35 protein-coding genes, 1 other RNA gene and 1 pseudogene are annotated in these 43,083 nt (G+C 68.2%); 17 read left to right on the forward strand and 20 right to left on the reverse strand.

Annotation, left to right across the window (positions count from 1 at the left end; all coding sequences use genetic code 11):
• Positions 1–361 precede the first annotated feature (361 nt).
• Positions 362–940 (reverse strand): hypothetical protein, encoded by a 579-nt coding sequence (locus ACIQ7H_RS14010; RefSeq protein WP_395792517.1) that lies wholly within the window; start codon positions 938–940, stop codon positions 362–364.
• A gap of 84 nt (positions 941–1,024) precedes the next feature.
• Here ACIQ7H_RS14010 and ACIQ7H_RS14015 point away from each other — a divergent pair, with 84 nt between their 5' ends.
• Positions 1,025–3,811: a hypothetical protein gene (locus tag ACIQ7H_RS14015; RefSeq protein ID WP_395792519.1), complete on the forward strand. Its 2,787-nt coding sequence runs from the start codon at positions 1,025–1,027 to the stop codon at positions 3,809–3,811.
• Positions 3,812–3,841: 30 nt separating this feature from the next.
• On the opposite strand, the pseudogene ACIQ7H_RS14020 reads toward ACIQ7H_RS14015, so the two are convergent.
• Both ACIQ7H_RS14020 and ACIQ7H_RS14025 read right to left on the reverse strand, forming a co-directional pair.
• Positions 3,842–4,123 (reverse strand): annotated as a pseudogene (locus ACIQ7H_RS14020) (helix-turn-helix domain-containing protein); the annotation flags it as partial.
• 256 nt (positions 4,124–4,379) lie between these two features.
• Entirely contained in the window at positions 4,380–4,724 is a 345-nt protein-coding gene (locus ACIQ7H_RS14025) for a hypothetical protein (RefSeq protein ID WP_395792521.1), read from the reverse strand.
• Between the two features lie 405 nt (positions 4,725–5,129).
• Here ACIQ7H_RS14025 and ACIQ7H_RS14030 point away from each other — a divergent pair, with 405 nt between their 5' ends.
• Complete coding sequence (locus ACIQ7H_RS14030) at positions 5,130–6,293, forward strand: S41 family peptidase (protein ID WP_395792523.1); 1,164 nt, start codon at positions 5,130–5,132, stop codon at positions 6,291–6,293.
• Positions 6,294–6,408: 115 nt separating this feature from the next.
• On the opposite strand, the gene ACIQ7H_RS14035 is transcribed toward ACIQ7H_RS14030, so the two are convergent.
• The 5 genes from ACIQ7H_RS14035 to ACIQ7H_RS14055 all read right to left on the reverse strand — a co-directional run bounded on the left by ACIQ7H_RS14035 (position 6,409) and on the right by ACIQ7H_RS14055 (position 8,913).
• Positions 6,409–7,044 carry an AAA family ATPase gene (locus ACIQ7H_RS14035; protein WP_395792583.1) on the reverse strand — a complete coding sequence of 212 codons (636 nt, stop codon included), beginning with the start codon at positions 7,042–7,044 and terminating at the stop codon, positions 6,409–6,411.
• Positions 7,040–7,399, reverse strand: coding sequence for a hypothetical protein (locus tag ACIQ7H_RS14040; protein ID WP_395792525.1), 360 nt, complete (start codon positions 7,397–7,399; stop codon positions 7,040–7,042). The genes ACIQ7H_RS14035 and ACIQ7H_RS14040 overlap by 5 nt, the downstream gene beginning before the upstream one ends.
• Positions 7,400–7,626: 227 nt before the next feature.
• A complete protein-coding gene (locus ACIQ7H_RS14045) occupies positions 7,627–8,034 on the reverse strand; it encodes a type II toxin-antitoxin system VapC family toxin (RefSeq protein ID WP_395792527.1) in 408 nt (135 codons plus the stop codon).
• On the reverse strand, positions 8,031–8,303 hold the full coding sequence (locus tag ACIQ7H_RS14050) for a hypothetical protein (RefSeq protein WP_395792529.1): 273 nt from the start codon (positions 8,301–8,303) through the stop codon (positions 8,031–8,033). The genes ACIQ7H_RS14045 and ACIQ7H_RS14050 overlap by 4 nt, the downstream gene beginning before the upstream one ends.
• Positions 8,304–8,469: 166 nt before the next feature.
• Positions 8,470–8,913 carry a hypothetical protein gene (locus ACIQ7H_RS14055; RefSeq protein ID WP_395792531.1) on the reverse strand — a complete coding sequence of 148 codons (444 nt, stop codon included), beginning with the start codon at positions 8,911–8,913 and terminating at the stop codon, positions 8,470–8,472.
• A gap of 292 nt (positions 8,914–9,205) precedes the next feature.
• Between ACIQ7H_RS14055 and ACIQ7H_RS14060 the strand changes: the two genes are divergently transcribed.
• Positions 9,206–9,349, forward strand: a complete 144-nt coding sequence (locus ACIQ7H_RS14060; protein WP_395792533.1) for a hypothetical protein — start codon at positions 9,206–9,208, stop codon at positions 9,347–9,349.
• Positions 9,350–10,001: 652 nt separating this feature from the next.
• Entirely contained in the window at positions 10,002–11,216 is a 1,215-nt protein-coding gene (locus ACIQ7H_RS14065; RefSeq protein ID WP_395792535.1) for a hypothetical protein, read from the forward strand.
• Between the two features lie 356 nt (positions 11,217–11,572).
• Here ACIQ7H_RS14065 and ACIQ7H_RS14070 read toward each other — a convergent pair whose 3' ends face one another.
• Positions 11,573–13,774: a primosomal protein N' gene (locus ACIQ7H_RS14070; protein ID WP_395792585.1), complete on the reverse strand. Its 2,202-nt coding sequence runs from the start codon at positions 13,772–13,774 to the stop codon at positions 11,573–11,575.
• 692 nt (positions 13,775–14,466) lie between these two features.
• Between ACIQ7H_RS14070 and ACIQ7H_RS14075 the strand changes: the two genes are divergently transcribed.
• Positions 14,467–15,813 (forward strand): DUF3106 domain-containing protein, encoded by a 1,347-nt coding sequence (locus ACIQ7H_RS14075; RefSeq protein ID WP_395792537.1) that lies wholly within the window; start codon positions 14,467–14,469, stop codon positions 15,811–15,813.
• Here ACIQ7H_RS14075 and ACIQ7H_RS14080 read toward each other — a convergent pair.
• The 3 genes from ACIQ7H_RS14080 to ACIQ7H_RS14090 all read right to left on the reverse strand — a co-directional run bounded on the left by ACIQ7H_RS14080 (position 15,794) and on the right by ACIQ7H_RS14090 (position 18,998).
• Positions 15,794–17,065 carry a DUF3667 domain-containing protein gene (locus ACIQ7H_RS14080; protein WP_395792539.1) on the reverse strand — a complete coding sequence of 424 codons (1,272 nt, stop codon included), beginning with the start codon at positions 17,063–17,065 and terminating at the stop codon, positions 15,794–15,796. The genes ACIQ7H_RS14075 and ACIQ7H_RS14080 overlap by 20 nt on opposite strands.
• Positions 17,066–17,158: 93 nt before the next feature.
• Complete coding sequence (locus ACIQ7H_RS14085; protein ID WP_395792541.1) at positions 17,159–17,776, reverse strand: hypothetical protein; 618 nt, start codon at positions 17,774–17,776, stop codon at positions 17,159–17,161.
• On the reverse strand, positions 17,709–18,998 hold the full coding sequence (locus tag ACIQ7H_RS14090; protein ID WP_395792543.1) for a hypothetical protein: 1,290 nt from the start codon (positions 18,996–18,998) through the stop codon (positions 17,709–17,711). Before ACIQ7H_RS14090 ends, ACIQ7H_RS14085 begins: the two co-directional genes overlap by 68 nt.
• Before the next feature lie 222 nt (positions 18,999–19,220).
• On the opposite strand from ACIQ7H_RS14090, the gene ACIQ7H_RS14095 reads away from it, so the two are divergent.
• The 3 genes from ACIQ7H_RS14095 to ACIQ7H_RS14105 all read left to right on the forward strand — a co-directional run bounded on the left by ACIQ7H_RS14095 (position 19,221) and on the right by ACIQ7H_RS14105 (position 23,742).
• Positions 19,221–20,597, forward strand: a complete 1,377-nt coding sequence (locus tag ACIQ7H_RS14095; RefSeq protein ID WP_395792545.1) for an MATE family efflux transporter — start codon at positions 19,221–19,223, stop codon at positions 20,595–20,597.
• Positions 20,598–20,708: 111 nt separating this feature from the next.
• Positions 20,709–22,574, forward strand: coding sequence for a signal peptide peptidase SppA (gene sppA / locus ACIQ7H_RS14100; protein WP_395792547.1), 1,866 nt, complete (start codon positions 20,709–20,711; stop codon positions 22,572–22,574).
• Between the two features lie 151 nt (positions 22,575–22,725).
• On the forward strand, positions 22,726–23,742 hold the full coding sequence (locus ACIQ7H_RS14105; RefSeq protein WP_395792549.1) for a 3-oxoacyl-ACP synthase III: 1,017 nt from the start codon (positions 22,726–22,728) through the stop codon (positions 23,740–23,742).
• 190 nt (positions 23,743–23,932) lie between these two features.
• Here ACIQ7H_RS14105 and pepN read toward each other — a convergent pair whose 3' ends face one another.
• Positions 23,933–26,557, reverse strand: a complete 2,625-nt coding sequence (gene pepN, locus ACIQ7H_RS14110) for an aminopeptidase N (protein WP_395792551.1) — start codon at positions 26,555–26,557, stop codon at positions 23,933–23,935.
• 128 nt (positions 26,558–26,685) lie between these two features.
• Between pepN and ACIQ7H_RS14115 the strand changes: the two genes are divergently transcribed.
• Both ACIQ7H_RS14115 and ACIQ7H_RS14120 read left to right on the forward strand, forming a co-directional pair.
• Positions 26,686–27,327 (forward strand): glutathione S-transferase family protein, encoded by a 642-nt coding sequence (locus ACIQ7H_RS14115; protein ID WP_395792553.1) that lies wholly within the window; start codon positions 26,686–26,688, stop codon positions 27,325–27,327.
• Positions 27,324–28,289 (forward strand): pyridoxal-phosphate dependent enzyme, encoded by a 966-nt coding sequence (locus ACIQ7H_RS14120; RefSeq protein WP_395792555.1) that lies wholly within the window; start codon positions 27,324–27,326, stop codon positions 28,287–28,289. Before ACIQ7H_RS14115 ends, ACIQ7H_RS14120 begins: the two co-directional genes overlap by 4 nt.
• A 35-nt stretch (positions 28,290–28,324) precedes the next feature.
• Here ACIQ7H_RS14120 and ACIQ7H_RS14125 read toward each other — a convergent pair whose 3' ends face one another.
• The 4 genes from ACIQ7H_RS14125 to ACIQ7H_RS14140 form a co-directional block, all read right to left on the reverse strand.
• Entirely contained in the window at positions 28,325–29,074 is a 750-nt protein-coding gene (locus ACIQ7H_RS14125; protein WP_395792557.1) for a hypothetical protein, read from the reverse strand.
• A gap of 2 nt (positions 29,075–29,076) precedes the next feature.
• On the reverse strand, positions 29,077–30,390 hold the full coding sequence (locus ACIQ7H_RS14130) for an ammonium transporter (protein ID WP_395792559.1): 1,314 nt from the start codon (positions 30,388–30,390) through the stop codon (positions 29,077–29,079).
• Positions 30,391–30,681: 291 nt separating this feature from the next.
• Entirely contained in the window at positions 30,682–32,013 is a 1,332-nt protein-coding gene (gene pepP / locus ACIQ7H_RS14135; RefSeq protein WP_395792561.1) for a Xaa-Pro aminopeptidase, read from the reverse strand.
• Between the two features lie 65 nt (positions 32,014–32,078).
• The gene (locus ACIQ7H_RS14140) at positions 32,079–32,621 is read right to left on the reverse strand and encodes a UPF0149 family protein (protein WP_395792563.1); all 543 of its coding nucleotides are present in this window, start codon (positions 32,619–32,621) and stop codon (positions 32,079–32,081) included.
• A 353-nt stretch (positions 32,622–32,974) separates the two neighbouring features.
• Here ACIQ7H_RS14140 and ACIQ7H_RS14145 point away from each other — a divergent pair, with 353 nt between their 5' ends.
• From ACIQ7H_RS14145 to rpiA, 7 genes are all read left to right on the forward strand, one after another.
• Positions 32,975–37,534: an EAL domain-containing protein gene (locus tag ACIQ7H_RS14145; RefSeq protein ID WP_395792565.1), complete on the forward strand. Its 4,560-nt coding sequence runs from the start codon at positions 32,975–32,977 to the stop codon at positions 37,532–37,534.
• Positions 37,535–37,561: 27 nt separating this feature from the next.
• Positions 37,562–37,783: a TIGR02449 family protein gene (locus ACIQ7H_RS14150; protein WP_395792567.1), complete on the forward strand. Its 222-nt coding sequence runs from the start codon at positions 37,562–37,564 to the stop codon at positions 37,781–37,783.
• A gap of 11 nt (positions 37,784–37,794) precedes the next feature.
• A complete protein-coding gene (locus ACIQ7H_RS14155; protein ID WP_395792569.1) occupies positions 37,795–38,115 on the forward strand; it encodes a cell division protein ZapA in 321 nt (106 codons plus the stop codon).
• Positions 38,116–38,181: 66 nt separating this feature from the next.
• Positions 38,182–38,369, forward strand: a non-coding RNA gene (ssrS, locus tag ACIQ7H_RS14160) — 6S RNA.
• A gap of 80 nt (positions 38,370–38,449) precedes the next feature.
• A complete protein-coding gene (locus tag ACIQ7H_RS14165; RefSeq protein WP_395792571.1) occupies positions 38,450–39,037 on the forward strand; it encodes a 5-formyltetrahydrofolate cyclo-ligase in 588 nt (195 codons plus the stop codon).
• A gap of 67 nt (positions 39,038–39,104) precedes the next feature.
• On the forward strand, positions 39,105–39,569 hold the full coding sequence (locus ACIQ7H_RS14170) for an EVE domain-containing protein (RefSeq protein WP_395792573.1): 465 nt from the start codon (positions 39,105–39,107) through the stop codon (positions 39,567–39,569).
• 103 nt (positions 39,570–39,672) lie between these two features.
• Positions 39,673–40,308 (forward strand): ribose-5-phosphate isomerase RpiA, encoded by a 636-nt coding sequence (gene rpiA, locus ACIQ7H_RS14175; RefSeq protein WP_395792575.1) that lies wholly within the window; start codon positions 39,673–39,675, stop codon positions 40,306–40,308.
• 75 nt (positions 40,309–40,383) lie between these two features.
• Here the strand turns inward: rpiA and ACIQ7H_RS14180 are convergent, their stop codons facing one another.
• From ACIQ7H_RS14180 to ACIQ7H_RS14190, 3 genes are all read right to left on the reverse strand, one after another.
• Positions 40,384–41,430, reverse strand: a complete 1,047-nt coding sequence (locus tag ACIQ7H_RS14180; RefSeq protein WP_395792577.1) for a cyclic nucleotide-binding domain-containing protein — start codon at positions 41,428–41,430, stop codon at positions 40,384–40,386.
• Between the two features lie 21 nt (positions 41,431–41,451).
• Entirely contained in the window at positions 41,452–42,357 is a 906-nt protein-coding gene (locus ACIQ7H_RS14185) for an AEC family transporter (RefSeq protein WP_395792579.1), read from the reverse strand.
• A 146-nt stretch (positions 42,358–42,503) separates the two neighbouring features.
• The gene (locus ACIQ7H_RS14190) at positions 42,504–42,833 is read right to left on the reverse strand and encodes an Hpt domain-containing protein (RefSeq protein WP_395792581.1); all 330 of its coding nucleotides are present in this window, start codon (positions 42,831–42,833) and stop codon (positions 42,504–42,506) included.
• Positions 42,834–43,083: the final 250 nt, after the last annotated feature.

The raw sequence follows: 43,083 nt of genomic DNA on the forward strand, positions 1-43,083 counted from the left end.
GACTGCCGACCACGCGCAACCGCGACATCGACAGCTTGCTGCCGATCGAGGGCTGGGCGCCGATCTGCAACTGAGGCTCAGCACGGCGAGTGGGGAAGCGGTAGGTGGCTTGGGCGGACGCATACAGTGTTTCGCTACCGGGGTTTCGCGTCGACGCCGGGGAAGTCGGCAAGCGGGATACGGAAGGTCTACACGGCCGTCTTGCTGTAGTTGCCGCCGACGTGGCCGACATTGCCCTCATTGGTGACCCGCTTGAACTGTTCCTGCTCGCGCAGACGTCCGTAGCTCGACAGATTCGCGAAGGCGCTGCCGCCGTCGATGTCGCGCAGGGTGATGCGGAAGGACAGCGCACCGCCCGGGTTCAGGCTGGACGCGTAGAGCTGGGCGGCGCGCAGGCTGGAATAGCTCCAGCGGCCACATTGCGGTGGGCGAAGGGCAGCTGCGAATGCGGGGCGTTTGCCGCGAGGGCATTGCCGCTTCTGCGCACCAGCATGGCGCCGCGATCGTGCGGCACGCTGTCGTGGAGGCCTGGCAGTGGCGCGAAGCTGTCCATCGGCAACGCCGCGCCCTCGCTGAGTACTGGGTTCGTCTCGCTGAGCGCGCCACCGAGGGCGTTCTGCGAACACAGGCCGTTCTGGAAATCATCCAGCACGCGCGGACCGAACGCCCGGGACTGCTGACGAGCTTGGACACTGTTCGTGCTTGGACAGGGCAAGCTCAGGTCGTGGCTGAAAAACGGCCGATAGGCGCTCTCGCCCAGCACCTGCCAGCGCAGGAAGGCGTTGAAGAAGCCGCGCGAGACCTCGCGCTGGGTGGCGCAACCCAAGGCTCCGTGGCCCTGCAACACCCTAACGAGCGTGTCGGCATAGCAGGCATGAATGGCCCCATGCAGGAACAACAGCGCCCTGTTCACCCACTGCGTGGGCTGCGGTGCGGCCAAGCTCCAGACGACTGCTCGGTCGTCTGTCAGGTCGGCGCGGCAAGCAGCGTACGTGTGGGCATCGATCCCTCAGAGGTGCTCACCATGTCGCTCCTGCTCCGAACTCTGGCCGTGCTGACGCTGCTGCTGAAGACATCCCTTGCGCTCGGGCAATCGCTGAGTGGCGGCTTTGTTGACCCGAGCTTCAACGGCTTTGGTTGGAGCAGCGGTCCGTTTCGCGGCGAGAACGAGCGCCTGTCGAGCAGCGCCGAGAACGCACAAGGGATGCTGGTGGCCGTAGGCAACCAGGGTAGCGGCACGCCGCAGTGCATCGTGGTGCGCTATCGCAACAGCGCGTTCAACGGCACCAGTACGCTACCCCTGCCGGGCTTGAGCCTGGTCTTCTGCAGCAAAGTGCTGGCATTGTCCGACGGCAGCTTTCGCATACTGGGCGCGGGCTTGCAGGCCAATGGGCAGTACTCGGCCCTGGTCATCGCACTGACCCCGGACGGTGTGCTGGACACCAGCTTCCAGCAGCAGGGCCTGCGCCTGCTCAATGGCGATTTCAGCTGGCGCGAGAGCACCGAGCAAACCCTGTTGAGTTCAGCAACGCTGGACGCACAGGGCCGCGTGCTCGCGGTCGGCCGGGTGCTGAACTCGGCCAACAGCACCTCACGTGGCCTGATCGTCCGGCTGCTCAGCGACGGCAGTCTGGACAGCAGCTTCGCGGTGGACGGCTCGCGACCGCTGGCCGACTACAACCCACCGACCATCTTCGCCCACAGCACGGCGGTCGACAGCGCCGGCCGCGTGTACGTGATGGGCCACACCGTCAATCCGGGCACGCCGGACGCGGGCGTCATCTTTCGTCTGCTCGCCGACGGCCAGATCGATCTCGACTTCGGCCCGGGCATGGATGCGCCGCAGCGCATCGGTGGCGGCGGGCGCGGCTTCATCGGCCAGTGCTATCGCGTGCTATCGCTGTGGCTCGACGCGCAGGACCGCATGGTGCTCGGCTGCGAACCGGACCCGAGTGGCAGCACGCCGGGCCCCATCCGTGCCGCCGGGGTGCTGCGCCTGGCCACGAATGGCCAGCCGGATACCGACTTCGGCGGCGGCGATGGCTATGCCGAGCCGCTGGCATGGAACTCGCCGGTCGGCTACTTGCGCGGAGCCCCACGCGTTGCCGTCAGCGACGGCGGTCAACTGTTGGTGGGCGGCACGCTGGTGCGCAGCGCCGGCAATGCCGATCTGCAGGATGTCTACGTCACCCGCCTGAACGCCAACGGCAGCGTGGATGGGTCGTTTGGAAGCGCAGGCACGCACCAGTCGCACTACACCATCGATGACTGGCGGAACACCGACTACAAACTCGAAGAGCTGGCCGAACTGCGCCTGGATACGCGCGGCCGCGCCGTGCTGAGCGGTAACTTTGCCGACGCACTGTCAGGCAGCAGTGAAACCTACGGGCTGATCGCCCGCTTGGGCATGGCTGATCCGGCTGCGGATGCCGGCTTTCTCGATCCGGATTTCAGCTCCCGCGGATACCGCCTGCTGCGCATCAACGATGTTGCCGGGCCGCGGCAGTCAACGCTGGCGGAAGATCTGACGCTGGACGCACAAGGACGTGCGGTGGTGATCGGCTCGCTGTATCTGGAGACCTCGCCGTTCAGTGCGGTCTGCGGCATCAGCCGCAGCTTGCCCGATGGTCGGCCCGATCCGGGCTTCTCGGGCAACGGCGAGCGCGGCATCAGCCTGATCGCGGGCGGTGAAACCTACTGCAATGCGGTGCAGGCGCTGCCCAGCGGTGAACTGCTGGTGGCCGGCTGGCGCAGCGGTGTGGACTACACCGCGACCGTGATCCGCCTGCAGGACGACGGCACTGTGGACACCCAGTTCTGGGGCGACGGCGTGCTGGAGTTGCGTGAGGATCTGGACCTCGGCGCTCGACAGATCTCTGCCTTCTTCCGCGCGATGACGCTGGATGCGCAGGGCCGCGTGCTGCTGTTGGCCGATGGCAGGGCCATCGGCGCGCAGGACCCCGGCTTTCGCTGCGGCTTCGGCAATCTCAACGACGAGTGCGGCCTGCTGATTCGTCTGCTGGCCGACGGCAGCCTCGACACCGGCTTCGGCAACAACGGTCTGGTCCTGCTGATTTCGCCGACCAATCCGTCGCGGATCCGGGTTGGCGATCTGGCGCTGGATCTGAACGGCAACGTCCTGGTATCTGGCGCCGACGGTTCGCAGCCGAACGATGAGTCGGCGGTGCTGTACGAGGTGGGCGACGACGGCGTGGTCAACCAGCGGCTGCGCCTGCGCAGCAGCACCGGCTGCAAAGCGGCCTTCGCCCTGGCCGTGGACAGCAGCAATGCCCGATTGCTCGGCTGCAGCCTGCCGGCCGGCGGCGCGGTGCTGCGTCTGCTGCCGAACAATGCCGTCGACCTCAATTTTGGTCTGGGCGGGCTGGCGGCCGTCGACTACTACACCAATGGTAGCGGCGACACGGCCAGCGTCGGCGCGATCCTGCCGCAGTCGGACAACAGTCTGGTGGTGGTCGGCACACACCAGCAGGGCTCGTTCTGGGAAGCCGCCTTCGGCCGTTACGACCTGGGGATCACCAAGTTCGACCGCTTCGGCAACCGGGTCGTCTACCCGTTCTTCGGAGCAGGCTACGGCAGCCGACTGCGCTTTCCGGAACTGCCCGGCGCGTTTGACGAATACCCAACCGCCGCGCTGCAACAGGCCGATGGCCGAATCGTGGTCGCCGGCACCTTCGCGGACGTACGCCCCGGCGTGCCGCAGCAGGACAGCACGCAGATGTACGTCGCGCGCATCAGCAATCCGCAGCCCGAGCCGTTGGCGCCGGAGGTGTTCAGCGACGGCTTCGAGTGAATTCCCGACGGGGTTGTCGCCGGGCGACTGCCGGCAGCGGCGCAGAACGCTAGGCCGCATCGCTTCCTCGACAGCGAAGCCGCAGCTGCTGGTAATCCGCTTGAGCGCCGCGTTCGAGTGTTCGAGCTGAGCCAGGGCCGCCTCCACCCGCAGGCCATCCAGGCGGCGCAGCGGCGGCAGGCTGAAGCTCTCGACGAAGCGACGCCGGAACTGGCGCTCGCTCATGTGCAGCGCTCGGCCAGCTGTTCGACGTAGTGATGCGCCGGGTTTTGCGCAGCCCGTCGGCCAGGCTGGTGAACGCCGAGCGCGCATAGCTGGCCGGGAGCGGCGCGCTGAGCCGGCGCTGCCCGCCGCCGCGTTTACTTGCCATCACCAGCCATCGGGCGGTCTTCAGCGCGGCACGCCGTGCTCGGCCGCCACCATCGCCAGCGAGAGGTCCATCACCGCGGTGACGCCGGCCGAGGCCCAGACCGCGCCGTCCGTTCGCGTACAGCGCGCCCGCCCGCCCGCACGCGCACCGTAGATGGCGCTGACGCAGCTCGGGATCGTCCAGCCAGTGGGTGGTGGTCTAGCGGCCTTGGAGCAGGCCGCTCTCGGCCAGCATCCAGGCACCCGCGCCGCGCAGCCAGTCGACGACCTCGCGCTGGGCGTGCTGCCGATCCAGCGCATCGCCGATGCCGGCGCTGACCGGCAGGGTGTGGATGCCGCTGCCGTCGATCTCGTCGATGCCAGGGTCGGCGACCAGGCGCAGGCCGGAGGCCATCCGCACTGGCCCGGGCCGTGCACCGATCAGCAGGGTCCGATACCGCGGCCCCGCCTCGGCGACATCGTCCTGCGCCTGCCGGCTGACCACCGCGAAGACCTCCAGCGGACCGGGAGAATCGAGACTCTGCCCGCCCGGAAAGACCAACATCGCGATCGACTGGCAGGCGTCGGCTTGGGGCCGGTTTGCTGGGGGCCTGAGCCTGGGATTGGAGTACCCCGGGGCTGCGAGCGCGCGAGGCCTTGGACTGGATCAAGGGCAACGCTTAAGCGCGTCGCGCGATGGGACTTCTAGCGCAGTGCCACTCGCCCTGCATGACCGCACTGTTTTCGATTGCTTATGCAGCGAAGCCGCCGGCAAGCCTCGCGTGATTGCGGCCCAACCACGCATGGCGCATCACCCCCCGAGAGGGTGCAAGCCGTCGAGGCGTTGATCGTTGACACCTGCAGCGGGTGAGATCCGGAGGAGCCCGACGCACCCTGCAACCCGCTGTGCTCTGCCCGTATCCATACCTCCCGAAGCACCGCCATTCCACGGTGCATGCAGGAGCGATCGATGACAACGGTGAACAGTGCAGGGCGAGGCGTGCCGACCTTGGCCATGGAACGGATCGCCCAAGCTGGCGTGCAGACCCGAAGGCTTCGCCAACTGCCGGTGCGCCTCTGCGCGGCCCTGATGGCATTCGCCCTGCAGGCCACCGCGGCCATCGCACAGCCCGGTCCGCCGCCCGACCCCGCCGGGGTCGCCATGACGGCCGATCAGAATCGCGAGGTGGTGCTGGCCCTGGCCGAGGTCATGCGCGAGCGCTTCGCCTTTCGTGACCGCGCCAGCGAAGTCGCAGGGGAGATCGAGGCGCTGGCGCAGCGCGGCGCGTTCCGCGAGGCCCGCACCGCGTCCGAGCTGCTGGCGCTGATCACGCAGCAGATCACGCCCATCGTTGACGACCGCCATTTCCGCGCCCGCTACTTCGGGCCCGAGATGGTCGCAGGCTTCAGCGAGGCTCCGCCGACGGCGGACGAAATCGCGGCCTTCCACGAGGACCTGCGCCTGCTCGGTGGCCACGTGCCGGAGCTGCGCTGGTTGCCCGGCAATGTCGGCTACCTGCGCATCCGGATGTTCTACGACGCCGCCCCCAGCACCGAGCAGCTGGCTTTGGCGATGGGCATGCTCGCCCATACCGGCGCACTGATCGTCGACGTGCGCGGCTCACCGGGCGGCGAGCCCGCCGGCGTGGCGAACGTGATCGGGCACTTCGTCAGTACCCGCACCTCGACCGTGCGCACGCAGGGCGGCGATACGCCGACATCCGAGCGCACCTTCTACGCCGAGCCGCGAACCCCGGCGTTTACCGACAAGCCCCTGTACGTGCTGGTCGATGACGACACCGGCTCGGGCGCCGAAGAATTCGCCTACGACCTGCAGGCCATGAAGCGCGCCACCCTGGTCGGCGAGACCACCGCGGGCGCGGCCACCCCGGGCGGCTATCGCCCGCTGGCGCATGGCTTCGTCGCCTTCATCCCGATGCAGATCGTCGCCAACACGATCACCGGCACCAACTGGGAAGGCGTCGGCGTCGTGCCGGACATCACCGCCCCATCCGCCGAGGCGCTGACGCGCGCGCATCGACTGGCGTTGGAAGCGATTCTGAAAGATGCGCAGGGTGTGCATCGTGCGATTGCTGAAGAGGGCTTGGCGTCACTTGAGCCCGCGAGCCAGTGAGGCGCACGTCGGCGGCTGCTTGGGTCGAATTTGCGAGCCAGTGATGGATCTGCGCACCGGGTCGCGGATGCTACGAGGCTAGGCCTGTCGATCGCCATGCGCCATGCGCCATGCGCTATACGCCGAACAGGCTTGCCACCAGCGGCCGAGCCCATGCGGGCGTGCATGCCAACGCCTTCGCGTCCATAGGATCGGGAATGATCAAGCGACCGCGCTCCACCAGGGCGACGCGCACGGGAGCGGGGACCGGCATGCCGACCTCGACAGAGGCCGAGTTGTCATACACCTGAACTGTGTGCACGAGCGGTGCGAGCGTGATCAGGTTGGCGATCGAGGTGTTCCCGCGGCTGCGGATCTTGTGCTCCGGGATGTCGTGGCCACCCGCCGCGACTCTCGCCTTGACGCGTTGGATGTGCAGCTCGGGCGAGGCGAGACCGCAGTACCAGATCATCACCTCGTGCGTCGCGCAGGCCTCACCCAGCTTCCGGGTGAAAGTGCTGGCCCCCAGCGTGGTCTCGAAGGCGTAGTTGCGCCCGTGCGCCAAGGCTTGTTCAAGGCGGGCCTTGCCTTCCCGCCAGGCCAGCGAATCTGCTTCGTCCTTGCTGAGATCCTCTTGGAGCTGAAGCCGCGTCGACAGCTCGTCCGGGTTGAACCATGTGGCGCCGCGACGCCGCAGAGCCGCGCCGCCGATCGAGCTCTTGCCGGCGCCGTTTACGCCGGCAAGCACCCGCAGAACAGGGCGCCGACTAATGGCCTGCCCCCGCGACCACCGAACCGTCAAGCTCGATGGGCTCGTCGAAGGCCTCGCGCAGCGCCGCTTCGCCTTCCGGCGAGTCCAGTACCTGCAGGCGCTGGTCAAACTCTTCGCGCAAGGCCTGCAGACGGGCTTCGATGCGCTGTTCGCGGCTGCGTTCGGCTGCGAGCAAGGCCTCATACCGTTCGGGCGCGACCACCCAGGCCTGCGCCCGGCCGTGCGCCAGTACGCGCACGGCCTTGTCCCGGTGCGTTTCGGCACGCCGAACCACCGCCACCCAGCTCTCCTTGACTGCGCTGGCGGTGACCTCGGCGACGTCTGTCGGTACTGTTTCGATTCGCTCGGTCGCCATCGCGCGGGTCCAATAAGGGTCTTATGGCCATAATGGGCCACATCCCTGGGGTGCTCAAGGTCTGGCCTCTCTGGGGAAGGCGCGCGTTGCGGCTCATGGCCTTGGCAGGGCACGGCGATGCGGGTGTCGCCGATGCGCGCGACCAAGTTGGAGATCTGCGGCTTGGGTCGAGGATGCTGCGAAGCTGAACCTGACTCTGTTGCTCTTCCGCCCGTGCCCGTGCGCGCTCAGATCCAGCTGATGCTCAAGCCTTCAACCCGCGCGAAGCCGCGATCCCCCGTCAGCATCGAGTGGTCACGGCCCAGTTGTAGACAGCAGGCCGCCTGCAGGGCGTCGGGCGTGCGTAGGCCGAAGCGCCCGCGCAGCTCGGTGGCGAGCTCGACCGCGCCGCGGTCGAGTTCCAGCCAGATCAGATCTGGCTGCTGGAAGAAGGCATCGAACCGCGCCAAACGTTCGGGTGAGCCCGCCTTGATCGGCCCCACCCGACACTCCAGCCAGCTCAGTCGGCTGAGCGCAATGCGCAGACCGGGATGGGTGGCAAGAAGCGTCTGCAGCTTCTCGCGCACGCGAGCGGCCAGATCGGTTTGGCCCTCGATCAAGTAGATCAGCGCGTTGGCATCAAGGAAGGCGATCACCAGTCTCGCCCCGCCTCAAGCTCGGCATCGATCTCCTCGCGGCTGCGCTGGCCCTGCGGTGCCTGCGTCAGCAGCCACTGCAGCGCGCTTTGGCCGGGCACGGCCTTGGGCTGGCCGTGAAGCAGGCGCTGGTACTCGGCCTCGCTCAGCACCACCGCGGCGCGCCGGTTGCGTTTCATCAGGTGCACCGGCCCGAGCGCCAAGCGCTCTTCGATCACCGCCAGACCGTGTCGTTTGATCTCGGCGCTGGTGAGGATGTTGTCGGGCATGGCTCAATCTCCAGCTGCGTCAGGGCCGGAGGCTAGCACGCATCCGTACTGAAAAAGATACCGAAAGCATTGCTGGCGAACTGGGGCGGGCTTGCTAGCACGTGAGAGATCTGCGAGCCCGGCGGCGGGCGCTGCGAGGACAGTCCCCGCCGCAGCCCACGGGTCGTCACGGCTCAGCCAGTGCTGCCCAGAAGCGCATGATCCGTCTGGACGAGGCGAACCAGATCAGGCTGGCGCAGGCAGCCCCGAGCAGAACTGCATAGCTATGCTGCAGCCACGCGAAGAGGTCGCCCATCGAGTCGATGCTCAGATAGGAACCCATCGCCATCTCATATAGCCCACCGAAGGCTGACATCAGCACCACCGGCACAACCGCGAACAGCGCATGCGCCGGACGCCACGGCAGAACCAGCAGGAAGGGGACCATGTAGAGCGCACCGCGCAGCACCTCCGGCCAGTCGCTGCAGCCCGGATCCAAGGTCATGAGCCCACTGGTGGTGCAGTAGAACGAACACAGGGAGTATCCCGGCAGCGCCATGCCGACCAGGCCAAGCAGCAGAGTCAAGGGATACCGAAGCGACGGCATGAATCGCCGCAAGATGTGCGACATGTTCGATCCTCGATGCATCCTCAAGCCGCTTTGGTTGGGGCGGCGGCGGTGCCTCGCAAGGCTTCCGCGCACATTCACGCGCTGTGCTGCGCGGCTAGTACGAGACCTCGCCTCGCCCTGCTTTCGTTTTGATGGCAGCAGGGCGAGGCGTCGCCTCAGATGCGTCAACGCTCAGAGGACTGCACCCATGGCCGAACCGCAACTTTCAGTCCTCAGCGCAAGGGCACTCGAATTGGCGCACTGACTGGCGCGGCGCGAGCAGCGCACCATCGCCGAAGTGGTGGAGCGTGCCTTGGAAGCCTACGAGGCTGCGCAAGCAGGGCGCGAACCGGCCGCGAGCTTCTACGCGCGCCTCAGCCAGAACTTCGGTACCGACATCGACCTGGATGCCCTACTGCATGAGCAGCGCCAAGCGCATCCCGGCATCGAGCTGTGATCGTCCCCGACAGCAAGCTCGCGTCCGAGACGCCGTAGCGCAGGTTCGATAGCTGCCTTCTGCGTTGACCGGAGGTGGTGGCTGCGGGTGGTCTAAAGTCGAGCTCTGACGCCGTCGCACCTCCGGGGATGTGTCAAAACAAGGCCTGACCCTCGGCCTCTGTGTCAAAACAGGACCTGACCCTCGCGCCCTGACCCTCGCGCCCGTCGTCTGGCTGGCGCTGCTGCTGCTTGGGCTGGGCTCGGCTGGAACGCTGGCAGGCCTGCGCCGATTGCGCGCTGCCCTGCCAAGCGCGCCGCGCGACTGAACCTCGCTGCAGCGGTCTGCCGCGTCGGGCTACAAAGTCGATACGAAATGACTACATGGCGGTGCGTGAGCGGCCGGGAGCGCCAGCGTATGTTGGTGAACATATCGTCCAGGTCGAGGCGGGCTGGCTTGGACCAATCTCACCGAGGTGCCGAACACCCGGCTGAGACACCCGCCAGTCGACGGGCTTCCGGCCTGACTCGCGCCACAATTCGCCGGCGTATTCACGGTCTGCGGAGCCGGGCAATCCGTCCGCGCTAGGCGTATGCTCGGTCGTTGCGGTGACCCGCCGGTTCTGCAATGCCGACGACTGATCCTGCGCTATACATTGAAGGAGAGCACCCGCATGAAACCCTCGATAGTCCGTATCTTGCTTGCATCCCTGCTGCTTGCTTTCCAGGCGCAGGCACAGATGCTCAGCCAGCGCATGAGCGTGCACCCGGAGAACATCGCGCCGGAGGCCGACTTCCTGGTACTGGTGGAGGACAACTGGCCCGATGGCTGCGGTGGAGAAGTTCGCGTCACCGCCCAGGCCAGCGTCATTGACATTGTCGCCGAGGCGGCCCGTCCGCCACTGGGAACTGCCTGCACCCAGGCCTTGGCGCCCTTCCAGCGCTTGATCGAGCCGCGCGCCGAGCTTGCACGGGGCAGCCAGTTCGCCGCTTCGGTCAAGATCAACTACTGGTATGACATCGGCTCCGGCCCCACGCTGGTCGAGTCCGTGGTAGTGGTGTTCAACGACAAGGGCAATTCGCCCAAGCAGGTCGACACCGGCACCTGGTCCACGCCATCTCTCGGTAACTCAGGCCTATTCATCGATCAACAATCCGGGCTGCTGACCGCCGCCCTGTTCGACTACGGCCGCGATGGCAATGCCACCTGGCATTACACCGGCGGCTGGGTCAACGGCAACACCTTCGTCGGGCCGATCAGCCGCTACTCGACCGTGGTCTGCGTCACCGCCCCGTGCCCGCGGGCGTTGCCAATGGCGGTCGGCCGTGTGCGCATGCTGCTGGACGCACGCAGCCGGATGCTGGTCGAGTTCGTCGATGTGCTGCCCCCTGCCGCTGCGGGCGGTGGGCTTGAGTACCGCCGCCTGGATTTTGAGCGCTCCGACTCGCTCGCCAACGCCTCGCTGGACATCCCCGATCTCACCGGACATTGGATGGGTGGTGTGGCCTCCGCCGCTGCCGCGGACTCCAGCCCCATCCCCGGCGAAGTGAAGGAGTGGTGGATTGCCTATGGCGGTCGCGACGACGAAGGCGGCATCACCCGCGAATTTTTCCACGCCTATGCCGAACCACTTGGCCCGGCCGACGGCCGCCCGCCGGCGACGCCTTTGGTATTCCGCATTGAATGCGCGGACCTACGTGTAGTCGATGGCCCGGTCGAGTGCGGGATCCATGACTACCCGCACTCGGTGGGCGCCTGCGTCGTCAGCTTCGGCTTCGACTCCGCTGGACAGGCCCAGTTGAGCGCCAAGGCCGAATGCAATGGCAGTCGGTCATTCGCTGCCGGCTTTCATCTGTTCAGGGTTTCCGCCTCGCCGCGAACTCGCTAGGCGCTCTGGAGCCTCGTTCAGCGCCCGAACTGCTGCTGGCAGGCCGGTGAGGCGTTGTCAGCACAGCGCGCGATGAATTGCTCAGTCTGCAGTCGTCGTTTCCGGCACCTTGGTGCCTGAGGCGACGGCTGCTAGCGCACCCTCGCAGCCGCACTCAGAGACCCCAGCCTGACAGGAGCTAGCCCGCTAGCAGCCTGTCGGGCTTTGGGGGTCGAGCAGCGCCGCCTCGCTCTCGTGCGTCTCGAGTACCTGCAAGCGCTGATCGAACTCTTCGCGCAAGGCGTGCAAACGGGCTTCGATGCGCTGTTCGCGACTGCGTTCGGCAGCCAAGCCAGGTGTTGGCGAAGGAGGCCGTCTCAGTAGAGATCGCCCGGATCCACATCCAAAGACCACCTCACCCCCCGCCCACTCTTCAACTCAAACAACGCCACATTCCAAGCTCTAAGTAAAGCCTGCAACCCCGGCCTCAGCTTCGCCGACAGCAGCATCTGCGCCCGCATCCGGCCTGCGCGCCGCGCCATCGGTGCCGGCATCGGCGCGTGCACTTCGACATTCAATGAAGGCTCGGCGGCCACGATGGCTCGTGCGGCTGCGTGGGCTTCGCGCATGAACAGGTGCAGGGCGTCTTCGCGGTGGCTGTCGGCGCGCAGCAGGGCCAGATGCGCAAACGGCGGGAAGCCGGCGGCTTCGCGTTCGGCCAGTTCGAGTTTGGCGAATGCGGGATAGCCGCCCGCGAGCAAGGTCGCCAACAGCGGGTGGCCGGGGTGGTGGGTTTGCAGCAGCACTTCGCCCGGTGCCTGGGCGCGGCCGGCGCGGCCGCTGACTTGAACCAGCAGCTGGGCCAGCTTTTCGGCGGCGCGGAAGTCGGCGCTGAACAGGCCTTCGTCGATCGTGACCACCACCACCAGCGACAGCGCGGCCAGGTCGTGGCCTTTGGCCAGCATCTGGGTGCCGACCAGCAGGCCGGCGCCGTGGCCGAGGGTTTCGAAGTGGCGGGCGAGGTCGCCGGAATCGCGGGTGGTTTCGGAGTCGATGCGCACCAGGGGCACGTCGGGGAAGCGTTCGGCCAGGGCCAGTTCCACCCGTTCGGTGCCGGCGCCCTGCGGCATCAGGGCCAGGCTGCCGCAGTCGGGGCAGGCGGGCGGCACGCGCTCACGGTGGCCGCAGTGGTGGCAGATCAGGCGGTCGCGGCCGTGCAGGGTCAGGGCGGCATCGCAGCGGCTGCAGTTGGCGCGGTAGCCGCAGTCGTGGCAGAGCAGGGCCGGGGCGAAGCCGCGGCGGTTGCGGAACACCAGGGCCTGTTCGCCGCGCTGCAGGCATTCGGCAATCGTGCTGAAGGCGGCTTCCGACAGGCCATGGGTCATGCGCTGGCGGCGCGCGTCCAGCACCTTGATGCGCGGCGGGCGTGCAGCGGCGGCGCGGGTGCGCAGGCGCAGGTGGGCCATGCGGCCGGTGTTGGCCAGCTGCAGGGTTTCCAGCGCCGGGGTGGCGCTGCCGAGCACGATCGGCACGCCCAGGGCCTTGGCGCGGACCAGGGCGAAATCGCGCGCGTGGTAGCGGAAGCCGTCCTGCTGCTTGTAGCTGCCGTCGTGTTCTTCGTCGATCACGATCAGGCCGGGCTGCGGCAGCGGCGCGAACACGGCCGAACGGGTGCCGACCAGCAGGCGGGCTTCGCCGCGCGCCATGGCGGTCCAGGCGCGGGCGCGGGCGCCTTCGGGCATGCCGCTGTGGTAGCTGTGCACTTCGACATTCAGCCGGCGCTGGAAGCGACGCAGGGTCTGCGGGGTCAGGCCGATCTCGGGCACCAGCACCAGGGCCTGGCGGCCGGCGGCGAGGCAGGCTTCGATCGCCTCCAGGTAGACCTCGGTCTTGCCCGAGCCGGTGACGCCCTCCAGCAGCAGGGGCGAGAACTGGCCGAGGCCGCCGAGAATTGCGGCCACCGCGGCGGCCTGTTCGGGGTTGAGCGGCGGCGGGTTCTGGCTGGCGACGCGCAGGATCGCGCTGCCGCGGCATTCCTCGGCGAAACCGCGGCCGAGCAGGCTGCGCAGGGCAGGGCGCCAGTCGGGCAGGCGCTGGTTCAGCGCGGCGGCATCCAGCGCGCCTTCGGCCGCCAGCCAGTCGGCCAATTGGCGCGGGCGGCCACCGGCGCGCAGCTGTTTGAGGTTGGCGGCGCCGATCGCGGTCAGCCGCCAGGCCAAGGGGGCGGTGTCGGGCAGCGGTTTGCCGGCGCGCAGGTCGACCGGCAGCGCCGCCGCCAGCACTTCGCCCAGCGGGCGCTGGTAGTAGCCGGCGGCCCACTGCAGGCTGGTCAGCAGTTCGACGGACAGGATGGGCTGGGCGTCGAGGCGCTCGATCGCCGGTTTGAGCTTGGCGGCGGCGATGCTGGATGCACCCACCGCCGCCACCACGCCGACCGCGCTGGCGCGGCCGAACGGCACCCGCACCCGGCAGCCGACCCAGCCCGGATCAGCCTGCGCGCGGGCCGGCGGCGCGTAGTCGAACAGGGTCGGCAGCGGCAAGGGCAGGGCGACGCGGAGGATCGGAGCTGGCATGGGCAGGAGTTTAGCCGCGTGGCCCGGTCGGCCTGGCGGGCAGGGGATGGACTTAGCGCACGCTCTTCACCCGGGGCTGACGAAAGTGGGCTAAGTCGGGGCCCCGCTTTGGTTTTTCGGCTTATCCACATTGCCTGTGGATAAGTCGGTGGATGAAGTCGGCCGCAGGGCTGCGGCGGCGCTTTGGCACAGGGCTTCCATGGATTGTGGCTATTTTTTGACCAAGCAAAAAAGATCAACGAAAACAATAGCCTGTGTTTTTAGTCTGTGACCAAGGGCACGGGCTCAAACGCCCGGCCCTTGGTTCGGACCCCGGCTTGGGGGGTTTCCGCAACCTGTGCACAAGTCAATAGCGCGGGAAGCCAGCAGACAGGCCGAAGAGCGTCTGCGCTGAGAAAGTCAAGCCGTGCGCCTCCGCTGACATCGGCACCGTGCGTCGGCGCACTGTGCGTAGTGGGTCCGCGGTCTGCGGCCACTCCGCCTGCGCGACGCGCGTGATTCGGGATCGGCCTCGATGACTGCGCCGGCGCTGGCCGCTTACGCAGCGACAGATCAGCCGCCGGAGCGCGCGTAGACCGACGTGCCGCAGGGGCTAGAATCGCGCCCCGCCGCCGCCGTACCGCGTGCGCATCCACAGGCCCGGTTTTCTGATGCAGGTTTCAACGCCGTTCCCGCCATCGCCCTCCGTACAGCGCTTGATGCAGGCGTGGCTGCGGTTGGAGGGTCTGGCCAGCGTGCCGGTGCCGGGCGCCGGCACCGAGCTCGCGCGCTGGGCCGAGCTGTGCCGTCGTCTGCAGGACCGCCGTCTGCATCAGCCCGAGCTGCGTCCGCCGGCGCCGGGGCCGCTCGCTCCGGCCGCGCTGCGGCTGTGGGCGGTGCTGCCGGGCCCGACCCGCGACCTGCTGGTGCTGCGGGTGGTTGCCGGACAGGAGCTGGCCAGCATCGCCCTGCTGCAGCGGCGTCCGCCGGCCCTGGTCGAGCGCGAGTGGCTGCTGATGGCACGGCGGCTGTCGGTGCAGGACGCTGGCTGGACCCGCGGGTACCGGCGCGCGTTCGAGGCGCCTGAGACCGTGCATGCCGCATCGGACGACCCCACGATCGACACCGACTCGACCGCGGCCAGCCCGGCGCTGCGCATCGCGCTGTCAGTTGCCGCGGTGCTGTGTCTGCTGGGCGCCGCGTTTGCACCGCAGCTGCAGCACTGGCTGCTCGACCCGGCCCAGCAGCGCCTGCAGGCGCCGCCCGCGGTGCCGGCGCCGGTGCTCGAAACGGTGCCGCTGTCGGCTCCGGATTTCGCCCTGTGGGGCGACACGGTCGAATTCGATCTGCTGGCTGATCTCGATTTTCTGCTGTGGCGGCTGCTCGAATCCGGCCACGTGATGGCGGCCGACAGCGCCCCCGCAGAGCCGTCCGCACCGCGTCAGCTGCCGGCCGAGCGCACCACGCTGGACCCTTGGCGCAGCCATTGGCCGGAACTGGACGACCCGCACCGCGCCGTGCTTTGGTCGCATGCGGCGCTGTGGGACGGCCTCGATGAGGCCGGCCGGGCGCGACTGCTGGCGCGTGCCGAAGCCTTCCAGGCGCTGTCGCCGCAGGCGCGCGCCGAACTGCGCGATCAGCACGCCGCCTGGATGCGGCGGGGGCCGGGCACGCGTGCCGCGGTGCTGGCGACCGCGCGCGGCTTTGCGGCCGCCGAGCCGACCCAGCAGGCGGTGCTGCGGGAAACCTTCCAGGCCCTGCCCGAAGCGGTGCGGCGCGGCCTGCTGGCGGGCAAGAGCCCGGCGCTGGCCGAGCTGGCGCGCGAGGTGTTCGCCTTCGTGCCGGAGGAGGAGCGTACCGCCACCGTGGCGATGCTGAGCGCGCTTGCGGCCAGCGACCACGCCCTGCTGCTGGCGATGTCGCGCCGGCTCGATCCGCCCGCGCGTGAGGCCCTGCGCCGCGAGCTGCTGGCGGCTGCGCCGATCGCACGCGCCGGCCTGTTGACCGCGCGCGCCGCCGAGGTCGGGCTGCGCCGCCGCAGTGGCCCTACATCGCCACCAGGCTGACCATCAGCGTGGCGGTGACGGCGAGGCTGATCAACAGCGTGTAGGCGGTGCCGATCAGGCTGTACTTCAACACGGTCATGATCCAGCCCTGCCGGTACACGCGCTTCTGCATGATCAGCAGGTAGAGCGGCATCCACACGATCAAGGCGATCTCCAGCGCGCCGAGGGCCGAATGCACAGGGCCCGCGCCGACCGCGCTGCGAGCCAGGGTAAGCAGGGCCAGCAGGAGCACCGCCAGGCTGAGGAAGGCGTGGCTGTGCAGGGCCACGATCAGGTGCTCCATGTACAGCCTGCGCTTGAGCAGGTAGGCCAGCTTCAACAGCAGCGCGAACAGAGGCAGCATCACGAAAAGGGTCTGCGGCAGCAGGTCGAGCACATAGTCGCCCAGGCGCTGGCGGTGGCTGCGCTCGTCGCGCAGCAGCGTCAGGTTGTCTATGGCGCGCTGCAGCCACAGGTTGATGCGTGCGTTGGCCGCATCCGGCAGCCAATCGACTTTCACCGGGTTGGTCTGTGCGTCCCAGGCGCCGTCGCCGAAGCTGATTTGCGGGCGTTCGCGTCTGGGCGCGGGTTCGCTGGCAGCAGGCGTCGAGGCGGCGGGGTCCTCAGTCTCGGCGGGCGATACCGTTGCCGTGCTCGCGGCCGCCGTGTCGGCCTCATTCGCCGCCTGCAGGCGGCGGATGCGCAGATCTGCGGCCTGCTCGATGGCCGTGCGGGCGGCGCCCAAACCAGAGGCGAGACCCGGCACGTCGGGGTTCTCCTTGATGCGGCGATCGAAGTCCGCCAGCAGCCGATCACGCAGCGACTCGACCTCCTCGACGCTGCTCGCGCTCGCGAAGTCGTCACTGTTGACGAGGCTGGTCTGATCGCCGCTATCGGACTTGACCATGTCATCGCCGTCCGGATCAACGCTGAGGCGCGAGGCGAGGAAAGCCATCAGGCAGATGAACACGAACAGCCGCACCGGGCTGACGTAGCGCACACGGCGGCCGGCGAAGTACTCCAAGGTGAGGAAACCGGGCAACACCAGCAGCGGGCCAAGCGTGCGGAAGATCCGGCCATCGATGTTGAACACGGTGTCGGCGAAGTCGCCGAGGATGCTGCCGAAATGCCGCACCAGGCCCTTGGTCGGCTGGCCGCAGGCGTAGCAGTGCTCACCCTTGAGTTCAGCGCCGCAGTTCTCGCAGTTGCGGCGTGGGGCGTCGATCTGCGCGGTCGGCGCGGCGGCAGCAGGGAGATCGGGGGTGGCTGACATGCGCGAAGGGCTCGAAGATCGATGGGAGGCGGCCGGTGTGCCGGAGGTGAAGGATACCCGCGGCCGTCCGCGCGGATCGTGGCCTGTGCGGGCTCAGTCAGCGGCGCGTGCGTGCCCGCCCTCGCGCAGACGGAACACATCGACCCATTCGGGCTGCAGCGCCGAAAGCCGCAGCAGCACCGGCTGGCCATCACAGCGCCACATCCGACTCAGCCAGTTCGCGTAATCCGGTGGCTGCGCCTGGCCCGCGCGTTCGAGCTGCACCTGCAGCGCGTTGATCGTGTAGCCGAGGTCGACCACCGCCAGCCATTCACCCGCGGGGCAGTCGGTGGCGAGCTCGACGCCAAGCACACCCCGAGCGTGCAGCGGTGCCAGCCGCTCCGGCAGGTAGCGTGGATCCAGACGCAGGGCCACGCCGACGGGTGGATGCACGATCGCCGTCGGCGTCAACAGGGCGAATCCAGCGAAGCGCCGGACGGTGTCGGGGCCGGGCTTGGGGGCGATCAAGCCGAGTGCGCGGGCCGAGGCAATCGGAACGCCAACCAGATGCTGGCCCGGGTCTGCACCGCTGATCTGCGGTAGCGCACCGTCGCAGGACAGCGCCGCGGGCGCGGCCTCGCCCATCTGTACCAGCGCCGCCAGCTCACCGTGCAGCCGCCAGGTCGCCGGCCCTCGCGGGCAGAGCCGCCGGGCCAGTCTGCCGAGGTCCATCAAGGGCAGGTAGGAACGCCCGTCGATCTGGCTTGGGTCGGGTGGCCACAGATCGGCATGCAGGCTGATCGGTACGTCCAACTGGCCGTTGCTGCGAGCCTTGAACATCACCGCGCCATGCGCGGCCAGCCCGCTCAGGCTGACCACGTACACCAGCAGAGCGATCCGCGTGCGCTGCGCGGGCGCGATCAGCGACAGCGCGCCCAGTTTGACCAGGGCCAGTACCGGCAGCAGGGCGAAGATCATCCATGGCGTCACCGAGCTTCTGAGCAGGCTGATCGCCGCGGTCGCCAGCAACAGATACAGCCACAGCCCGGCAAGCTGGACATCGCCGGCGCGGGCGCGCCGCCAGGCCGAGCAGCAGCAGGGCCGCGCTGGCGAACACGGGCAGCGGCTGCGAGGTCTGCAGCAGCAGGCTGTCAGCGTAGGTCTCGCCGCGCAGCAGCAACCCGGCGATATCGGTCGGGATCTCGCGCAGGCGCTGGCCGTAGTCGCCATCGGCGAAGTAGCGCAGCGAAGCGTCAACCTGGGTGGTCCTGCCCTGCAGTACCTTCCAGGCCACCGGCAGCACGGGTAGAACGCCGCCGCCGACGGCTGCCAGCACGCCGCGCCAAGCACGGCGCTGCGGCCACAGCAGGTAGCCGAGCAAGGGCGCCAATACCACCGCGGTGGGGTGCGCGTGCAGCGCCAGCGAGAAGCACAGACCGGCCGCAAACCCGCGCCCTGCAGACAGCGGTCGGCGCTCACGCCGGACCGGCAGCGCCAGCAGCAGGCAGGCCAGCACGGCCGTTTCGGTGACGCTGGCGTGGGTGGGCGTGAGCGCCCCGACCCACCACCAGCCGGGGAAGGCGATCAGCGCTGCCAGCGCCAGCCCGCCCGCATTGCCCGCCAGCTGGCGCCCGAGCGACGCCGCCAGCGGAACCTTCAGCGCTGCGATCAGGCTCATCGTCAGCGGCAGCAGCACGAACTGCGCGGAGACGAACAGCGGCAGGGCCAGCACGAAAAACCACGCGGGCCCCAGCGCCCAGGTGCCATTGATGCTTGGCCCAAGCAGGGGCAGGGGGTGGCCGAGTGCAATGACGGTGGCATTGGTGAAGTCGCGCGCGGTGTCGGTGACTGCCATGCCGAACAAAAACGGCAGTGCGACGGCCACCGTCAGCACGCAGACGAGGGCGGCGAAAACTCTGGAAAGGTGCGCGTCAGGATGGTGGGCGAGTTTCATGGCGTGACTGTCAACCGGCAGTGGTTCAGAGGCCGCGCCGGCCATGATCTCGGGTCCCGCTTTCGGCTTGGGTCGCGCTGGCCCCGCGGCAAGGCCGTGCGCCGAGACCGCAGCGGCAGTCTCGGACGGTCCTTGCGGCGATCTCACTCCGCGCAGCATCAGAACCCGCCCCGCAGACTCGCGGCGGCTACTATACCCGGCCCGATTCGAGCTTCGCCGGTCATGTCTGTTCCCCCGCACCGCGCGAAACCGAGATTGCTGACCGAGGTCGCCGCGACCGCGGCGCTGGCGTTGCCGCTGGTGCTGGGCCAGCTGTCGTCGATGATGATGAACGTGATCGACACCGTGCTGGCCGGCCGCCATTCGGCCTTGACTCAGGCGGCGGTGGCGATCGGCACCGCGGTGTGGTCGGTGGCGATCCTGATCCTGATCGGCGTGCTGATGGCGATTCCACCCACCGTGGCCCAGCTGGACGGTGCCGGCCGCCGCAGCGAGATCGGCGCGGTGTTCCGGCAGGCGCTGTGGCTGGCGCTGCTGATGGGCTGCGGGCTGTGGATCTTCATCGGCAATGCCGGCTGGCTGCTGGAATGGGCGGGCGTGGCTGCAGACGTGCGCCCGCAGGCGCTGGGCTTTCTGCGCGGAGTCGCACCCGGCGCGCCGGCGCTGGCGCTGTTCTTCACCTTCCGCTATCTCAGCGAGGGCGTCTCGCTGACCAAGCCGACCATGGTGATCGGCCTCGGCGGTCTGCTGCTGCTGTTTCCGCTCGGCTATGCGCTGATGTTCGGCGAGTTCGGCGCACCGGAACTGGGCGCGCTCGGGTTGGGCATCGCCACCGCGACCACGCTGTGGGTGCAGGCCGCGGCCTATGGTCTGCATCTGGCCCGCGGCGCCGGTTACGCCGACCTGCAGCTGTACGCGCGTTTCGACTGGCCGCGCTGGGCGCCGATTGCCGATCTGCTGAAGATCGGCCTGCCGATGGGCTTTTCGGTGTTCATGGAGGGCGGGCTGTTTGTCGCCACCGCGCTGATTATCGGCAGCCTTGGCACCCTGCAGACGGCAGCCCACCAGGTCGCGATCAATCTGGCCTCGGTGGCCTTCATGATTCCGCTCGGGGTGGCCATGGCCACCACGGTGCGGGTTGGCAATGCGGTCGGCCGCGGTGATCCCAAAGGCGTGGCCTGGGCCGGTGGCGCCGGCTATGCGATCACCGCCGGCACCCAGCTGGCTTCGGCGCTGGTGCTGCTGTTGGGTGCTTCGACCATCGCCGGCCTCTGGACCAAGGACGCCGAGGTCGCCGCGCTGGCGGCGCAGCTGATGGTGCTGGCGGCGGCGTTCCAGTTTTCCGACGGGCTGCAGGCGGCCTCGGCAGGCGCGCTGCGGGGTTTGAAGGACACCCGCCTGCCGGCGATCATCACCGTGCTCAGCTACTGGGGCCTCGGCATGCCGCTCGGCTACTGGATGGGCATCGTCCGCGGCGGCGGCGCGCACGGCATGTGGTACGGGCTGATCCTCGGCCTGTCGGCCGCGGCGCTGATGCTGACCGTGCGTTTCGTGCTGCTGGCGCGGCGCTTGCGCAGGCAGGTGCCGCTACCGGCATGACCACCGGCGCTTGCGTGCAGACGTCACATGCACCGACCGTGGCAGATCCTGCCGCGGCTGTAGATTCTTCAACCTCCGGGCGATCTGCCCGAACTTCTGCGAGAGCTTCCGATGTCCGAGCCCAAGCGTGGCGCCTTCGTCAACTTTTTCGTGTTCCTGTGGGATGCACTCAACTTCAGCCGTCGCCTGCTGCTGAACGGCCTGCTGCTGCTGGTGATCGGCATCATCGTGGTCGCCTCGCTGCGCGGTGGCCCCACCTTGGAGGAGCGCAGCATCTTCGTGCTGGCGCCCGAGGGCCGGATCGTCGAGCAGTTCAGCAGTGACGCCGCCTCGCGTGCCTTGGGCGAGCTGACCGGCGACCCGGTCAACGAAGTGCAGCTGCGCGACCTGCTGCGGGCGATCGAGGGTGCGGCCGAAGACAAGCGCATCGAGCGCATGCTGATCCGCACCGATCGCATGTCCGGTGCCGGCTTCGCGGCACTGCGCGAGGTCGGCGCGGCGCTGACCCGTTTCAAGGAGAGCGGCAAGCAGATCGTCGCCTACGCCGACAGTGTTGATCAGGCCGGCTACTACCTGGCCGCGCACGCTGATGAGGTCTATCTGCATCCGTCGGGCGCGGCCCTGCTCGAGGGCATCGGCCGCTACCGCGCCTATTACCGCGAAGGCCTGCAGGACAAGCTGGGGGTCAAGGTGCACCTGTTCCGCGTCGGCGAGTTCAAATCCTTCGCCGAGCCCTACATCCGCGACAACGCCTCGCCGGAAGCCAACGAGGCCGACCTGCACTGGATGCGCGACATCTGGAACCGCTACCTGAGCGAGGTCGCTGCCCTGCGCGAGATCGACGCCGCCAAGCTGCAGGCGCAGATCGACGCGCTCGATGAAGAAATCGCCGCGGTCAACGGTGACCTCGCCCAGCTGGCCCTGCGCATGGGCCTGGTGGATGAGCTGAAGACCGCGGACGAACTGCGTGCGCTGCTGATCGAGCGTGGCGTCAAGGACGAAGAGAACAACACCTTCCGCCAGGTCGGTCTGAACGAGTACCTCGGCTTCCTCGACCGGGAGAAGCTGCCCTTCGACAGCCGCCCCAAGGTCGCGATCGTGGTGGCTCAGGGCGGCATCACCGACGGCGAGCAGCCGCAGGGCCAGGTGGGCGGTGTGTCGACGTCGGAACTGATCCGCAAGGCGCGCGAAGACGATGAAGTCAAAGCCCTGGTGCTGCGCGTGGATTCGCCCGGCGGCGGTGTGTTTCCGTCCGAGCAGATCCGCCGCGAGGTCGAGCTGACCCGCGCCGCCGGTAAGCCGGTGGTGGTGTCGATGGCCAATGTGGCGGCCTCCGGCGGCTATTGGATCTCGATGAATGCGCAGCAGATCTATGCCGACCCCAGCACGATTACTGGGTCGATCGGCATTTTCGGCCTGTTCTTCACCGCTGAGGACTCGCTTGAGCGGATCGGCGTGCGCTCGGATGGCGTCGGCACCACCCGCATTGCCGGTGCGTTCGACCCGACCCGCCCGCTCGACCCGATGGTCGGCCGGATCCTGCAGACGGTGATCGAAGACGGCTACCGCGATTTCATCGGCCGCGTCGCCGACGCCCGCGGCAAAACCTACGAAGAAGCCGATTCGGTCGGCCGCGGCCGGGTCTGGAGCGGCGCGCAGGCGCTGGAGCTGGGCCTGGTCGACAAGCTCGGCGGCCTGCGCGATGCGATCGCGGCCGCAGCGGGCTTAGCCGAACTTGCCGAGAACGACTACGCGGTGAGCTATGTCGAGAAAGAGCCCTCGGCGTTCGAGCAGTTCATCGCGAATATGGGCAAAAACGCGATGGCGCAGGCCACCGCCGCCTACATCGGCCTGCCGCCCTCGCTGCTGCAGCAGCCGGCGATTCGTCAGCTGCGCGAAGAGCTGCAGCTGCTGGCGCCGCCGGTGCGTGGCCTGCCCGCGCACGTGCTGGCGCACTGTCTGTGCAGCGCGGAGTAAGCCGCAGGCTGTGATCAAGCCCACGGATCGTCGGCAACTTGACGGCGATCCGCGGCAATTGTGAGGGTCTGCGCGCTGGCGAAACTTGCGGCAGGGCGCCATACCCGGTAGCGTTCGCGGGCTTTGCGTCCCTCAACCAACTGGATTGCCCATGCTGTTTCAGCACGTCTCCATCGCCAGCGTGGCGCACATTGATGCGCCGCATGCGCTGAGCTCGGCCGAGATCAATCAGCGCCTGCGTCCCACGCTGGAGCGCCTGAACATCCGCGCCGACGTCCTGCAGGACATCGCCGGCATCCGCTCGCGCCGCATGTGGGACGACGATGTGCTGGCCTCGGACGCCGCCACCCTGGCTGCGGAGAAGGCGTTGGCTGAGGCCGCCGTCGAGCGTGGCCGGATCGGCCTGCTGGTGAATACCTCGGTCAGCCGCGACTACCTGGAGCCGTCGACCGCCAGCATCGTCTCCGGCAACCTCGGTCTGCCCGAAACCTGCCAGAACTTCGATGTGGCGAATGCCTGCCTGGCGTTCTTGAACGGCATGGACATCGCCAGCCGGATGATCGAGCGCGGCGAGATCGATTACGCGCTGGTGGTGGATGGCGAGACCGCCAACCTCGTCTACAAGCGCACCATCGAACGCATGCTGTCGCCGGAAATCACCGAAGAGAGCTTCCGCAGCGAGCTGGCCTCGCTGACTCTGGGCTGCGGTGCGGCGGCGATGGTGCTGGCGCGGCGCGAGCTGGCCCCGGACGCACCGCGCTACCGCGGCGGCGTCACCCGCGCGGCCACGCAGTGGAACCACCTCTGCCGCGGCAACCTCGACCGCATGGTCACCGACACCAAGATGCTGCTGATCGAAGGCATGAAGCTGGCCCAGACCACCTTCGTCGCCGCCAAGCAGGCCTTGGGCTGGGTGATCGAGGAGCTCGACGAATTCGTCGTGCACCAGGTCAGCCGCGTCCACAACGAGGCCCTGCTGAAGACCTTCGGCATCGACCCGGCGAAGGTGCTGACCATCTTCCCGGAGCACGGCAACATCGGCCCCGCCTCGGTGCCGATCGTGCTGTCCAAACTCAAGGAGATGGGACGTCTGCGCAAAGGCCAGCGCATCGCCCTGCTCGGCATCGGCTCAGGCTTGAACTGTTCGATGGCTGAAGTCGTCTGGTAAGCGGCAACGCTGCCGGGCCAACCAAAAACCCGCGCTGATGCGCGGGTTTTTTGTTTGGGATTCGGGATTCGGGATTCGGGATTCGGGATTCGGGATTCGGGATTCGAAGCCGGCGAGGGTGCGGGGCGGCGACAGGGTGGATTCTGGCGCAGACCTTGGTCCGGACGCTCTGGATCCCCAATCCGCGCTCTCAAGCCAGCAAGCGCTCCAGCATCTCCCCGCAATCCCGTGACAGGCCGCGTGCGCGCAGGGCGTGCAGGCCGGCTTCGATCATCGCCTGGCGGTCGGCGTCCAGCCGGCGCCAGGTTTCGAGCGCGCCGAGCAGGCGCGAGGCGACCTGCGGGTTGAGCGCATCGATGATCGGCACCTGGGAGAACAACAGGGCGTAGCCGGCGCCGTCGCGGCGGTGCAGGGCGGCCGGGTTGCTGCGGGCGAAGCTGCCCAACAGGGCGCGCACGCGATTGGGGTTGCGCGGCTGCCAGTGCGGGGTGTCCAGCAGGGCGACCACGTCGTCGAGGGCTTCCGCGGCCGGGCGGGTCGCGAGCAGGCCGATCCACTTGTCGTTCAGCAGCAGATCGGTTCCGATCCGGGCCTTGAACACCGCCAGCGCCGCGTTGGTCTGCGGGGCGGAAGCATGGATCAAGGCGGCCAGTGCGCCGAGCCGGTCGGTCAAGGTGCCAGCGCGTTCGAACTGGGCGAAGGCACGCGCGCCGTGGGGCTCGATCAGGGCCAGCCGCTGCAGGCACAGGTTCTTCAGCCGGCGCGCCGCGGAAGGGGCAGGCTCCAGCGAATCCGGATCGAACTGCGCCAGCTCGGTGTAGCGCGTCGTCAGCAGCCGGGCATGGGTTTGCGCGAGCTGCCGCAGCAGGCTGCGGCGCGCGTCCAGCACGGCATCGACATCGACCCGTGGACGGGCGTCGACCAGCACCTCGAACTCCGGCAGCTGCCAGCACAGGGCGACGAAGCTGGGGTCGGCCGTGCGATCGGCCAGCAGGCTGCCGAGCGCATTCGACAGCGCGGTGGCGTGGATCTCCGAGCCATCGAGCAAGGCCGGCAGCGCCAGCTGCTGCAGGGCGTCCCAACGGCACAGCGGATCCCGCTCGATCCACGCCAGCCGCGCCAGCTCGGCCGGGGTGTAGCGGTAGTCGATGCGCACCGGCGCTGACAGGCCCTGCAGGAAGGACACCAGCGGCGGCGTCTTGATGTTCTCGAAACGGACCGACTGCTGGTCTGCGCGCAGCTCGATCAGCCCGGGCCGCGCCGCGTGCTCGGTCAGCGGCGCAGGCTCGATCGGCTGGTCGTCGGCGCCGTACAGCGCATAGCGCAGCGGGATGTGCAGGGCCTGCTTGTCGGCCTGGTCGGGGGTCGGCGCGGTGCTCTGCTTGAAATGCAGTGAGAACCGGCGCTGGCTGGCGTCGTACTGCGATTCGATCGTGACGACCGGTGTACCGCTCTGCGCGTACCAGCGCTCGAACTGGATCAGGTCGTGGCCGCTGGCTTCGCGCATGCAGTCGAGAAAGGCATCGACGCTGGCGGCGGTGCCGTCGAAGCGTTCGAAGTACAGATCGCAGCCGCGCCGGAAGCTGGCCTCGCCGAGCAGGGTGTGCAGCATGCGCACCACTTCGGCGCCCTTCTCGTAGATCGTTGCGGTGTAGAAGTTGTTGATCTCGCGGTAACTGTCCGGCCGAACCGGATGCGCCAGCGCGCCAGCGTCTTCCGGAAACTGCCGGCCGCGCAGCATGCGCACATCCTCGATCCGCTTGACCGCACGCGAACGCAAATCCGACGTGAACTCCTGGTCGCGGAAGACAGTGAAGCCCTCCTTCAGCGACAGCTGGAACCAGTCGCGCACGGTGACCCGGTTGCCGCTCCAGTTGTGGAAATACTCGTGGCCGATCACCGATTCGACCGCCTCGAAATCGGCATCGGTGGCGCTGTCGATGTCAGCCAGGATGTAGCGCGCATTGAAGATGTTGAGGCCCTTGTTCTCCATCGCGCCCATCGTGAAATCCTGGGCGGCGACGATGTTGAACACGTCGAGGTCGTAGCAGCGGCCGAAGCGCTGCTCGTCCCAGCGCATCGCGCGCAGGGTGGCGCCCAGCGCGTACTCGCAGCGCGCGGCCATGCCGGCATCGGCCCAGACATTCACCTCCACCTCCCGGCCCTCAGCGGTGGTGAAGTGTGTCGAGACGCGGTCCATCACCCCGGCGGCGATCGCGAACAGATAGCTCGGTTTCGGATGCGGGTCGTGCCAGCGCGCAGCGTGACGGCCATCGGGCAGCTCGCAGCTGCTGGCTGGGTTGCCATTGGCGAGCAGCACCGGATAAGCCTGCGCATCGGCGCGCAGCTCGACCGTGTAGACACTGAGCACGTCTGGGCGGTCGACGCAGAAAGTGATGCGGCGGAAGCCCTCGGCCTCGCACTGGGTCAGCAGCAGCTCGCCACTGACGTAGAGACCCTCCAGCGCGGTGTTCAGCAGCGGCCGGATCAGCACCACGCTGCGCAGCCGGCAGGCGCTGGAAACACCGGGCAGATGCAGCTTGCCGTCGGTGTAGCGGTAGTCGTCAGCGCTGAGCCGGCGGCCGTCGAGTTCGAGTTCGATCAGCTCCAGACCTTCGCCATCCAGCACCAGCGCGGCGCCCGGCTGGGCGGGGTCGGGCTCCAGCCAGAGCTGCGCCTCGACGCGGGTGTGTTCGGGCTCGAGCTCGAAGCTGAGTTCGATCCGCGGCAGGCGCCAGGCTGGCGGCCGGTAGTCGAGCCGGCGGATCAGCGGCGCGGCGCTGGGGTGCAGTTCGATCACATTGGAGTCGGGCATGGGAATTGGGCAGGGCCGGTCAGCAGCAGGGATCCCCCATGATGGCCCAGCTGGCACATCCACGCAGCCGCGGCTGACGGCGATACTGCGCGGGTCCGGCGAATCGATCGCCCCGCGAGGAGATCCGCATGTATGTCCTGTATGGCCGTGAGGGCTGGGGCTCGGCCCTGATCGAGACCCAGCTGGCCTGGTACGGCCTGCCCTATCGTTTTGAGCAGGTCGGCGATCTGCTGGCCGATGCGCAAGCGCGCGAGGCGCTGGCGCGGGTCAATCCGCTGGCCCAGGTGCCGACCCTCGTCACCGCCGGCGGCGAGGTGCTGGCGGAAAGCCTCGCCATCACCCTGTGGCTGGCCGAGACCAATGACAGCGACGACTGGGTGCCGCTGCCGGCCGAGCACTGCCGTGGCCGCTTTCTGCGCTGGCTGACGTTCTGCGTATCGTCGATCTATCCGACCTTCACCTATGCCGATATCCCGGCGCGCTTCGTGCCGATGGCGCCGGCGCAGGAGGGCTTTGTCGCCTGCGTCGACGACTGGCGCGAGCGTCTGTGGCTGATGCTGGAACACGCGGCCAGCGGGCCCTGGTTTCTGGGCGAGCGCATGAGCGCGATCGATCTCTACATCGCGGTGATGAGCCACTGGAGACCACGTCGGCCGTGGTTCGCCGCGCATGCGCCGAAGCTGTACGCCATCGCGACTGCCATCGACGCGCTGCCGCCGCTGCAGGCGGTGCTGAGCCGCAACTTCCCCAACGGAACCTCGGACGCATGAGCACGCTGAACCCTTCCACCGATGTGCCGACCCTGGACGATATCCGCGCAGCCGCTGCACGCATCGCCCAGCATGCGCAGGTGACGCCGGTGCTGCAGTCGAGCTCGCTCGACCGCATCGCCGGCTGCCGGCTGCACTTCAAGTGCGAGAACTTCCAACGTGTCGGCGCGTTCAAGTTTCGCGGCGCCGCCAATGCCGTATTCGGCCTCAGCGAGGCGCAGGCCGCGCGTGGAGTGTTGACCCAGAGCAGCGGCAACCACGGCGCCGCGATCGCGCTGGCCTGCCGGCTGCGCGGCATTCCGGCGCGAGTGGTGGTGCCGCGTTCGGCGCCGAAGATCAAACTCGCGGCGATCCGCGATTTCGGCGCCGAGATCATCCCCTGCGACACCCATCAGGCCGCGCGCGATGCAGCGATGGCCGAAGCGCTGGCGGCCACCGGCGCCGAGGTCGTGCATCCCTACAACGATGCGCGGGTGATCGCCGGCCAGGGCACCGCGACCCTGGAGCTGCTGCACCGCGTGCCGCAGCTCGACACCGTGCTGGCGCCGGTCAGCGGCGGCGGCCTGCTGTCGGGCACCGCGATCGCTGCGCAGTCGCTGAAGCCCGGCATCCGCGTGTTTGGCGCCGAGCCCGCCCAGGCCTGCGACGCGCACGACTCACTCAAATCCGGCACCCGTATCACCGGGCGCATCGCCAACACGATCTGCGATGGGCTGCGTGCCGAGCTCGGCACGCTCACCTTCGCCATCCTCAGCCAGCGTCTGGACGATATCCTGCTGGCCTCGGAGGCCGAGATCATCGCCGCGATGCGGCTGATCTGGGAGCGTCTGAAAATCATCATCGAACCGAGCTGCGCGGTGCCGCTGGCGGTGGTGCTGAACAATCCGCAGCTGTTTGCTGGCCGCGAGGTCGGGATGATCCTCTCCGGCGGCAATGTCGATCTCGACGCGCTGCCCTGGTAGGCAGTCGCGCGCGTGGCAGCTCGCTGCACGTTGGACTAGAGCAGTCGTTCCGGCGGGTACTCAACCGCCGCTGGCAGTGCCTGTGCCCGTGCGATCGACTGCGACAGCAGCTTGTCGGCGGCGACGGGCCCGAGCGCATCGCAGGCTGCCAGGTACAGCGCCTGCACGATCTGCCGCAGGCTGGCATCGCTGAACGGCGTCAGCGCGGCATCATCGCTGCCGCCCTGCAGCGCCCAGCCCAGCGCCAGGCTGCGGCTGCGCTCGTCGAGTTTGGTGTGCTTGAAGGCATCGGTGAGGATCGCGCTGACCAGGCCCGGATTGCTGCGCGACTGCGCGCGCACTGGCGACAGCAGCGAGCGGCCCACCGCGCCGGTGATGCTGGCGGCGGCGCTGACGGCTTGCGCCGGCGGCAGCGCCACAGGCGTCGGAGCAGCGGCGGGAGCTGCGACGGCCTCCGCGCTTGCCGGCTGCGCGGCTTCAGCGGCGGCCGAGGCGTCCAGCAGGGTCTGCGGGAACGGCGGCAGCTGCTCGTAGGGCTGGGCCAGCTGCTCGAAGATGCGCCGGGTCAGCTGCATGCGCTGCGGCTCATCCAGGCTGTTGGCGTCGGCGCACAGGCGCACGAAGCGGGTGGCGACGAAGTGCGGCTGCTGCGCGAACTCGCGCTCCCACAGCAGGAAACACGCCTCCACCGCCGTGGGGCGCTCGGCAAACACGGTGCTCAGCGCCGAAAACACCGCGCGCCGTCGATGATTGAGCTTGCTGGGTTCCTCGACCGGACTCGCCATGCTCAGGCCCCGCCGCCCGGCTCGATGGCGCGGTGGGTGCGAGCGGTCATGAACTCCGGGTAGGCCAGCTCGTGGTGCTCGGTGTAGTCGAGGCCGGAGCGCTCGTGGTCGACCGGTGCACGCAGGCCGATCACCACGTCGATCAGCTTGAACACCGCATAGCCCATGCCGAAGGCCCAGACCGCCGCGACCGCGGCGCCGATGGCCTGCACGCCGATGCGGCCCGCATCCAGCGGAGCGCCCTCGAACAGCACGCCGAGCATCAGGGTGCCGAACACGCCGCAGAACGCATGCACCGGCACCGCATCAACCACATCGTCGATCTGCAGACGGCGCAGCAGATGGCCGCCGGCCACCACGATCAGACCGGCGCACAGGCCCACCAGCACCGCGCTGGCGGGGCCGAGATACTTGGCGCCGGCGGTGATGCTGACCAGGCCGCCGAGGGCGCCATTGATCACGGTCGACATCAGAATCGGCTTGCGCCGCACCAGCAGCAGACCGATCGCGCCAAGGATGCCGGCGGCCGCGGCGAGGTGGGTGTTGAGCACGATCCGGCCGAGGTCGGAAAAGTCCTTCTCGGCAGCGCCGCCATTGAACGCGAACCAGCCGATCCACAGCAGGAAGGCGCCCAGCGCTGCCAGCGGCAGGCTGTGGCCGGGAACCTCGCGCACGCTGCCGTCGCGGCCGAATCGGCCAAAGCGCGGGCCGAGCACGATGCAGGCGGCGAGGGCGACAAAGCCACCCACCGTATGCACCGCCGCACCGCCGGCGGAATCCAGAAAGCCCAGCCCGCGCAGCCAGCCCGGCTGCTCCACCGAGCCGCCCCAGGCCCAGCTGCCGAACAGCGGGTAGATGACGACCACAACGCCGAGCGTGCCGAGCAGGTAGGGCAGGTAGCGGATCCGCTCGGCCACCGCGCCGCTGATGATGGTCGCGGCGGTGGCGGCGAACAGGGTCTGGAACAGCACATTCACCAGCTCGCTGCTGGCGTTCGGCATGAAGCTGCTGGTGCCGAACCAGCCACTGGGATTGGTGCCGAACATCAGGCCGAAACCGACCAGCCAGAAGCCGAGCGAGGTGATCGCGCAGTCGGTGAAGTTCTTCATCAGCACGTTCACGGCGTTCTTGCTGCGCGCGAACCCGCTCTCAAGCAGGGCGAAGCCCGGCTGCATCATCAGCACCATGCCGCAGCAGGCGGCGATCCAGACCAGATGCACCACATCCAGGCTGGCCGGGACACCGGCTTGCGCCGCCGCCGGCTCAGACAGCATCCAGCCGGCCGCAGCCAGCCCCATCGACCCACGCTTGCGCATGCCACTCCCCCTGAAGTTTCAGCCGAACCCACCCCATCGCCGCGGCGTGATACCGCGCCGGTCGGCCGGCAGGTTGCCCCGACGCATTCAACCGGTGTTGTCCTGGATCGCCGCGACGCGCTGAACGATTGCATGCAGCGTTGCAGGCGACAAGACGCTGCGCACTGCCGCGGAGTGTGCCCGAGGCGGCTGTGCCGTTCGCGCGCAGTTGCCGCGATCAGCGCCGGGGTTGACGTTCTTTAACTGTGTCCGGCGCGCGCTGCGAAGCCATCGCGACGCTGATGCGGCGCCTCAGGCGCGGGCCATCAGCGCCTCGATCGCCTCGGCATCCTTGGGCGCGGCGGTGGTCAGCACCTCGTGGTCGGCAGCGGTGACCAACACATCGTCTTCGATGCGGATACCGATGCCCTGCCACTTGGCGGGCACGCTCTTCGAGCCGGGCGCGATGTAGAGCCCGGGCTCGATGGTCAGCACCATGCCGGGTTCGAGCAGGCGGAAGTCGCCGCCGATGCGGTACTCGCCGACATCGTGCACATCGAGGCCAAGCCAGTGGCCGGTCTTGTGCATGTAGAAGCGCTTGTAGCTCTCGTCGGCCAGGCAGGCCTTCAGGGTGCCACGCAGCAGGCCGAGCGACAGCAGGCCTTCGGTCAGCACGCTGACGGCGGCCTCGTGCGGGGCGATCCAGCTGTTGCCCGGGCGCACGGCCGCGATCGCCGCGGCCTGCGCGTTCAGCACCAGGTCGTAGAGCGCGCGCTGTTCGCGGCTGTAGCTGCCGCTGATCGGAAACGTGCGGGTGATGTCGGAGGCATAGCCCTGGTACTCGGCGCCGGCATCGATCAGCAGCAGATCGCCGGCCTTCAGCGCCGCAGAGTTGGCGCGGTAGTGCAGCACGCAGGCGTTGGCGCCGGCGCCAACAATCGACTCGTAGCTGGGCACTGCGTTGTGGCGTCGGAAGCTGTGCAGCAGCTCGGCCTCGATCGAGTACTCGAACAGGCCGGGCCGGGTCGCCTGGATCGCACGCACATGCGCCTCGGCGGCGATCGCCGCACTATGCCGCATCAGCTTGATTTCGGCCGGGCTCTTGAACAGGCGCAGGTCGTGCAGCGGATGGCCCAAGTCCATGAATTCGTGCGGCGATTCGGCGCCATTGCGGATCTGCGCGCGCACGCGGTTGACCCAGCCGATCAGCTTCAGATCGAACTCGACGTCGCGGCCGAAGTGATAGAACACCCGTGAGCGGCCTTCGATCAGGCCCGGCAGGATGTCGTCGATGTCGGAGATCGGATACGCATCGTCGAAGCCGAAGGCCTCGACCGCGCCTTCAGGGCCAGCGCGCGGGCCATCCCAGGCTTCGCGCTCGGGATCGCGATCACGGCAGAACAGCAGCGCTTCGCCGTGGCTGCGGCCCGGCACCAGCACCAGCACGGCCTCGGGTTCGTTGAAGCCGGACAGGTACCAGAAGTCGCTGTCCTGGCGGAACGGATAGGTCGAATCGCGATTGCGGATGCGCTCGGCGGCTGCCGGCAGGATCAGGATCGCGTCCTCGCCGGCCAGCTTCATCAGCTGGCGGCGGCGACGGACAAACTCGGCGGTGCGGATCGGTGGCGGAGCAGCGCGCGGCATGCGATCAACCTGTGGCGAGTGGGGCGGCGCGGCGGTGCGCGGCCAGTTCCGTGATGACAACGTTCTCAATGCAAGGTCGAGTTGGCCGAGCTGCCGCCGCCCTCGCTGTGCAGCAGCAGTACCGCCACCCGCACGAACTCGATGATTTCAGACAGCGCGTTCTCGTCATCCTCGCCGTCCTCGAAGCTGAGCTCGGATTGCGCGATGCGGGCGAGGTCTTCCAGCGCTTCGCGGGCTTCATCCGACAGTTTGCCGGCACTTGAGATGCCGAGCCCGAAGCCGCCCAGAAAACCCCGGCACCAGCCGCTCAGTGCCTCGACCCGGTCGCCCAGGTCAGCGCCATCTTCAGGCAGCAGCAGGTCGAAGCCGAATTCGCTGTCGGAGAGTTGCTGCAGGGTTTCGCTGCGCAGGCGGTCGAGCACGCTGCCTGCACCGATGCGTGGACCTTCGATCGCCAGTGCTTCCAGCCAGTCACCGCCGGCCAGCCGCCCGCCAGCGCTCAGCAGGCCGCAGATCGAGCCATGCAGTTCGGCGGCATCGACGCTGATCGAGGCTTCGGCCAAGGCCTGTTCCACGCTTGCCAGAGGGGGGAGTTCGCTGTCTGCCACGCGCTGCACTTCCAGTCGGAATGGCTGCGCAGTGTAGCGCGCACGCGCTGGGGCATTGTCCCGACGGCAGCGTCCGCGCTCGCGTCCGGCCCGGCGTGCCGAGCGCAAAACGTGCGCGGCATCGCATTTGCTTGTTGCTCGTCTGCGGTCTGCCTACACTGGCGGGCCGAGCGGAGAGCAGACCCGTGCGACGCGTGCGCCAGTGAGCGTTCGCCGACCGGTGCGGGGCAGCAGGTGGCGGCGGCGTGGGGGCGTCGCAGCGGCAGCTTGGCAGCGGAATCCATCGAATAGGACCGAAGGTTTTGGGCGCAGCGGACAGCCTGCAGGGCAGATATTGGCGGCGGTGCGCCCACGTGCTGGGCACGCTGCTGCTGATGCTGATGCTGGTGTGCAGCGAGCACGCATGGGCAGCACGCCAGGATTTCCATTTCCGCACACTCGACAGCCGCGATGGTTTGGCACAGAACTCGGTCAACGCCATCCTGCAGGACAGTCGCGGCTTCGTCTGGATTGCCACCGAGGGTGGCCTGCACCGCTACGACGGTTACCGCCTGCAGCAGTTCCTGCATGACCCGGACGACGCCGCGACCCTGCCCGAAACCTTCATCACCGCGCTGACGGAAGACGATCAGGGCCGCCTTTGGGTCGGCACCAATACCCGATTCCTGGCCTCGATCGACCTCGATTCCGGCCGGATCGACCGCCACCTGAGCGCGCGTTCCGAGGGCGGCAAGGGTCACCGCGATCGGGTCACCGCCCTGCTGCATCAGCCCGGCGTCGGACTATGGGTCGGCACCGGGCAGGGGGTGGAAGTGTTCGATCCGGCGACCGGCCTGCGCGAACGCCGGCTCAGTTTCGAAGGCAACACCGAGGCCAATCTGCGTGCCGACGGGCTGGCCCTGCTGCCGGATGGCACGGTGCTGGTCGCGAGCTGGGAAGGCTTCTTCGTGTTCGCGCCGGGCGCCACCCTGCCGCGTCGCGTTGGCCCCGCCCATCTGCTGCACAGCGTGCTGCCCGACGGCCCCGATGCTGCGTGGGTGGGTGCGAATGACGGCCTGTTCCGCTGGACCCGCGGTGCGCGCAGGCTGCAGTCGGTGTGGTCGCCCGCCGCGGATGCGAAGCCGGTGCGCTCGATCGCCCGTGATGCCGAAGGGCAGCTGTGGCTGGCCCTGCTGCACGGCGGGTTGCTGCGCTACACGCCGGACACCGGCGCCACCCTGCGGCTGCGCCACGATCCGGAGGTCGATCGGAGCCTGCACGAAGATCGGCTGGCGCGGGTGATGATCGACAGCTCGGGCCTGCTGTGGGTGGGCGGCGAAGCGCGCGGCATCGCCACCGCGCGGCCGGAAGGCTCGCCGTTCGCTCGCGTCGTCGAAAGTCGGCCCGAGCATGACCCGGTGCTGTCGAACCACGTCCGCACCATTTTTGAGGACGTGCAGGGCCGGCTGTGGATCGGCACCGAAGGCCGTGGCCTGCTGCGGCTGGTGGGCGACTCGATGCAGCACGAAAGCCACTACGCCCCGCTGATGGCGGCATTGCCTTCGGCCGCGCCGGGCCGGCCGATCAAGGTGTTCGGCATCGCCGATGCAGGCGAGGGCCGGCTGTGGGTATCGAGCGATCTCGGCCTGTTCAACTACAGCCCAGACCAGCGCCGTGCGCAGCGGATCAAACTGCCACCGGTGCCCGGCAAGGGCTCCGAGATGGTCGATCTGCGCCATATCATTCGCGCTCGCAACGGCAAGTTGTGGATCGGCAGTTTCGGTGAGGGCCTGCTGGAGTGGGATCCCGCCACCGGGCAGGCGCGCTGGTTCCGTCACGATCCCGCCGCGCTGGACTCGCTCAGCCATCCGCTGGTCACCTTCGTGTTCGAGGACGGTGCCGGACAGATCTGGGTCGCTACCCTCGAGGGCCTGAATCGCATCGACCCGACCACCGGCAGCGTGCAGCGTTTGCTGCATGATCCGGGCAACCCCGACTCGCTGTCCGGCAATCTGGTGCGGCACCTGTTCGAAGATCCGCAGGGTGTGCTCTGGGTCTCCACGCACAGCGGGATCAATGCACTGCACACCAAGCCTGGTGGCCGGGTGCGAGTGCGCCGATTCGGGCCGGCCCAGGGCCTGACCGCGCCGACCGTCTATGCCGCTCTGGTCGACACCACCGGTAGGGTCTGGCTGAGCGGCAACAGTGGCCTGACTCGACTCGACCCGGCGAGCGGTACGAGCTCGCGCTTCGACCTGCAGGACGGCTTGCAGGACCTCGAATTCAACGGTGCCTCGGCGCTGGCCCTGCGCGATGGCCGCCTGGCCTTCGGCGGCGTGCGCGGTTTGAACGTATTCGAACCCGCGCGGATCCAGACCAGCGCATTCGACGCGCCCGTACAGCTGCTCTCGGTGCAGCTTGGCCAGAGCCTGCAGGAGACCCCGGGCCTGAGCATGCCTGCGCAGCTGGGTTTTCCGCAGTCCGAACGGGTGGTTCGAGTCCGCTTTGCCGCGCTCGATTTCAGCTTTCCGCAGCGCAATCGCTTCAGCTTCATGCTGGAGGGATTCGATCGTGACTGGAACGACTCCGAACACCGCAACGAAGCGACGTACACCAATCTCGGCCCCGGCAGCTACGTGCTGCGCGTACGCGGAAGCAACCGCGATGGCCGTTTGAGTTCGCACGAGGCGCGGCTTGAACTCGAGGTGCTGCCAGCCTGGTGGAACAGCCAGCCCGCGCGTCTGGCCTATGTGCTGGTCGCGCTGGTAGTCGGGATGCTCTTGCTGAAGCGTCTGCGCGCGCGCCGGCGCGCCGAGAAGCGCCTGATGAATGAGCTGCGCGAGCGTGAGGAGCGGCTCAAGCTTTCGCTGTGGGGCTCAGGCGACGAGTTCTGGGATTGGGACATTCGCAGCAATCGGCTCTACCGCGTTGGCGCCGAACAACTGCTCGGTCCGGGTTCGGATGCCGAACTCGACACCGAGGATTTCCGCAGCCGCGCTGTGCATCCGGAAGACATCCGGCGCCTGCAGAAGATCATGCAGGCCCACATCGCCGGGCGCACCGAGTTCTTCGAGTCGGAGCACCGGGTGCGCGGTGGTGATGGCGACTGGGTGTGGGTGCGTTCGCGCGGCAAGGTGGTGGAGCGCGATGAATCCGGCACGCCGGTGCGGATGGCCGGCACCGCCCGCGACATCACCGTCAGCCGCGCCGCCGAGCGCGAACGCCGGATCGCCAGCGAAGTGTTGCGCAGCATGGGCGAGGCGGTGGCGGTCTGCGATCTCGACATGCGCTTTGTCAGCGTCAACCCGGCGTTCTGCCGCATCACCGGCTATGCCGCCAGCGATGTTCAGGGCGAACCCTGTGCGCTGTTGGAAAGCAACCAGCAGGATGCGGCGTTCTACGCGCAGATGCGCGACAGCGTGGTCGCCGCCGGGCAATGGCAGGGTGAAATGTGGCAGCGGCGCAAGGACGGCGAGGAGTATCTGGCCGCGGTCGAGATCAATGCCGTCAGCGATCAGTACGGTGAGCGCAGCCACTACGTGTGGGTGGTCAGCGACATCACCGACCGCAAACGCGCCGAGCAGGAGCTGCGCTACCTCGCCAACTACGACACCTTGACCGGCCTGCCCAACCGCAGCCTGCTGTCGGAGCGGCTGGCGCGCGCGGTGGTGCGCGGCCGCCGCCAGGGCACGCGGGTGGCGGTGCTGTTCCTCGATCTGGATCGATTCAAGGACATCAACGATTCCCTTGGCCACGCCGCTGGTGACCGTATCCTGAAATCCGCGGCAGCGCGCCTGCTGGCGACCGTGCGGCCGCAGGACACGGTGGCGCGGCTGGGCGGGGACGAGTTCACGGTGATTCTGGAAGACCTCGAAGACCGCCGCGGCGTTGAGGAGATCGCTCAGCGGGTAATCGATTCGTTCGCCGCACCGCTGGAGGTGGAGGGCCGCAGCGAGATCGTCATCACGCCCTCGATCGGCATCAGCCTGTACCCGGACCATGCCCTGGTGCCGACCGACATGCTGAAGTTCGCCGATACCGCGATGTATTCGGCCAAGGATCGTGGCCGCAACACCTACGCCTTCTACAACGAGGCGATGGACGCCGAAGCGCGCCGGCGTGCTTCCTTGGTCGCCTCGCTGCGGCGCGCGCTCGACCGCCGCGAGTTCTATCTGGTGTTCCAGCCGCGGCTGACCCTGTCCGACGGCGTGGTGGCCGGCTTCGAGGCTTTGCTGCGCTGGCGCAGCGAGGACCTCGGTGAAATGAGCCCGGGCGAGTTCATTCCGGTGGCCGAAGAGACCGGACTGATCCTGCCGATCGGTGAATGGGTGCTGCGCGAGGCGTTCAGCGTGCTGGCCGGCTGGCATGCCGACGGCCGCACCGCGCTGGCGATGTCGATCAATGTCTCGGTGCTGCAGCTGCTGCGTGGCAATGTATTCGAACTGATGAAGGAACTGCTGGCCGAGTACCGGCTGCCGCCGGCGTCGATCGAGCTCGAAGTCACCGAGAGCATGGTGATGGCCAACGCCGAGCAGGCCACCGCGGTACTGCACCAGCTGAAGAGCCTGGGCGTGCTGCTGGCGATCGACGACTTCGGCACCGGCTATTCCTCGCTGGTGTATTTGAAGCGCCTGCCGATCGACACCCTGAAGATCGACAAGGAGTTCGTCGGCGACCTCACCACCGATCCCGACGACGAAGCGATCACCGCCACCATCATCACCATGGCGCACTCGCTGGGCCTGAACGTGGTCGCCGAGGGCGTGGAAACCGTCGAGCAGCTGCAGTACCTGCACGAGCAGGGCTGCGACGAGATCCAGGGCTACTGGCTTTCGCGTCCGATCGAGGAAAGCGACTGCGTCAATTTCCTCCAGCACCACGATCCGGACCTGCTGATGGCGACCGCCGGCCTGCGACTGTCTATTGACCGCTGATGCACCCGGCGCCTATCGTCGGCGGCTATGAACACCCCCGATCCGTCCCAGCAACTGCAGGCCCTTGCCCAGCGCGTCGAGCGTTTGGCCGAGGTGGCGCGTCAGCTGGCCGACGAGAACCGCAGCCTGCGCGTCGCGCAGGAGCAGCTGGTCGGTGAACGTGCCGCCCTGCTATCGAAGAACGAGCAGGCCCGGGCCCGGGTCGAGGCCATGATCCAGCGACTGAAGTCGCTCGAACAGAACGCCTGAGCACAGCCGCAATGAGCGACCCGGTAAACCTCAAAGTGCTCGACCGCGAGTTCCTGGTCGCGTGCAAACCCGAAGAGCGTCCTGGCCTGGTGGCCTCGGCCGAGCAGGTCGATCGCCAGCTGCGCGAGCTGCGGCGCGCGCACCCAAGCGCCACCGTTGATCGTCTGGCGGTGCTGATGGCGCTGAATCTCACCCATGAGCTGAACGCGCTGAAGCTCGCGCAGAGCGAGCGCGATGCGCGGCTCGAACGCAGCCTGGGCGACCTGAACAAGCGCCTCGACACGCTGATGGACGGCAGCCTGCACGCCGGCAACGCGCGCCTGCCTTTGTAGGGTTGCTTCACAAAACCACCGCATCCTGCGCGTGGTCGGCACCGAAAAGCCGCGCTACACTGCGGACGTCCTCTGCCGTGCCGACAGCGGAAGCTTACATTTTGCCTTGACCCTAAATAACGACCCCGGGAGCGCGATACCGGGCCCAGCGTGCAGGTCCGCCCAGTAGCGGAAAGCCCAAGGGCCTGTGAGCAATCCCACCTGATCCCTGGGATCAAGGTCGTTCGCTTTCGCAACGGCACGGTGGGGGATCTCTTTGCAAACCCAGCGCCCCACGGCGCTGGGTTTTTTGTTTGCGCCGCAGAGGTGCAGCGCCCGCAACGGATCTCCAACCATGGCCATCTCCGACCCCCGTGCCGAACTGCGTCGCGACCTGCGCGCGCGCCGTCGCCAGCTCAGCGCCGCCGAGCGCATGGCCGCCGCGATGACCCTGCCGCAGCGATTGGCCAGCCTGCCGGAACTGGCCTCAGGGGGCTATGTGGCGGGCTACTGGGCGGTCGACGGTGAGTTCTCGCTGCACGCGCTGCTGATGGGCTCGCCGCGTTTCATCTACTGCCTGCCGTGCCTGCGCGAGGACGGCAGCCTGGGCTTCGCGCCGTGGCGGCCGGGCGATCCGCTCGACAGCAACCGCTACGGCATTCCCGAGCCCGCGATCGCGCGCAGTTCTCAGCTCGATCCCGAGCAGATGCAGCTGGTGCTGGTGCCCCTGGTCGGCTTTGATCGCCGTGGCGGCCGGCTGGGCGCGGGCGGCGGCTACTACGACCGCAGCTTCGCGTTTCTGAATGCCGCCGCGCGGCCGCTGCAGCCGCGCCTGATCGGAATCGGCTACGCCCTGCAGGAGCTGCCCGACTTCAGCCCTGAGCCCTGGGACGTCGCCTTGGACGCGGTCGCCACCGAGCGAGAATTGATCCTCTGTCGCTGAACCGTCTGCGCCGGCCCGTCAACCCGGCTGGCCTATACTGCGCGCCCTCGCACCCTGGAGCCGCCGCATGGCCTACTGGCTGATGAAGTCCGAGCCTGAAGAGTTCTCGATCGACGCCTTGAAAAAGGTCAAGAGTGAACCCTGGACCGGCGTGCGCAACTACCAGGCGCGCAACTTCATGTGGCAGGACATGCGGCCCGGTGACGGCGTGCTGTTCTATCATTCCAACTGCCCGGTACCGGGCGTGGCCGGCCTCGCCGAAGTGGTGGGTGAGGCGCAGCCGGACCCGACCCAATTCGTTCCGGACAGCGACTATTTCGACCCCAAGAGCGATCCCGACGCACCGCGCTGGTGGTTGCGCCACGTCGCTTTCACGCGCAAGTTCAAGCGCGTGGTCTCACTCGACCAGCTGCGCGCCGAAGCCGAGACACTCGGCGACTTCGCCCTGCTGCGCCGCGGCAACCGCCTGTCGATCCTGCCGGTCAGCGACGCCCAATGGGCGCACATCCTCAAGCTCGCCGCAGACGACTAGCCGCGCGCCGCTGCTCGCAGCCGGTAGCTCGACGACGACGAATCTCGCGCCGCTCTGCTTTTGCGAATCCCCAATCCCGAATCCCCAATCCCGGACCCCACCAATGTCGCTTGAAGACCAGAAACGCCAGGCCGCCGAACGCGCCATCGAATTCGTTGAAGACGACAGCGTGGTCGGAGTCGGCACCGGCTCCACCGTGCGCTATTTCATCGAGGCCTTGGGCGCGATCAAGCACCGTATTCGCGGGGCGGTGTCGAGCTCCGAACAAAGCACTGCGCTGCTGCGCGCGCAGGGCATCGAGGTGATGGATCTGAATGCGGTCGGCCCGCTGGCCCTGTATGTCGACGGCGCCGACGAGTGCGACCCGCACAAGCGCTTGATCAAGGGCGGCGGCGCCGCGCTGACCCGCGAGAAGATCATCGCCGCCGCCAGCCGGAAGTTCGTCTGCGTGATCGACAGCAGCAAGCAGGTCGACGTGCTCGGCCGCTTCCCGCTGCCGGTCGAGGTGATCCCGATGGCGCGCAGCCATGTCGGCCGCAAGCTGGTGGCGCTCGGCGGCCAGCCGGTGTGGCGCGATGGCGTGGTCACCGACAACGGCAACTGGATTCTGGACGTGCACAACATGCGCATCGTCGATCCGCTGGCGCTGGAGCGCGAGATCAACCAGATCGTCGGCGTGGTCTGCTGCGGCTTGTTCGCAGCGCGGCCGGCCGATGAGGTGATCGTCGGCGGCAAGTAGGCATCGGCGCGCCCTCGTCAGGCGCGTCGGCTCGTTCTCGACTGCACCGTCCCCGCTGCGGTCGCCCTGCGGGTGTCAGCTCGGCGCCTGCTGCTTCTTCAGCACCCGCGCCAGCCCGCCCTGCAGCGCCTTCACGTCGTAGCCGAGGCGGGTCAGGATGAAGCAAGCGGCGGCGCTGCGTTCGCCGGTATTGCAGTAGACGAGGATCGGTGTGCGTCGATCGAGCTGTTCGACCGCGCCCTCGCGCAGCTGGGCCAGCGGCAGGTTGATCGCATCGCGCAGGGCGCGCTGGCGGAACTCGCTGGGCAGGCGCACATCGACCACGCGGGCGCCGCGGCGGGTCAGCTCGGTGGCCTGCTCGACGCTGACCCAGTCGACTGCCGGCGGCTTCAGCACGGTTTCGAACTCGGGCCGCGACAGCTGCATCAGCCGGCTGTCCTCCAGTACGCGCACGGTGGCGTTGCGACGGCTGTTCGAGAGCAGCGCATCTTCACCAAAGCAGTCGCCGCGCACGAGGTACGCCACCACCACCGGCTGGCCATCAATTGTCTTGGTCACCGAGGCGGTGCCCTGCTTGATCACGTAGAAGTTGTCGGGCGCATCGCCCTCGGTAATCACGGCGGTGCCGCTGGGCGCCCAGATTTCTTCGAACGCGCTGAACATGCGCTCGATATTGCCGGTCGGCAGCTTGTGGAAGGCGCGGCTGCCGAGCAGGCGGAACACCCAGCGCTGATCCTCGGCGCTGTCGGCCATTTCAGAGCGGCGTCGACACAGCTGGTCCCAGGCCAGAAGCTTCTCGGTGCTGCGGCGATCCATGCGCACCACCTCGGCACCGCCGACGCTCACCTGCGCGGTGAAGCGCCGCGGCTGCGCTTCGCCCAGCGGGTAGCGCCCCTGTAGCGAGTCGGCGCTGATCTGCTTGACGCGCCCGTCCGGGTACTGGCCCTCGATGTCGCCGCTGAGCAGATAGACCAGATCCTCGTCGATGTCGCCCGCACGGAACACCAGCTCGCCGGCGCCGTAGTGGATCAGACTGGATTCGGCTGCCACGTGTTCAAGCGTGTCGCGGCGCAGGCTGTCGAGCGGGTAGAGGTGGGCGAGCTTGTTCGGGTCGAGGGCCATGGCGCGGGTCCGGGCGTGGGGTCAGGTCAACAGCCTATGCCAGAGCGGCAGGGAAATCAGCGACAACACGATGCCGTAGCCGATGAAGGCGGCTGCAAGGTTCGGCGCCAGCCGGTGCGAGATCGCCAGCGCGCCGGCGGTGATCATCGGCGGCATCGCCGTTTCCAGCACTGCCGACTGCGCCATGCTGCCGCTCAAGCCCAGCACCGGCAGCAGCAGCCAGACGATCGCCGGCATCAGCAGCAGCTTGTAGACCAGGCCGGTGGCCAGCGGCGCCAGCTCGCGCCGCGGCAGTGCGAGCTTGACCTGCAGCCCGACCGCCATCGCCACCACCGGCAGCAGGGCATCGGCGAGGCGTTTCAGGATCGCGTCGATCGAGGCCGGCGGTTCGGCCGGCATCACGGTCAGCGCGATCACCAACGCGATGAAGGGCGGGAACTTCAGCATCTTCAGGCCGATCGACTGCAGGCTCGGTTTGGCTTCGCCGCCGTAGCGGGCGAGCACCCACAGGCCCCAGGTCGACAGAATCAGGAAGCTGCCGAACTGGTCGTAGACCACGGCATAGGGCAGGGCATCGTCGCCGAGCATGGCCTGGATCAGCGGGTAGCCGAGGAAGCTGGTGTTGCCCAGCGGCACGCACAGCAGCAGGACGGCGCGTTCGGCCTCGCTGAAACGGAACACGCGCGCCGCCGCATGCACCAGCAGAATGCTCAGCAGCAGCACGATCCACGGCACCGCTACCAGCCCGAGCAGGCTGGCGTCGAAGCTCAGCCTGGAGGCGAAACGCAGCACCGCGGCGGGCAGGCAGATGTAGAGCACGAAGCGGTTCAGCACTTCGGCGGCGTTGTCGGCAAACATGCCGCTGTGCTTGGCCAGCATGCCGACCACCAGCATCACCAGGATCAGCAGGAACGCATCGAAAGCCATGGGACGCAGGTCAGGATCGGGCTCACAGGATAGCGGCGGCCGGGCCGGCTTCCTCCCCTGACTTCAGTCGAAGTGTTTTGCATGCGGTCGCGCGGTCTTGCCGGCAGGGCATCCCGCAGCGCCCGGATGCACGCCCGCGCATGGGGTCAGGGCGCGCTGGCGGCGAGGCGGGCGCGTTCGGTCGCGGCTTCGAACTCGGCCAGACGCAGGGCCAGCACGGCGACGGCGTGATCCAGCTCAAGCGCCGTCATCGCCCTGGCCTCGGCCTCGATCCAATCGGCCTGCGCCTGCAGGGCCGGCGCGCCGGCCAGTGCGCTGGCGCCTTTGAGCTTGTGGGCTTCGCGGGCGACTGCGCTGCGGTCGTCGCATTCGGCCGCGGCTTGGGCGGCGGCGAGATCGGCCCGTGCGGCGGTGATGAAGTCGTCCAGCACGATCCGCAGTTGATCAGGCGCCGGGCCGAGGACGGAAATCAGCACCTCGGGATCAAAGCTGCGCAGTTCTGCTTTACGGCTGTGGTTGACCGGCTCGATCGCGCCGGCGTCGATTGGTATGGCGGGCGCTGGAGCGACGGTCTGCAGATGCGGCAGCCAGTGATGCAGAGTAAGCGTCCGCCCACCTCACCTACCTTCCTGACCTGATTCTCCCGACCGTCTCCGGTTTCCCCAACGGAGGAGCGGTCGATGGCGTGTTCGGAGGTGCGGCGATGGCGGGCGCATGTGCGCTCGC

Origin of the sequence: Aquimonas sp. (assembly GCF_044377145.1) — a bacterium.
Lineage (GTDB): Bacteria > Pseudomonadota > Gammaproteobacteria > Xanthomonadales > Xanthomonadaceae > Aquimonas.

What these genes read in the sequence shown, in the direction of transcription:
- ACIQ7H_RS14015 (WP_395792519.1), top strand. Translation starts at nt 1,025, where the DNA reads ATGTCGCTCCTGCTCCGAACTCTGGCCGTGCTGACGCTGCTGCTGAAG.
- ACIQ7H_RS14025 (WP_395792521.1), bottom strand. Translation starts at nt 4,724, where the DNA reads ATGTTGGTCTTTCCGGGCGGGCAGAGTCTCGATTCTCCCGGTCCGCTG.
- ACIQ7H_RS14030 (WP_395792523.1), top strand. Translation starts at nt 5,130, where the DNA reads ATGACAACGGTGAACAGTGCAGGGCGAGGCGTGCCGACCTTGGCCATG.
- ACIQ7H_RS14040 (WP_395792525.1), bottom strand. Translation starts at nt 7,399, where the DNA reads ATGGCGACCGAGCGAATCGAAACAGTACCGACAGACGTCGCCGAGGTC.
- ACIQ7H_RS14050 (WP_395792529.1), bottom strand. Translation starts at nt 8,303, where the DNA reads ATGCCCGACAACATCCTCACCAGCGCCGAGATCAAACGACACGGTCTG.
- ACIQ7H_RS14055 (WP_395792531.1), bottom strand. Translation starts at nt 8,913, where the DNA reads ATGTCGCACATCTTGCGGCGATTCATGCCGTCGCTTCGGTATCCCTTG.
- ACIQ7H_RS14065 (WP_395792535.1), top strand. Translation starts at nt 10,002, where the DNA reads ATGAAACCCTCGATAGTCCGTATCTTGCTTGCATCCCTGCTGCTTGCT.
- ACIQ7H_RS14075 (WP_395792537.1), top strand. Translation starts at nt 14,467, where the DNA reads ATGCAGGCGTGGCTGCGGTTGGAGGGTCTGGCCAGCGTGCCGGTGCCG.
- ACIQ7H_RS14080 (WP_395792539.1), bottom strand. Translation starts at nt 17,065, where the DNA reads ATGTCAGCCACCCCCGATCTCCCTGCTGCCGCCGCGCCGACCGCGCAG.
- ACIQ7H_RS14085 (WP_395792541.1), bottom strand. Translation starts at nt 17,776, where the DNA reads ATGGACCTCGGCAGACTGGCCCGGCGGCTCTGCCCGCGAGGGCCGGCG.
- ACIQ7H_RS14090 (WP_395792543.1), bottom strand. Translation starts at nt 18,998, where the DNA reads ATGAAACTCGCCCACCATCCTGACGCGCACCTTTCCAGAGTTTTCGCC.
- ACIQ7H_RS14095 (WP_395792545.1), top strand. Translation starts at nt 19,221, where the DNA reads ATGTCTGTTCCCCCGCACCGCGCGAAACCGAGATTGCTGACCGAGGTC.
- sppA (WP_395792547.1), top strand. Translation starts at nt 20,709, where the DNA reads ATGTCCGAGCCCAAGCGTGGCGCCTTCGTCAACTTTTTCGTGTTCCTG.
- ACIQ7H_RS14105 (WP_395792549.1), top strand. Translation starts at nt 22,726, where the DNA reads ATGCTGTTTCAGCACGTCTCCATCGCCAGCGTGGCGCACATTGATGCG.
- pepN (WP_395792551.1), bottom strand. Translation starts at nt 26,557, where the DNA reads ATGCCCGACTCCAATGTGATCGAACTGCACCCCAGCGCCGCGCCGCTG.
- ACIQ7H_RS14115 (WP_395792553.1), top strand. Translation starts at nt 26,686, where the DNA reads ATGTATGTCCTGTATGGCCGTGAGGGCTGGGGCTCGGCCCTGATCGAG.
- ACIQ7H_RS14120 (WP_395792555.1), top strand. Translation starts at nt 27,324, where the DNA reads ATGAGCACGCTGAACCCTTCCACCGATGTGCCGACCCTGGACGATATC.
- ACIQ7H_RS14125 (WP_395792557.1), bottom strand. Translation starts at nt 29,074, where the DNA reads ATGGCGAGTCCGGTCGAGGAACCCAGCAAGCTCAATCATCGACGGCGC.
- ACIQ7H_RS14130 (WP_395792559.1), bottom strand. Translation starts at nt 30,390, where the DNA reads ATGCGCAAGCGTGGGTCGATGGGGCTGGCTGCGGCCGGCTGGATGCTG.
- pepP (WP_395792561.1), bottom strand. Translation starts at nt 32,013, where the DNA reads ATGCCGCGCGCTGCTCCGCCACCGATCCGCACCGCCGAGTTTGTCCGT.
- ACIQ7H_RS14150 (WP_395792567.1), top strand. Translation starts at nt 37,562, where the DNA reads ATGAACACCCCCGATCCGTCCCAGCAACTGCAGGCCCTTGCCCAGCGC.
- ACIQ7H_RS14155 (WP_395792569.1), top strand. Translation starts at nt 37,795, where the DNA reads ATGAGCGACCCGGTAAACCTCAAAGTGCTCGACCGCGAGTTCCTGGTC.
- ACIQ7H_RS14165 (WP_395792571.1), top strand. Translation starts at nt 38,450, where the DNA reads ATGGCCATCTCCGACCCCCGTGCCGAACTGCGTCGCGACCTGCGCGCG.
- ACIQ7H_RS14170 (WP_395792573.1), top strand. Translation starts at nt 39,105, where the DNA reads ATGGCCTACTGGCTGATGAAGTCCGAGCCTGAAGAGTTCTCGATCGAC.
- rpiA (WP_395792575.1), top strand. Translation starts at nt 39,673, where the DNA reads ATGTCGCTTGAAGACCAGAAACGCCAGGCCGCCGAACGCGCCATCGAA.
- ACIQ7H_RS14180 (WP_395792577.1), bottom strand. Translation starts at nt 41,430, where the DNA reads ATGGCCCTCGACCCGAACAAGCTCGCCCACCTCTACCCGCTCGACAGC.
- ACIQ7H_RS14185 (WP_395792579.1), bottom strand. Translation starts at nt 42,357, where the DNA reads ATGGCTTTCGATGCGTTCCTGCTGATCCTGGTGATGCTGGTGGTCGGC.